At 60.5% G+C, this 57,105-nt stretch carries 45 protein-coding genes, 3 tRNA genes and 18 pseudogenes (2 of these 66 only partly in view); 38 read left to right on the plus strand and 28 right to left on the minus strand.

Annotated features, from left to right (window positions below):
* The 3 genes and pseudogenes from speD to fbaA all read right to left on the minus strand — a co-directional run.
* Window positions 1-182 carry the beginning of an adenosylmethionine decarboxylase gene (speD, locus tag JCM25414_RS06190; RefSeq protein WP_025841063.1) on the minus strand. The gene continues 295 nt to the left of window position 1, outside the view, so only the first 182 of its 477 coding nucleotides appear in the window; its start codon is at window positions 180-182; its stop codon lies off the left edge, out of view.
* A 144-nt stretch (window positions 183-326) separates the two neighbouring features.
* On the minus strand, window positions 327-635 hold the full coding sequence (locus JCM25414_RS06195; protein ID WP_148300969.1) for a hypothetical protein: 309 nt from the start codon (window positions 633-635) through the stop codon (window positions 327-329).
* Between the two features lie 5 nt (window positions 636-640).
* Window positions 641-1,749: pseudogene (fbaA, locus tag JCM25414_RS17745) on the minus strand (class II fructose-bisphosphate aldolase).
* A 260-nt stretch (window positions 1,750-2,009) separates the two neighbouring features.
* On the opposite strand from fbaA, the gene JCM25414_RS06205 reads away from it, so the two are divergent.
* From JCM25414_RS06205 to JCM25414_RS17750, 3 genes are all read left to right on the plus strand, one after another.
* The gene (locus JCM25414_RS06205; RefSeq protein ID WP_025841065.1) at window positions 2,010-2,690 is read left to right on the plus strand and encodes a TetR/AcrR family transcriptional regulator; all 681 of its coding nucleotides are present in this window, start codon (window positions 2,010-2,012) and stop codon (window positions 2,688-2,690) included.
* Between the two features lie 180 nt (window positions 2,691-2,870).
* The gene (locus JCM25414_RS06210; protein ID WP_051535729.1) at window positions 2,871-3,614 is read left to right on the plus strand and encodes a glutaminyl-peptide cyclotransferase; all 744 of its coding nucleotides are present in this window, start codon (window positions 2,871-2,873) and stop codon (window positions 3,612-3,614) included.
* A gap of 312 nt (window positions 3,615-3,926) precedes the next feature.
* Entirely contained in the window at window positions 3,927-4,565 is a 639-nt protein-coding gene (locus tag JCM25414_RS17750; protein ID WP_051535717.1) for an IclR family transcriptional regulator, read from the plus strand.
* A 114-nt stretch (window positions 4,566-4,679) separates the two neighbouring features.
* Here the strand turns inward: JCM25414_RS17750 and JCM25414_RS06220 are convergent, their stop codons facing one another.
* Window positions 4,680-4,988, minus strand: a complete 309-nt coding sequence (locus JCM25414_RS06220) for a YggT family protein (RefSeq protein WP_242403398.1) — start codon at window positions 4,986-4,988, stop codon at window positions 4,680-4,682.
* A 133-nt stretch (window positions 4,989-5,121) separates the two neighbouring features.
* On the opposite strand from JCM25414_RS06220, the gene JCM25414_RS06225 reads away from it, so the two are divergent.
* A tRNA-Ala gene (locus JCM25414_RS06225) sits at window positions 5,122-5,197 on the plus strand.
* Window positions 5,198-5,250: 53 nt separating this feature from the next.
* Here JCM25414_RS06225 and JCM25414_RS22890 read toward each other — a convergent pair.
* The 4 genes from JCM25414_RS22890 to JCM25414_RS06235 form a co-directional block, all read right to left on the minus strand.
* Entirely contained in the window at window positions 5,251-5,475 is a 225-nt protein-coding gene (locus tag JCM25414_RS22890) for a hypothetical protein (RefSeq protein WP_148300971.1), read from the minus strand.
* Entirely contained in the window at window positions 5,472-5,879 is a 408-nt protein-coding gene (locus JCM25414_RS22895; protein ID WP_148300972.1) for a pepsin/retropepsin-like aspartic protease family protein, read from the minus strand. Before JCM25414_RS22895 ends, JCM25414_RS22890 begins: the two co-directional genes overlap by 4 nt.
* A gap of 65 nt (window positions 5,880-5,944) precedes the next feature.
* On the minus strand, window positions 5,945-6,175 hold the full coding sequence (locus tag JCM25414_RS22900) for a hypothetical protein (protein WP_148300973.1): 231 nt from the start codon (window positions 6,173-6,175) through the stop codon (window positions 5,945-5,947).
* Window positions 6,142-7,116, minus strand: a complete 975-nt coding sequence (locus JCM25414_RS06235) for a tyrosine recombinase XerC (protein WP_025841068.1) — start codon at window positions 7,114-7,116, stop codon at window positions 6,142-6,144. Before JCM25414_RS06235 ends, JCM25414_RS22900 begins: the two co-directional genes overlap by 34 nt.
* 56 nt (window positions 7,117-7,172) lie before the next feature.
* Here JCM25414_RS06235 and JCM25414_RS17760 point away from each other — a divergent pair.
* Window positions 7,173-9,405: pseudogene (locus JCM25414_RS17760) on the plus strand (primosomal protein N').
* 128 nt (window positions 9,406-9,533) lie between these two features.
* Here JCM25414_RS17760 and JCM25414_RS24680 read toward each other — a convergent pair.
* Window positions 9,534-10,565, minus strand: coding sequence for a tetratricopeptide repeat protein (locus JCM25414_RS24680; RefSeq protein ID WP_369346011.1), 1,032 nt, complete (start codon window positions 10,563-10,565; stop codon window positions 9,534-9,536).
* Window positions 10,551-10,670 (minus strand): annotated as a pseudogene (gene ykgO / locus JCM25414_RS22340) (type B 50S ribosomal protein L36); the annotation flags it as partial. The gene JCM25414_RS24680 and the pseudogene ykgO, both read right to left, overlap by 15 nt.
* A gap of 167 nt (window positions 10,671-10,837) precedes the next feature.
* On the opposite strand from ykgO, the gene JCM25414_RS06255 reads away from it, so the two are divergent.
* Entirely contained in the window at window positions 10,838-11,230 is a 393-nt protein-coding gene (locus tag JCM25414_RS06255; protein WP_035442794.1) for a hypothetical protein, read from the plus strand.
* 87 nt (window positions 11,231-11,317) lie between these two features.
* Here the strand turns inward: JCM25414_RS06255 and JCM25414_RS17770 are convergent.
* Window positions 11,318-13,400: pseudogene (locus tag JCM25414_RS17770) on the minus strand (S9 family peptidase).
* A gap of 235 nt (window positions 13,401-13,635) precedes the next feature.
* Between JCM25414_RS17770 and JCM25414_RS06275 the strand changes: the two are divergent.
* Window positions 13,636-14,166, plus strand: coding sequence for a hypothetical protein (locus JCM25414_RS06275; RefSeq protein ID WP_025841075.1), 531 nt, complete (start codon window positions 13,636-13,638; stop codon window positions 14,164-14,166).
* Between the two features lie 176 nt (window positions 14,167-14,342).
* On the opposite strand, the pseudogene mdoH reads toward JCM25414_RS06275, so the two are convergent.
* The 7 genes and pseudogenes from mdoH to JCM25414_RS06305 form a co-directional block, all read right to left on the minus strand.
* Window positions 14,343-16,518: pseudogene (mdoH, locus tag JCM25414_RS17775) on the minus strand (glucans biosynthesis glucosyltransferase MdoH).
* A pseudogene (locus JCM25414_RS17780) lies at window positions 16,494-17,956 on the minus strand (glucan biosynthesis protein). The pseudogenes mdoH and JCM25414_RS17780 overlap by 25 nt, the downstream one beginning before the upstream one ends.
* Before the next feature lie 195 nt (window positions 17,957-18,151).
* Window positions 18,152-19,614, minus strand: a pseudogene (locus JCM25414_RS17785) (mannitol dehydrogenase family protein).
* 167 nt (window positions 19,615-19,781) lie between these two features.
* The gene (locus JCM25414_RS21510) at window positions 19,782-20,129 is read right to left on the minus strand and encodes a hypothetical protein (RefSeq protein ID WP_051535718.1); all 348 of its coding nucleotides are present in this window, start codon (window positions 20,127-20,129) and stop codon (window positions 19,782-19,784) included.
* Entirely contained in the window at window positions 20,129-20,836 is a 708-nt protein-coding gene (locus JCM25414_RS17790) for an FUSC family protein (RefSeq protein WP_051535719.1), read from the minus strand. Before JCM25414_RS17790 ends, JCM25414_RS21510 begins: the two co-directional genes overlap by 1 nt.
* Window positions 20,837-20,839: 3 nt before the next feature.
* Window positions 20,840-22,395, minus strand: a pseudogene (locus JCM25414_RS17795) (Do family serine endopeptidase).
* Between the two features lie 19 nt (window positions 22,396-22,414).
* Window positions 22,415-23,614, minus strand: coding sequence for an OpgC family protein (locus tag JCM25414_RS06305; protein WP_025841076.1), 1,200 nt, complete (start codon window positions 23,612-23,614; stop codon window positions 22,415-22,417).
* A gap of 141 nt (window positions 23,615-23,755) precedes the next feature.
* On the opposite strand from JCM25414_RS06305, the gene JCM25414_RS06310 reads away from it, so the two are divergent.
* Window positions 23,756-24,901, plus strand: coding sequence for an Mrp/NBP35 family ATP-binding protein (locus JCM25414_RS06310; RefSeq protein ID WP_025841077.1), 1,146 nt, complete (start codon window positions 23,756-23,758; stop codon window positions 24,899-24,901).
* Window positions 24,898-25,101, plus strand: coding sequence for a hypothetical protein (locus tag JCM25414_RS06315; RefSeq protein ID WP_025841078.1), 204 nt, complete (start codon window positions 24,898-24,900; stop codon window positions 25,099-25,101). Before JCM25414_RS06310 ends, JCM25414_RS06315 begins: the two co-directional genes overlap by 4 nt.
* Window positions 25,102-25,221: 120 nt before the next feature.
* Here JCM25414_RS06315 and JCM25414_RS06320 read toward each other — a convergent pair whose 3' ends face one another.
* Window positions 25,222-25,854, minus strand: a complete 633-nt coding sequence (locus tag JCM25414_RS06320; RefSeq protein ID WP_025841079.1) for a hypothetical protein — start codon at window positions 25,852-25,854, stop codon at window positions 25,222-25,224.
* 559 nt (window positions 25,855-26,413) lie between these two features.
* On the opposite strand from JCM25414_RS06320, the gene JCM25414_RS24685 reads away from it, so the two are divergent.
* From JCM25414_RS24685 to JCM25414_RS25865, 3 genes are read left to right on the plus strand one after another with little or no spacing between them, the layout of a single operon-like run.
* Window positions 26,414-27,580, plus strand: a complete 1,167-nt coding sequence (locus JCM25414_RS24685; RefSeq protein ID WP_242403399.1) for a TonB-dependent siderophore receptor — start codon at window positions 26,414-26,416, stop codon at window positions 27,578-27,580.
* On the plus strand, window positions 27,541-27,996 hold the full coding sequence (locus JCM25414_RS25860) for a TonB-dependent receptor domain-containing protein (RefSeq protein WP_051535723.1): 456 nt from the start codon (window positions 27,541-27,543) through the stop codon (window positions 27,994-27,996). The genes JCM25414_RS24685 and JCM25414_RS25860 overlap by 40 nt, the downstream gene beginning before the upstream one ends.
* Window positions 27,981-28,430, plus strand: a complete 450-nt coding sequence (locus tag JCM25414_RS25865; protein ID WP_277911079.1) for a TonB-dependent receptor domain-containing protein — start codon at window positions 27,981-27,983, stop codon at window positions 28,428-28,430. Before JCM25414_RS25860 ends, JCM25414_RS25865 begins: the two co-directional genes overlap by 16 nt.
* Here the strand turns inward: JCM25414_RS25865 and JCM25414_RS17805 are convergent.
* Window positions 28,403-29,458, minus strand: a complete 1,056-nt coding sequence (locus JCM25414_RS17805; protein ID WP_408734874.1) for a lysophospholipid acyltransferase family protein — start codon at window positions 29,456-29,458, stop codon at window positions 28,403-28,405. The two genes, JCM25414_RS25865 and JCM25414_RS17805, sit on opposite strands and share 28 nt — an antisense overlap.
* A gap of 301 nt (window positions 29,459-29,759) precedes the next feature.
* Between JCM25414_RS17805 and JCM25414_RS06340 the strand changes: the two genes are divergently transcribed.
* Window positions 29,760-30,329, plus strand: coding sequence for an HdeD family acid-resistance protein (locus JCM25414_RS06340; protein ID WP_025841082.1), 570 nt, complete (start codon window positions 29,760-29,762; stop codon window positions 30,327-30,329).
* A gap of 73 nt (window positions 30,330-30,402) precedes the next feature.
* Here JCM25414_RS06340 and trpA read toward each other — a convergent pair whose 3' ends face one another.
* Both trpA and trpB read right to left on the minus strand, forming a co-directional pair.
* Complete coding sequence (gene trpA, locus JCM25414_RS06345) at window positions 30,403-31,215, minus strand: tryptophan synthase subunit alpha (protein WP_025841083.1); 813 nt, start codon at window positions 31,213-31,215, stop codon at window positions 30,403-30,405.
* A pseudogene (trpB, locus tag JCM25414_RS17810) lies at window positions 31,212-32,437 on the minus strand (tryptophan synthase subunit beta). Before trpB ends, trpA begins: the two are co-directional and overlap by 4 nt.
* Before the next feature lie 124 nt (window positions 32,438-32,561).
* Between trpB and JCM25414_RS06355 the strand changes: the two are divergent.
* From JCM25414_RS06355 to rho, 3 genes and pseudogenes are all read left to right on the plus strand, one after another.
* Entirely contained in the window at window positions 32,562-33,548 is a 987-nt protein-coding gene (locus JCM25414_RS06355; RefSeq protein ID WP_025841084.1) for a magnesium transporter CorA family protein, read from the plus strand.
* On the plus strand, window positions 33,529-34,080 hold the full coding sequence (locus tag JCM25414_RS06360; RefSeq protein WP_025841085.1) for a hypothetical protein: 552 nt from the start codon (window positions 33,529-33,531) through the stop codon (window positions 34,078-34,080). Before JCM25414_RS06355 ends, JCM25414_RS06360 begins: the two co-directional genes overlap by 20 nt.
* 208 nt (window positions 34,081-34,288) lie before the next feature.
* Window positions 34,289-35,583: pseudogene (gene rho, locus JCM25414_RS17815) on the plus strand (transcription termination factor Rho).
* Window positions 35,584-35,807: 224 nt separating this feature from the next.
* Here the strand turns inward: rho and JCM25414_RS06370 are convergent.
* The gene (locus JCM25414_RS06370) at window positions 35,808-36,254 is read right to left on the minus strand and encodes a methylated-DNA--[protein]-cysteine S-methyltransferase (protein ID WP_025841086.1); all 447 of its coding nucleotides are present in this window, start codon (window positions 36,252-36,254) and stop codon (window positions 35,808-35,810) included.
* A gap of 25 nt (window positions 36,255-36,279) precedes the next feature.
* Between JCM25414_RS06370 and mnmE the strand changes: the two are divergent.
* The 6 genes and pseudogenes from mnmE to JCM25414_RS06400 all read left to right on the plus strand — a co-directional run bounded on the left by mnmE (window position 36,280) and on the right by JCM25414_RS06400 (window position 41,858).
* Window positions 36,280-37,571 (plus strand): annotated as a pseudogene (gene mnmE / locus JCM25414_RS17820) (tRNA uridine-5-carboxymethylaminomethyl(34) synthesis GTPase MnmE).
* A gap of 7 nt (window positions 37,572-37,578) precedes the next feature.
* Window positions 37,579-39,435, plus strand: coding sequence for a tRNA uridine-5-carboxymethylaminomethyl(34) synthesis enzyme MnmG (gene mnmG, locus JCM25414_RS06380; protein ID WP_025841087.1), 1,857 nt, complete (start codon window positions 37,579-37,581; stop codon window positions 39,433-39,435).
* Window positions 39,432-40,012 (plus strand): annotated as a pseudogene (gene rsmG, locus JCM25414_RS17825) (16S rRNA (guanine(527)-N(7))-methyltransferase RsmG). The gene mnmG and the pseudogene rsmG overlap by 4 nt, the downstream one beginning before the upstream one ends.
* 4 nt (window positions 40,013-40,016) lie before the next feature.
* Window positions 40,017-40,814 carry a ParA family protein gene (locus tag JCM25414_RS06390; protein WP_035442754.1) on the plus strand — a complete coding sequence of 266 codons (798 nt, stop codon included), beginning with the start codon at window positions 40,017-40,019 and terminating at the stop codon, window positions 40,812-40,814.
* A pseudogene (locus tag JCM25414_RS17830) lies at window positions 40,811-41,700 on the plus strand (ParB/RepB/Spo0J family partition protein). Before JCM25414_RS06390 ends, JCM25414_RS17830 begins: the two are co-directional and overlap by 4 nt.
* A gap of 82 nt (window positions 41,701-41,782) precedes the next feature.
* Window positions 41,783-41,858: transfer RNA gene (locus JCM25414_RS06400), tRNA-Lys, on the plus strand.
* Between the two features lie 281 nt (window positions 41,859-42,139).
* Here JCM25414_RS06400 and JCM25414_RS06410 read toward each other — a convergent pair.
* The 5 genes and pseudogenes from JCM25414_RS06410 to JCM25414_RS06430 all read right to left on the minus strand — a co-directional run bounded on the left by JCM25414_RS06410 (window position 42,140) and on the right by JCM25414_RS06430 (window position 44,729).
* A tRNA-Gln gene (locus tag JCM25414_RS06410) sits at window positions 42,140-42,214 on the minus strand.
* Between the two features lie 45 nt (window positions 42,215-42,259).
* The gene (locus JCM25414_RS06415) at window positions 42,260-42,889 is read right to left on the minus strand and encodes a TetR family transcriptional regulator (protein ID WP_025841090.1); all 630 of its coding nucleotides are present in this window, start codon (window positions 42,887-42,889) and stop codon (window positions 42,260-42,262) included.
* Between the two features lie 98 nt (window positions 42,890-42,987).
* Window positions 42,988-43,783 (minus strand): annotated as a pseudogene (gene proC, locus JCM25414_RS17835) (pyrroline-5-carboxylate reductase).
* Window positions 43,780-44,286, minus strand: coding sequence for a type III secretion system chaperone family protein (locus JCM25414_RS06425; protein ID WP_025841091.1), 507 nt, complete (start codon window positions 44,284-44,286; stop codon window positions 43,780-43,782). The pseudogene proC and the gene JCM25414_RS06425 overlap by 4 nt, the downstream one beginning before the upstream one ends.
* A 158-nt stretch (window positions 44,287-44,444) precedes the next feature.
* Window positions 44,445-44,729, minus strand: coding sequence for an accessory factor UbiK family protein (locus tag JCM25414_RS06430; RefSeq protein ID WP_025841092.1), 285 nt, complete (start codon window positions 44,727-44,729; stop codon window positions 44,445-44,447).
* A gap of 206 nt (window positions 44,730-44,935) precedes the next feature.
* On the opposite strand from JCM25414_RS06430, the gene rfaD reads away from it, so the two are divergent.
* The 16 genes and pseudogenes from rfaD to JCM25414_RS06515 form a co-directional block, all read left to right on the plus strand.
* The gene (gene rfaD / locus JCM25414_RS06435; protein ID WP_025841093.1) at window positions 44,936-45,916 is read left to right on the plus strand and encodes an ADP-glyceromanno-heptose 6-epimerase; all 981 of its coding nucleotides are present in this window, start codon (window positions 44,936-44,938) and stop codon (window positions 45,914-45,916) included.
* Between the two features lie 8 nt (window positions 45,917-45,924).
* Window positions 45,925-46,758, plus strand: a complete 834-nt coding sequence (gene lgt / locus JCM25414_RS06440; RefSeq protein WP_035442756.1) for a prolipoprotein diacylglyceryl transferase — start codon at window positions 45,925-45,927, stop codon at window positions 46,756-46,758.
* Window positions 46,751-47,545, plus strand: coding sequence for a peptidoglycan editing factor PgeF (pgeF, locus tag JCM25414_RS06445; RefSeq protein WP_025841095.1), 795 nt, complete (start codon window positions 46,751-46,753; stop codon window positions 47,543-47,545). Before lgt ends, pgeF begins: the two co-directional genes overlap by 8 nt.
* Window positions 47,542-47,850: a hypothetical protein gene (locus JCM25414_RS24695; protein WP_242403401.1), complete on the plus strand. Its 309-nt coding sequence runs from the start codon at window positions 47,542-47,544 to the stop codon at window positions 47,848-47,850. The genes pgeF and JCM25414_RS24695 overlap by 4 nt, the downstream gene beginning before the upstream one ends.
* Window positions 47,811-48,479, plus strand: coding sequence for a hypothetical protein (locus JCM25414_RS17840; protein ID WP_242403402.1), 669 nt, complete (start codon window positions 47,811-47,813; stop codon window positions 48,477-48,479). The genes JCM25414_RS24695 and JCM25414_RS17840 overlap by 40 nt, the downstream gene beginning before the upstream one ends.
* Window positions 48,480-48,513: 34 nt before the next feature.
* Window positions 48,514-48,735, plus strand: coding sequence for a hypothetical protein (locus JCM25414_RS22905; RefSeq protein ID WP_148300974.1), 222 nt, complete (start codon window positions 48,514-48,516; stop codon window positions 48,733-48,735).
* A gap of 363 nt (window positions 48,736-49,098) precedes the next feature.
* Window positions 49,099-50,030, plus strand: a pseudogene (locus tag JCM25414_RS17845) (ribose-phosphate pyrophosphokinase).
* Between the two features lie 12 nt (window positions 50,031-50,042).
* Window positions 50,043-50,627 (plus strand): histidine phosphatase family protein, encoded by a 585-nt coding sequence (locus JCM25414_RS06465; protein WP_025841096.1) that lies wholly within the window; start codon window positions 50,043-50,045, stop codon window positions 50,625-50,627.
* Window positions 50,628-50,861: 234 nt separating this feature from the next.
* Window positions 50,862-51,500 carry a 50S ribosomal protein L25/general stress protein Ctc gene (locus JCM25414_RS06470; RefSeq protein WP_025841097.1) on the plus strand — a complete coding sequence of 213 codons (639 nt, stop codon included), beginning with the start codon at window positions 50,862-50,864 and terminating at the stop codon, window positions 51,498-51,500.
* A gap of 20 nt (window positions 51,501-51,520) precedes the next feature.
* The gene (gene pth, locus JCM25414_RS06475; protein ID WP_025841098.1) at window positions 51,521-52,099 is read left to right on the plus strand and encodes an aminoacyl-tRNA hydrolase; all 579 of its coding nucleotides are present in this window, start codon (window positions 51,521-51,523) and stop codon (window positions 52,097-52,099) included.
* Window positions 52,099-53,190 (plus strand): annotated as a pseudogene (gene ychF, locus JCM25414_RS25870) (redox-regulated ATPase YchF). Before pth ends, ychF begins: the two are co-directional and overlap by 1 nt.
* A gap of 104 nt (window positions 53,191-53,294) precedes the next feature.
* Window positions 53,295-54,447 (plus strand): annotated as a pseudogene (locus tag JCM25414_RS17855) (glycerate kinase).
* A 75-nt stretch (window positions 54,448-54,522) separates the two neighbouring features.
* Window positions 54,523-55,778: pseudogene (locus JCM25414_RS17860) on the plus strand (glutamate-5-semialdehyde dehydrogenase).
* A gap of 1 nt (window position 55,779) precedes the next feature.
* Window positions 55,780-56,406: a nicotinate-nucleotide adenylyltransferase gene (locus tag JCM25414_RS06505; protein ID WP_242403404.1), complete on the plus strand. Its 627-nt coding sequence runs from the start codon at window positions 55,780-55,782 to the stop codon at window positions 56,404-56,406.
* A 114-nt stretch (window positions 56,407-56,520) separates the two neighbouring features.
* Complete coding sequence (rsfS, locus tag JCM25414_RS17865; RefSeq protein ID WP_035442759.1) at window positions 56,521-56,979, plus strand: ribosome silencing factor; 459 nt, start codon at window positions 56,521-56,523, stop codon at window positions 56,977-56,979.
* 9 nt (window positions 56,980-56,988) lie between these two features.
* On the plus strand, window positions 56,989-57,105 hold the 5' portion of the coding sequence (locus JCM25414_RS06515) for a 23S rRNA (pseudouridine(1915)-N(3))-methyltransferase RlmH (RefSeq protein ID WP_025841103.1). It continues 339 nt past the right edge of the window; only the first 117 of its 456 coding nucleotides appear in the window; its start codon is at window positions 56,989-56,991; its stop codon lies off the right edge, out of view.

Raw genomic sequence — 57,105 nt, forward strand, 5'->3', positions numbered from 1 at the left:
GCAGGATCGTCCAGATTCTTGGCGTCCCAGAAATCGATCAGCAGGTGATGACCGGCGAAGCGTTCACCATCACGCTCAATAAAGTAATCCTTGCACACCTCTTCATGAGATGTGTTCGATGCGACAGTCTGGTTATCTCTCGGGAGTCCCGATACCATCCCCAGTTGAGCAAGTGCGTTCATCACGTACCTCTAAACCAGTAGACAGCCTGTTGGGCAACATGCCCCCTTGGGCCAAGGCCGCGCAATTAAAGGTCATACCCCCCGGATGCAAGAAGTTTTTGCACCCGGTCATCGTATTTTCATCAAACGGTCAGATCTGGACTGTTATCCGCGCACGATACGAAAGGCACCGAAAAACTCGACACTGACGATCAGAGGGGCACAGGCCTCGTCAAGCGCGGCAAAGGCTTCGGGATGATCGGTCTTGAATTCAAGATAGGCCTTATAGGACGCCCATTCGTCGATCGCGATGTACCGACCGGTCTGCATCACGTCGGCAATGAGTTTTGTCCCCCGATAGGCGGGCTCGTTGCGAAAAAGCCGTGCCCATGGGCCTTCAGGCCCATAGGTCGATTCGAACGTCTCGATCTGGCTTGGAACGACAGCGTAGCTTCGGACGATCTCGCAGTTCACGTCCATCAGCCTTTTGTGGCGATCGATCTGTCCTTGGAGCCCAGATCGGCAAAGGCCTCTTCCAGACGGTCCACAATGCTCTTCTCACCGACGCGGAGCCATTTGCGCGGATCATAGAACTTCTTGTAGGGCGCGTCGGTCTCGGGGTCGATCTGATGCAGGAAGGCTTTGGGGTGGTCGAGCACGTATTGGCCGATACCGTTGGCAAAGGCGAACTGGACATCGGTATCGATGTTCATCTTGAACACGCCATAGGAGACGGCAGCGGTGATCTTGTCCTTCTCCGAGCCCGAACCACCGTGGAAGACGAGGGCGAGCGGTTTGGGACCGAGACCGGTCTTTTCTGCCACGTGCTCCTGCGAGTGGAGCAGAATCTCGGGGCGAAGCTGCACATTGCCCGGCTTGTAGACGCCATGAACATTGCCGAAAGAGGCCGCGACCGTCACATGGCCGAGCGGCGAGAGGCGGTTCCAGGCGACCAGGACATCTTCGGGCTGGGTGTAAAGATGGGCATTGTCTTCATGATCTTCGAGATCATGGCCAACACCATCTTCCTCACCGCCGGTGACGCCAAGTTCGATTTCGAGACTGATGCCGAGCTTGGCCATGCGAGGCAGCAGACGGGCGCATTCGGCCAGATTGTCTTCCAGAGGTTCGGCAGACAGATCGAGCATATGGGACGAGAAGAGCGGCGGGCGACCGGCAGCGACTTCTGCCTCGCTCAGATCGAGCAGGCCTTCAACCCAGGGGATAAGTTTGCGATCGGCGTGATCGGTATGGAGAATGACGCAGATGCCATATTCCCTGGCAAGAAGATGGACATGGCGCGCATGGCAGCCGCGCCGAGAACGCGGGCCTTGTGCTGGTCGGCCAGGCCTTCTCCGGCATAGAAACGGGCGCCTCCGTTGGAGCACTGCACGATGACATCCGAGTTGTTGCGGGCGGCTGCTTCGAGAACGGCATTCACGCTGTCGGTGCCGACAACATTGATGGCCGGCAAGGCATAACCACCCGCCTTGCAGGCCTCGATCAGGGCAAGATAGTCATCACCGGTGACAACTCCCGGGGGCAGGGCTCGGCTGGGGCGCGACGCATTCGGGCTTGTAGGGGTCATAATGATCTCATGTCTCTGATAACGGGTCGTCACGTCTATTTTATCGCTATCTGACAAAGCCGTGCCTAGACCTTTCATGGACACATTGAAGTCATTCTCGTTGCAGAACCGCAGGATCAACGCGGTTTCACCAGTTTGCCCTTGCACTGATCGACCGTTCGGTCAGTTTCGGCACCTCTCTCCACGGGAATAATGCGGCATGCGTCCGACCCGCTGGTCAGGGACGGGATCAACGCAAGGAACGGGTGAGCGGCTTGAAAATGAAAGAAGAGATCTCTTTGCCTGCGACTGAACAGCATCAGGAAGAGAGTGTCTCGTGCAACGCCAAGCGACGCCAGATTCTGGACGGTGCCGAGGCGATCTTTCTCGAATTCGGGTATGAGGGGGCGTCAATGTCCCAGATTGCCTGCCGCGCCAAGGTATCCAAAGGGACGCTTTACAACCATTTTGAGAACAAGGCCGCTCTCTTCGGGGCGGTGATAGAGGATCTGAGTCGCAGCAAATTTGCACCGGTTCTCTGCCAGAGCGATCTGTCTGCGGTGACATGCGCTGAGGCATTTTCTCAACTCGCCGAGCGCTTCATTCGTATTCTGCTGCAGCCCGGACCGCTACGGTTGTACCGGATTATCGTCTCGGAGGCCCCGCATTTCCCCGATCTTGCCGATACCTTCTGGCGGTACGGTTTTGGCAAAACGTTGAATACGCTCACCCAGTGGGTGGAACATTGGATAGAGCGCGGTGCAATCAGTGCTGATGACCCCGTCTTTGCTGCAGAGCAGTTTATGGCGCTGTGTCAGACACGTCTCGTCCAGCGCAAGCGTTTCGAACTGCCTATCGATAATAGTGACGAGCAAATCCGGTTTGTGGCAGGCCGCGTGGGCCAGGCCTTCGTCGCGATTTACGGGAACACTACCGAGCGCGCTGCGTCAGGACTGTCGTAGAAACTGGATTGCTTGGCGGGCAAGGCTCTGTTTGAGGCGTTGACTCCGGTTCTGGCGCCGGAAGTGATTTCAAAAAACGTGCAGCAGCGTTTATAGCGGACGGCATAACGCCCCCGCATAAAGTGTTGCCTCATGTCTTGGTCCCGTCTTCGGCTTTTTGGACTTATCATTTCTTTGGGGATGGTCGCCTCGACAGAAAGGGGCGCCGTGGCAGGCGTGCCCGTACCGGTGGACCAGGCCGAAATACTGGCCGTTTTACCGCATGATCCGACCTCATTTACCGAAGGGCTTTTCTACCAGGATAGTGTTTTCTTCGAGAGCACCGGGCGAGTAGGCCACTCCGTCATACGCAAGGTCGTGCCCGAGACCGGAAAGGTCCTGGCGGAGAGTGTTCTTCCTGACGGATATTTCGGTGAGGGGATCGTCGCCTGGCATGACAGGTTGATCAGCCTGACCTGGCGCAGCGGAAAAGGCTTTGTCTGGAGCTATCCCGCCCTAGCCAGAATCGGGAGTTTTCCGTACTCGGGTGAAGGCTGGGGTCTGACGCATGACGATCGGACGCTCATTATGTCTGATGGAACGTCCTGTCTGAGGCGCCTCGACCCTGTGACGCTTCATGTCCTGGCAAAGCTTTGTGTAACAGCGGCTGGCATGCCTGTAAGAAGACTGAATGAACTTGAATATATCCACGGCGAGATATGGGCGAATATATGGATGACACCGCAAATAGCTAGAATCGATCCCGTAACGGGTGAAGTGAAGTCGTGGCTCGATCTTACTGCGTTGCAAGAAAATGTTAACTCGTTCGATCCGGATGCTGTCGCCAACGGGATCGCTTATGACCATGAAAATGATAGGTTATTCGTCACGGGAAAATACTGGCCTAGTGTATACCAGATTAAATTTCCTGACCGCAAACACTGATTTTATTTTCAATCGGAACTTCTTCAGTCTTGATTACATAGATGTGACTGAAAAACGCAGATAATGGTTTATCAGACCACGAATAACGCTATGAGATGCTCTGGCACCCCTTGTGGAGCAGATTGAACCTTTGAATTGAACGAGAAGTCCTTAAAATATTCGAGGCACCGTTCATGACGAAATGGAGCGGCACGTGGCATATTCGGATCAAGATTGGCCCCAGGGTACACAAACCCTTGGTCGTGGTCTCTCAATCATCCTGGCCGTCAAGGCTGGGGTTGACACGCTTTCCGAATTGGCTCTCGAAATCGGGTGTACACGCAGCACAACGCAACGGCTTACGGCAGCCTGTTGCAACAGGGCTGGCTGCGCCTGAAATCGACCGGTCGCTATGGTCTGGGCGAGAAACTGACCACTTTGACCGTACAGGCCCAGACGGCCTCACCGCTTCTTGGCCTGGCCGCCCCCATGCTGCAAAGCCTGAACGAGATTACCGGCAAGATGGTCCATCTTGGCGTACGTTCCGATAGTCATGTCATCTATCTCATGCGCCTCGAGGGGCGTCACCCGCTCACTCTGCGCACGCGCATGGGTCAGCATGTTCCCCTCGCGCGTACAGGCACGGGCCGTGCCCTGATTCTCGATGAGAGCGAAAGCGACTGGGCACGGTTCTATCGCACCAGCTATCGCCACATGCCTGCCGGTCTGCCGAGCTGGATCAACCGAATGCGTTTTTATCGCGCCTCGGATTGCGTGTTCGATCTGGAAGATGACGAGATCGGTATTCACTGTGTGGCAGCGCCTGTGCGTGATGCAACTGGGGCGATTGTGGCGTCGATCAGCGTGACCGAGCGCGCTGGCGAGATGCCGCTCATGCGCATGAAGCGATTGCCCCTCAGATCTGCAAGACAGCCTCTCAGCTTTCAGCGAAACTGGGCTGGCATGAACTGAGCGACGTCGCAGACTAGGCGAGGGTCTTTGGGCGCCTCGGAACTTTCGAAGCGCCTGCAATAGCATCACGGTTCGTTCTGGCGACAGGATACCGTGGTGTTGCTCAGAATGTGGTCAGTAATGCGCGTGCAGCGACAGCATGACGAGCTGGCGTAGCGCGGGTACGACGAGATATTGCAGCCCCAGCAAGACAGCCAGAGGGCTGAGATCAAGCATGCCGAATTGCGGCAGGATCGAACGTACGGGGTTGAGAACAGGCTCGACGATTCGCCCGAGAAAAATTGCGACGTTATAGACGAAGCGGTTGCTCGGATCGAGAATTCGGAAACCCAGCAACATGCTCATGACGCAATACAGGATCAGCGCCCAGGTGAAGAGCTGAATCAGCACCATGATGATGTTGTAGAGGGTGAGAATCAGCAAGTCCGGTCTCTCTGCAAAAAGGCAAGGCACTTCTTCTAGCGCCTGTCATGGGTCTCGCACAACTCGACCCCGGCATTACAGGCCGTCAATCTTGACTTTGACCTGAATCCGTGTAGCTTCCGTCGCGTTCCGTGGGGCTGTAGCTCAGATGGGAGAGCGCCTCGTTCGCAATGAGGAGGTCAGGGGTTCGATTCCCCTCAGCTCCACCACGGAACCCTTTCCTGACCCGCTGATACGCAATCATCTTTTCGATTTTCTGGCCTCAGCGCACCCAGACGCGGCCCGCGCTCAGCGAAACCCAGATATCGTGTTGGGCAAACCAGTCAGCACCGAGCAGCATATCGACATTATCGCGCATGTCAGACACTGTCAGGACCGGGTTTTCCCATATCGGGTTACCGTTTCCGGGCGTCTCTTCTTCAAGATGCAACGCATGGAAGTGGTGCCAGTGATACCAGCGTGCATTGAGATCGACCCCACTGGTCACGCCGCCAGGTCCTGACGTAGAGTCTCATCCGTAATGCCCATTGCATGGGCAAAGCGTCGCGAAAGAATGTGAGAGCGTGCGCCGCTGTCGAGCAGTGCGGTGCCGTCATGGCCATCGAGCGTAAAGGAAACGTTCAGCCGCGTACCCTCGCGTCTGGCCTTCAGCGTCGTATAGCCTGGCTTCCATGACGGCGCGATCGCGCAATGGCCGTTCTGTACAGCAGGGCGCCAGAGAGTAAGACGCTGATGGGGCACGTCGAATTCGAGATCGAAATGCTGCAACAGATCGACCCCCATCAGACCGGCAATGGGGGGAGTCAAAATCGGCAGGCCCGGCAAGGCACCGAGCGGGATCGAGCGCTGACCCAGAGGGATAATGCCGAGCGACAGGGCGCGTATCAGCATGTTCGGGGCCAGCTGGCCCCGGCCATTCGGGCCCTGAATGACCGTTGCATGGGCAGGGTCGGGTGTCAGATGCAGGGCGGCGGCAGCTCGGGCGTGATCAGGCTGCCTTCGGATCCGGTATCGAGAATGAAGCGTGCCTGACGTCCGTCGAGTACGACGGGGGCATTGAGGAACAGCCCGTCATTATGCAGTGGGATCTCGGCAATACGCTCAGGCACGCAAGGCGTAGCCATGGCGCGAGAGGGCAGAAGACCGGCCATGATCATGGCGAACAGGGCAAGAGCGGGGCGCAGCACTTGTTCTTATTTCCTTGCGCGTGGGTGAGCTGCCAGACGGCAAGGAGATGGTTTTCGTCAGCCAGCGTGTAGTTTTGGGTCGTAGAAAGGCTGGCATGGCCCAGAAGTTCCTGTATCGCGCGCAGATCGGCGCCGCCTTCCAGAAGATGGGTGGCGAAGGAATGTCTCAGGCTGTGCGGCGTGGCGCTGGCATCCAGCCCGCTCTGTTCGCGCCAGAGCTGCATCACACGCCGTGCCACGGCAGGCTGCAGACGCTTGCCGCGCAGACCGACGAAAAGCGGCGCCTCTGGCGTGGGGCACGGATGATGCCTGCGCCAGGCCGCGAGCGCTTTTGCGACATTGGGCAAGAGCGGCACGAGGCGCTCCTTGCCGCCTTTGCCTATGACACGCAGGCCGTTCTCCGCTGCACGGTCATGATCGCGCACATCAAGAGACAAGGCCTCGCCTATGCGCAATCCGGCCCCGTAAAGAAGGGTGAACAGAGCTTCATCGCGCGCAGCGCAGAGCGGATGTTCAGCCAGGGCTGCAATCTCGACAGGGGCCGCACGGGCCACATCGCGTGTGAGAGGGCGGGGCAGGCGCTTGCGGGTTTTCGGCGCGCTCAACTGGCGCAGCGCTGACGCGCTTACTCCATGGGTGGTGTTGAGATAGCGGGTGAAAGACCGCAGGGCCGAGACCCGTCTGGCGCGTGAGCGGGCTCGTCCATCGGGCGTGCCGTGCTGTTTTTCGGTCCTGCCTGCGTCATAAGCCAGCCAGGCCCGGAAATCGGCCGTGCGGAGGGCGGCAAAGACCTTCAGATCGGGCTCCTGCCCCAGATGCTCACCCAGAAAGCCGAGTGCCGATGCCACGTCGTTGCGATAGGCGTACACGGTGTTCGGGCTGGCGCGCTTCTCATGCGCCAGCCAGTCCAGCCAGTTTTCGAGACACTCATGCATCTGCATGACGGCGGACCTCGTCTCGGTTAAGAGGACAGGGCAAAAGGGGGCGCTCAGGCAGCATGACGGAACCGAGCTTAATGAAGCCGATGGCAGATGGCGAGAGAGCGGTGCGTGTCAGCGTTCTGCTCCCTCTGCCTTTTCCGACGCCGCTCGATTATCTGGCTCCTGAAGGGCATGTTGTGCCCGGCGATCTGGTGAGCGTCCCGCTGGGGCGCCGTCAGGAGACGGGCTGTGTCTGGGATACGCAAAGCGACGTACCCGCCGATTTCGCTCCGGCGGCGGCGAGGGAGGTCGCCCTTGCCCGACTGAAGCCGATCCTCGGGCGACTCGACATCCCTGCGATTCCGACCGATCTGCGGCGCTTCATCGACTGGCTGGCGGCCTATACGCTTACCCCTCCAGGCCTTGTGCTGGCCATGGCCATAAGGGCGCGTCACACCCAGCCGACCCGCGTGCAGCTCGGCTGGGTCAGGGGCGACGCCGATCTCGATGGGCTGCGCATGACAGAAGCCCGACAGCGCGTGCTCGATGCCATAGGAGACGCGCCGCTCTCGACGGCCGCGCTGACAGAGAAAACAGGCGTTTCTTCCGCAGTGCTGCGCGGCCTCGCCTCGGCGGGTGTGCTGAAAGAAGCGCCGCTCGTCGTGGCACCGCTTTTTGCGCCTCCCGATTCAGAGTTTCACCCACCTCACCTGTCAACGGAGCAGCGCGAGGCCGCCGATCATCTGTCAGAAGGCGTCAAGGCGCATCGTTTTGGCGTTACTCTGCTTGAAGGCGTGACCGGATCGGGCAAGACGGAAGTGTATTTCGAAGCTGTGGCTGCCTGTCTCGCTGCCGGGCGGCAATGTCTGGTCCTGCTGCCCGAAATCGCACTTTCCACTCAATGGACCGACCGTTTCGCACGCCGCTTCGGGGTTCAGCCCGCTTTGTGGCATTCTGAACTCGGCGGCAAGAAGCGGCGCGAGACCTGGCATGCCATTGCCCAGGGTCAGGCTGCTGTGGTCGTTGGCGCGCGCTCTGCCCTGTTTCTACCCTTCCCCGATCTTGGTCTGATTATCGTTGATGAAGAGCACGAATCTGCGTTCAAGCAGGAAGAGGGTGTGACCTATCACGGGCGCGACATGGCCATTGTGCGGGCGCGTCTTTCTGATGTGCCGGCGGTACTGGTTTCGGCCACACCCAGCCTCGAAACCCTGACCAATGTGGAAAACGGACGCTACCAGCACGTCACCCTCCATAGCCGTCATGGCAATGCGACCCTGCCCGATGTCAGGTTGGTCGATATGCGCCGCGCTCCGCCGGAGCGTGGCCAGTTTCTGTCGCCCGAGCTGGTTGCAGCCATCAGCGCGACCTTCGAGCGTCAGGAACAGGCCATGCTGTTCCTCAATCGTCGCGGCTACGCGCCGCTCACGCTGTGCCGGGCCTGCGGTCATCGTATGGAATGCCCGAATTGTTCAGCCTGGCTTGTGGAGCATCGCGCGCGTCAGATGCTGACCTGCCATCATTGCGGTCATCACGAGGCGCTGCCCGAAACCTGTCCTTCATGCGATGCCGAATCCAGCCTCGTAGCGATTGGCCCCGGTATCGAGCGCGTTCACGAAGAAGCGCGGCTGCATTTTCCCGAGGCGCGTATTCTGGTCATGGCCTCCGACACGCTCGGCTCGCCCTCAGCGACAGCCGAGGCCGTGCGTCGCATCAGCGATCGCGAGATCGATCTCGTGATCGGTACCCAGATCGTCGCCAAAGGCTGGCATTTTCCCGATCTGACCCTCGTGGGCGTCGTCGATGCCGATCTCGGGCTGGGCGGGGGCGATTTGCGGGCTGCCGAGCGCACCGTGCAGCTTCTGCATCAGGTATCCGGTCGTGCCGGCCGTGCCGACAAGCCCGGCACGGTGCTTCTGCAAAGCTATCTGGGCGATCACCCCGTCATGAAGGCCCTCTCTCAAACGACTATCAGCCTTCATGGAGCAGGAATCGGTGCAGAGAAAACCCGGTTTCTGGCCACCATACGGGCGTCTTGCCGCCCTGATTGTCAGCGCGGATTCCGCCGAAGCCGCCGATCGTCTCGCTGCCATGCTCGGCGCCAGAGCCCCCGAGCTGCCCGGTACGCAGGTGCTTGGTCCAGCCCCCGCACCTCTGGCGGTTCTACGCGGTCGCCACCGCCGCCGTCTGCTTTTACGCACCCGGCGCAATGTGGCCGTACAGCCAATCCTGCGGCAGTGGCTCGAGGGTGTGAAGCTGACGAGTCACGAGCGTATCGACATCGATATCGATCCGATTTCGTTTTTGTAGCAAAGATACGGGGCGCTGCCCCGTCCCCCGGAAAGGGGCTCGCCCCTTTCATCCCGCATGGAGGGTTTCCGGAGAGCGACGGCCCCTTGACGGGTCGGGAGCGGAGCTTTCTTGTCGGAGAGATTTGCTTAGGCAGCCTTGTCTTCGCGCTTGGGCTTGATGGCCTTGACCACGAACGTAACGATGGCGATGACGGCCAGGGCATGCTGCAAATGCGGGCGCAGCTTCTTGGGGCCGAACATGCTGAGGAAGGTGAGGCCACCGAGAATGGCTTCTTTCGTCTGCGGCTTGGCAGAGCAGCACATCTTGCTGATGCAGCAGCCCTTTTTGCCTTCTTCCGGGGCGGTCAGTTCGGTGACCTTGGCTTTGTTCTTCTTGAACATCGGATTCTCCTTTGACGTCTCTGTCTCATCAAACAGCGCAGACGCGACAGAGTTGAGATCGTGACCTGCTTTAAATCGGGCGTCCATCCACGGCAGCTGCAATGTCTTCACACGTTTGGCACCGTTACTCGCCAGAGGATCGACAACAAGTACCTGCCGGGCAGCGGCGAGCGCCGCTTTCATGTCGTGACGCTCCTCTTCCACTTGCGAGAGAAGCTGCCATGATAATGGGTCGTCGGGGTCTTTTTGCAAGGCCACGCCGAGATCGCTGATGGCGCCTTCGAAATCGCCGGCGGCATAACGCACGCGCGCGCGGCCACGGCGAATGAAGGCCTTGTCGGGTTGCAGGACGAGCGCATTGTCCAGGGCTGCCTCGGCCTTGCGATAATCATGGGCCTTGAGGCTCGAATCGGCATTTTCGAGCAGGAGGCGCGTGCTGGCCGAGAGGCCCTTCTGGCGCAGGGTCTCGGCGCGCCGTTCGAGCGCTCGGGCTTCCGGTGCGGTTTTCGCCGCACGCAGTGCCTTGCTGGTTTCAAGCAGCGGGTCGGGCTTCGGCTTGGCGGGGGAAGCGGCCTTGGCGGAAGGAGCCGACGGGCTGGGCTGGCGAACCGGAGCAGGCGCGGCCCGGGCAGGAGACAGCGCAGAAACGACAAAAGCCGCGCTGCTGAAAAGCAGACACGGCCTGACGACGGCCCGGTAAAGGGCCGTGCAATGCGTCAAAACGGGGCGGAAGCTCCGTTCCGGCATCAACGGGAGATTAGCCTGGCGTGCTTTCATACGCGGGTTCTTCTTGTTGATGACGTAGACGCGACCACGACGACGAACGACGCGGCAATCCTTGTCGCGGAGCTTTGCGGATTTGAGGCTGTTACGGATCTTCATGATAATTTGCTTCCCGGGCCATGCAAGACGAACGGGCGTCGCGCCCGCGAGTGGTGGTCGGAATACTAACCGCCATGGCGGGAGTCAACTCTTTGCTGCCTTTCTCTGGGCCGAAAGCCTGTATTTTGGACGTTTTCAAAGGGGAGAAACGCAATTATCCTGATTCCATGAAGAAAGTCCTGCCTGTTTTCGCCGCCCTTTTCCTGGGTCTCCCACTCGCGGCCCAGGCTGCGCCTCATCCTAAAAATGATCCGGCTTCGGTGCTCAACCGGATTCTCGGTGTGCTGCAGACCGACCCGGATTCGGCCAGCGATACCTGTGTCGAGGCGCTGAAAGAGCTGCACAAGACGCAGGGGATCGTCGCCAATCAGGACACGGATAGCAACAACCAGGACGCAGCGGTCGCCCGAGACGTGCTCGAATCCGATTTTGAGGAAACGATCGAGGTCTGCGGCGCCGATGCGCGCAGACTATGCCGCACCAAGAGCGAGAGCGACCCCAAACTGCCCGCGCTTTGTGCGGCGGCCAAGCCACGACCGCCGAGCGAAAACGACGAGTAGACCAGGTTTCAGGCCCGGTTTCCCGGGCCAATATGCCGGATCGGCATCCTGACCCGGATTGCGCCCCGCCAGAATGCTTTTGCTCTCCTAGAGCGGACGGCGGGCCATGGCCCAGAGGGCGAAACCCTGCACATAGGCCACTTCTTCAAGACGCTTGAACCGCCCGGAAGAGCCTCCGTGACCGGCATCCATATTGATGCGGCACAGGAAGGGGCCACCTTGGGCGGTCTCGCGCAGCTTCGCGATCCATTTTGCAGGTTCCCAATAGGTGACCCGCGGGTCTGACAGACCGCCCATGGCCAGAACCGGCGGATAGGCGACGGGCCGGATGTTGTCATAGGGCGAATAGCTGGCGATCAGATCATAGGCGTCTGCATCTTCCAGCGGATTGCCCCATTCAGGCCATTCGGGCGGGGTGAGCGGCAGGGTGTCGTCCGACATCGTGTTCAGCACATCGACGAACGGCACCTGTGCGGCAATGCCGGCAAAGAGAGCCGGGGCGAGATTGGCGACGGCTCCCATCAGCAATCCGCCAGCCGATCCGCCATGGGCGACGATGCGCCCTTCCTTTCCATAGCCATGCGCGGCGAGGTGGCGCCCGCAGGCGACGAAATCGGTGAAGCTGTTGGGCTTGTGCTTGCCACGCCCTTGCAGGAACCAGTCCCATCCTTTTTCCGAACCGCCACGGATATGGGCGACAGCATAGATCCAGCCACGATCGACCAGACTGAAAACCGAGGTGCTGAACCCGGATTCCATCGAGATGCCATAAGAGCCATAGCCGTAAAGCAGCAGCGGTGCCGTGCCATGCAAGGCGTATCGCGGCGTTTGAGCACGGTGACCGGAATTTCGGCGCCATCCTGCGCGCGGGCGAAAAGCCGATGCGTTTCATAGAGCGCCGGGTCGTGGCCGGAAGGAACATCGCGTATTTTCTGCAGCGTCTGGGCGCCGCTTGCCATGTCGACATCGTACCAATGGGCCGGTGTCGTCGGCGATTCATAGATATAGCGCAGGGTGGTGTCGCCATATTCGAGAAAGCCGAGCAAGGTGAGGTCGAACGCCTCTTCCTTCATGCCGATCGTTTTAGCCCCGTCGCGTATATCGCCCTGTGCGTCATGTTGTGTGACGTGGATCTCGATATTGCCGTTCACCCGCTCCGACCAGGCTAGGTGGGTCTTGCACGCGGTTGCGCCGAGCAGGAAGCGGCCCGGCTCATGGGGCACGAAGGGCGTCCAGTTCTCGCGTGACGGTGCCGTATCCGGCGTTTGCATGAACTGGAAATCGATCGCGTTGCCCGTATTGGTCAGAACGATGAAGCGATCATTCCAATGCGTGAAGCTGTAGCGCTCGCCACGTATCAGAGGCGATGCGATTTGCGGCATCTGCGTCGCGTCGCTGGCGGGAATGAGAAGCGTTTCGTTCGTATCGTGATCGCCGCGTTCGATCAGAATCCATTTGCGCGATGCCGTGACGTTCAGGCTGACGAAGAAGCCCGGATCCGTCTCGTCGAATACCAGCACATCCTCACCACCGGCGAGCGGGCGGCGATAGACCCGTGACGGGCGACCGTTATCGTCACGATAGACCCAGAACAGCCACTGATTATCCGGCGAGATGACAAAGCTGCCCGCCGCACTCTCGACGGCTGGGGCATAGGCTTCACCTGTTTCGAGGTCGATGCTGTGGAGGCGATAGACTTCCGAGCCTGTGTGTCGGCCGCATAAACGAAGATGCGGTGATCGTCGGAATGGCGCGTGCCTGCCAGCGCGAAATAGGCATGTTCCTTTGCAAGGGCCTCGACGTCGAGCAAAACCTGTTCGTCCCCTCCGGCGCGGGGGCGGCGCAGATAGACCGGATGCTGCGCGTCTTTCGCAAAACGCGAAAAATAGAGCCAGTCTCCATCGGGCCAGGGCACTGAATCTTCGGCAGGAGGAACGCGGCCGATCATTTCCTTCAGCAGCGTTTCACGCAGAGGCGCCATCTCCGCCAGACAATGCTCGGTATAGGTATTTTCCTCGCGCAGGGCCTCGGCGATGTCTGTGCGCAGCAGTGACGGGTCGCGCAGTACTTTCTGCCAGTTCTCATCCTTCATCCAGGCATACTCATCATGTCTGACACGGCCAAGCTGGGTGATGGAGTGCGGGATGCGCCGGGGAACGGGGGGGATCATGGCAGAGCCTCGAACTGTAGAAAACAAAGCCGGTACAGTGCGGCAGAACAGGCTGCGCCTCAACGTTCTAAAACTTCCTTTCCTTGAAGTTTCGATCGGAGAACAAACCTCTGGCCTGCTCACATGTTACGAAAGGACACGTCCAACATCCTGATTTCATGATCGGGAAAGCGCGTTTTAACAGACCCTGTTCCTGGAGCCGGGCCTGAAGAAGAGCAGAATAAGGATCGTTTTCATGTTTTCACGTCATTGCCTCGGCCTCACCGCTCTGTGCAGCCTCGTTTTCGTCGGTGCGACGGCCCATGCGCAGCAGGCCCCCGTGCCGTCTGTCGCCCCCGGCACACAGTCCACCGTGATGCCTGCCGGGTCGATACCCGTGCAGCGCCCAGGCGCGCCTCAAGCCTCAGCCACCATGATGCAGGCCGTCGGTGGCAGTGCTGTCAGCAATGCCGTCTCCACGGCTGCGACCCCGGGTGTTCTCGATACCTATGGTCTTCCGTCGCTCGACTCCGCCAAGGCAGGTAATCTGGCCGGTCTGGCCAGCTACTGCGTTCGCAAACATCTCGTGCATGGCACGACCCTGCGCGTTGTCGGTCGTACCCTGGCCAAGCGCCCGGATGTGAAGAACGATCAGTATTATTCGCTGGGTGGCCAGGGTCTGCTTCAGACCAGCACCAATGTGCCGTTCGACGTCTCGACCCTCGATCTCAGCCACCGTACGCAGCTCTGCGCGCAGGTTGGCCAGCGCGGTCAGGCTTACAAATAAGCCTCATCGAGAGTATTGCGAGGAAGGGCCAGTCCGTGAGGACTGGCCTTTTCTGTTCTGAGCTCTGCCCCGCTCCCGTCAAAGGACGGTCGTCCTTTGAAATCCTGTTTGATTTTTAAGGGGGATCGAAGGGGCTTGTCCCTTCGCGGGTCCAGGGCATAGCCCTGGAAGCACGTTCAGTAGGGTAGAGCCAGAACCAGATCGATACCTTCTGCGCTGCAAAGAACAGCTGCTTTTTCCTGACGCGTGAGTGCACCGAGGGCGTCAGCGACGGAAGGGGCCTCACGCAGTTTCAGCAAGCCGACGACGAGATTGGCATCGATGGCCGTGCCGGGCTTGCGCGGGGCAGGCAGGGCACGGCGATGCTCGGCCACCAGCTCGGGATTGACGCGCAGGGCGGCAAAAGCCTCTTCGGGTGGGTGGTTGGGCATGGCTTCGGCCTGTGTACGGCGCAGATCGTTTTCGGCAGCCAGTTTCAGGATGGGCGGCAGATCGGTTTCTTCGGGGATGAGCAGCAGCCCGCAGCTTTTCAGCCAGAGCCCGACATCGCGGCTGGCAGTCATGGCAGCAAGCGGAATGGCAAGCGCAAGACCGAGCAGAACGGGCGTCATCCAGAGGAAGAGCGAGAAGGAGACTGACCAGGCTGCGGCAGCCAGAACGATACCGAAAGCGGTATAGATCCAGTAGCCGTCTGCTACTTCTCTGAGCGAGACGCGCCCGTCATCGCGATTCTGGCGTTCCAGCCAGAATCGCGCCCGCGCAGGATCGAGATTACGCCTGAGGTGTGGATCAGCATGGCGATCGGGGCGATGAGGCCACCGATGAGTGTTTCGAGCGCGATCGAGGCGATCAGACGCAGGAACCCGCCGCAGCTGCGCAGCATGGCGCGATCGAACAGGGTGGCGATCAGGCCATAGCCTTGGGAGCGAGCAGCACGGCCATAGTGCCGATAAACACGTATTTCGCCTGTACCGGGTCGACTTGCGGCCAGTGCGGATAGAGGGTCTTGGTGTCGCCGAAATATTCGGGCCGGTCGAAATGCGACTGGAGCGAGATCAGGATGCCGAAAAGCAGGAAAAGCAGCCAGAGCGGTGAGGTGATATAGGCCCCGATGCCGACCATCATATGCATGCGGCTGACCCAGTGCAGGCCGCGCGACATGACGATCTTGCCATGTTGCAGATTGCCCTGGCACCAGCGGCGGTCGCGAATGGCGACGTCGGTGAGCGAGGGCGGGCTTTCCTCGTAGGAGCCGAAGAGGCCGGGGATCATGTGAATGGCCCAGCCGCCGCGCCGCATGAGGGCGGCTTCGACGAAATCATGGCTGAGGATGCCGCCACCGAAGGGCTTGCGGCCCGGCAGATGAGGCAGGCCGGCCTGCTCGGCGAAAGCGCGGGTGCGTATGACGGCGTTATGACCCCAGTAATTGCCTTCCGAACCATGCCACCAGGCAATGCCATGCGCGATGAGAGGCCCGTAAACACGTCCGGCGAATTGCTGCATGCGCGCAAAAAGTGTTTTGCCACCGATAATGACCGGCAGGGTCTGGATGAGGGCGACTTTCTCGTGACGCTCCATGGCCGAGACGGTGCGGACGATCAGCTCGCCATCCATGACGGAATCGGCGTCGAGTGTCAGCATCTGCTGATAGGCGCCGCCGAAGCGCTTCACCCATTCTTCGAGATTGCCAGATTTGCGGTCGATATTCTTGGGGCGGCGGCGATAGAAAACGCGGCCCTGACCATGAACGGCTTCGACGAAGGCGAGATAGGCACGCTCTTCACGGATCCAGACATCGGGATCGGTGGTGTCGGAAAGCAGAAAGAAGTCGAAAGCGTCGATACGGCCCGTTGCTACCAGACTGTCATGGATGGCGCGCAGACCGACCAGAACACGGTCAGGGTCCTCATTATAGGTGGGCATGAGCACGGCGGTGCGTGTCATGAGGGCAGGGAGTGGCGTATCGCGCGAGATGCCCAGCCCCAGCCCGCCATGGCGCAGCACGGAAACGAAGCCGGCCAGTGACGAGGTGAAGGAGAGCGAGATCCAGGCGCCAAGCACGACGAATAGCACGAGCACAATGATGCCAAGCGTCGAGACACCCACGCTGTTGAGCACGCGGTTCATCTCGACCGCTCCCCAGCCCGTCAGAAGGATCGCGCCTCCGATAACGAGCAGGCGACGCAGCCACAGAAAGGCTGGCGTCGTGGGAGGATGGCGCTCACGTCCAAACGTTTCGGGACGCTGCCGCAGGTTCTGCGTCGGCATCTCGAGGGGCGATTCTGCCGGAAGTACGTCGAAAGGAGTGAATTTACGGGGAAGACTGCTCACGGCGTCCAACGATACATCCATTTTTCGGAAATCGGACCCTGCTCATTGGCAAGCTGGCAGGTCAGCTCCGCCAGCTTCGCGCTGCCCGGGTAGAATTCGAACGTCGTGCGCCACCCCTTGATCTCGGGATTGGGCTCGACCACCACATTCTTGATCGTGCCGGTCGAGGCCTGCGGCAGAAGATGGAAAGCTGCGTTGGGGGGCAGGTTCTCGAAGGGCTTGCCTGTGAAATCGATGACGAACATACGGCCATCGGCATGATCGGTCACGGCGCCGACGCGTGTGGCGCCGATACGGGCGAGATCGGTCGGCCAGGGCGTGTCCCAGCCCCAGTACATGCGATAGGTATAGGCATATTCATGCCCGGCCTGCATGGTCTGCTTGGGACGCCAGAACGAAACGATATTGTCGTTCACTTCGTTGGGGGTCGGGATTTCGACCAGATCGACCGCGCCCTCGCCCCAATCGCCGATAGGTTCGATCCAGAGCGACGGGCGCTTTTCATAATTCAGCGCCAGATCTTCGAAATCATGGAAGGAACGACGGCGCTGCATCAGACCAAAACCATGCGGGCTGGCATCCTGAAACGCCGAGAACTGCAGATCGACCGGGTTGTTGAGCGGGCGATAAAGCTGTGCACCGGTGCCGGTCCACATCTGTAGCGCCTCGCTGTCATGAGCGCCGGGGCGCCAGTCATCGACGTGATTGCGGTTATTGGCGTCGAAGTAGAACATGCCCGTCAGAGCTGCCACACCGCCTTCGGTAATGTCGGTGCGCGGGAAGAAGCTCGACTGCACGTCGAATACGGTGGTGGCACCGGGGCGGATCGTGAAGCGGAAGGCCCCCACAACCGAGGGGCTATCCATCAACGCATGAATGACGACCGAATCAACACCGGGCTTGGGACGTTCGAGCCAGAATTCGCGGAAGAGGGCAAACTCCTCTCCCTTCGGGTCGCCAGTGCCATTGGCAAAGCCGCGCGCCGAGAGACCGTAATTCTGCCCCTTGGAGACGGCACGGAAATAGGACGCACCGAGAAGACAGCGCATTCTTCCATGACATTGGGCGTGTTGATGGCGTTGCGCAGACGCAGGCCTGAGAAACCAAGATCGTCGGTCACGCGCAGCATCGGATCGGGATAAGTGAACATGTCAGGGTCGTAGACGATAGGAGTCGTCTGACCGTCCACGACCTCGTTCATGTTGATGCGCGGGCGATAAAGGAAACCACGCGGGAAGAACTCGACATCGAAGGCCAGATTTTGGCCATGCCAGAGTGCCCGGTCTTCCTTGTAGGCGATACCGCGGAACTGATCGAAATTGAGATTGTCGATGGCGCTTGGCAGCGTCTGTTGCGGCGCTTTGTAGGCCGATTTCGACAGTTTCTGCGCGATCAGGCGCACAGTATTGTTGTCGAACGCCGTCGGCTGTGGCGCAGCGGGAGGGGCCGCTCTGGCCATCTTGCTGGCCCCCAGAAGTGAGAGGCCAGCACCGATTTTAACAAGGTCGCGACGCAGCACTATGACTTTCTCCAGCAGGCCCGGCTAAACGCCGGGTGATGTCTGATTTCCCTAACGCCCATAGGTTACTTTGGGACACAGGAAAACTCGCCTGCTCTAGAAATCTGTCATGAGTGCGGCTTTCGCGCATCCTTTTCAGGCGGGGAGGGCTGCTTTGACGCCCTTCTCGCGGATGATACGACGCTTTTCGATCACTTTTGCGTCAAGCTCCTCATGGTTGAGTTTGCGCCAGCCATCGAAGGCTGGCAGGGCAAAACCAGCCTCTAAGTCGTCGCTTTTCGCGATCTTCCACGTTTCCTCGGTGAAGGTCGGTTCGATGGGCTCGAAGCTGCCGCCCTTCTCGTTCTTGCCACGCAGCATTTCGAGATAGGCCGCCAGGCCATAGGCAACGCGGTCGATCGACAACTTGCCCTTCAGCAGGTTCTGGATCGTTACCGTCCAGAACACCTGTACTTTCGACTGCCCGTCGCTGCCGATACGCAGATTCTGGTCGGCCATGGCCGGGTTCGAGAAGCGGGAAATAACCGATTCCTTGTATTTCTCGAGATCCTCTCCGGGGGCCGCCTTCAGGGTGGGAATGACGTCAGTGTCGAGATAGGCCTCGACCAGCTTGCGCAGATCGGGATCGTTGATCGACTCATCGATATGGTCGTAGCCGAGCAGCAGGCCCGAAAACGCCAGGAAGATATGCGATGCGTTGAGCATGCGGATCTTCATGAACTCGTAATCGGTCACGTCCTCGACCATCTGGACGCCGACCTTCTCGAAGGCCGGACGACCATCGGCAAATTCGTCTTCGATCACCCACTGGGTGAAATCCTCGGCGACAAGCGGCAGAAGGTCGTCTAGGCCGCTTTCGCGGTTCAGGCGCTCGGCGATGGCGGGCGAAACAGTCGGTGTGATGCGATCGACCATGGCATTGGGGAAGGTCGCATTGGCCTCGATCCAGCTTGCCAGCTCAGGGTCGCGCGCACGGGCAAAACCTAGAAATGCCTTGCGTGCCACATTGCCGTTATGGCGCAGATTGTCGCAGGACATGATGGTGAAGGCGCGGTTGCCTGCATCGCGTCGGCGACGCAGACCCTCTACTACATAGCCGAAAATCGTGGATGGCGCCTCGGGATTGGCGAGATCGCGCTGCACGGCGTCGTTCTCGAGATCGAACTCGCCCGTATGCTCGTTGATGTTGTACCCGCCCTCGGTGATCGTCATGGAGACGATCTTGATACCGGGATCGGACAGTAGGTTCAGAACGGCATCGGGTTTTTCCGGTGCCAGAATGTAATCGCGCAAGGCGCCGATCACACTGCGCTTGCTCTCGCCCGACGGGGCCGTCTCGGTCAGGGAGAACAGGCAGTTCTGCGCCGTGAAATCATCTGCTTTCTTCTTCGAGCGTTCGCCGGATGTCAGGCCGACGCCCACGATGCCCCACTGGTGCTGTCCCGGAAGACCGAGAACCTTTTCAACATAATAGGCTTCATGCGCACGGAAGAAATTGCCCACGCCGAAATGCAGGATTCCAGGTTGATGTCCTTGAGATCATAAGACGGAGCCGCCACGCCTTCTGGCAGGTGCTGCAGGGTCTCACGGGTGATCATAGGCTTAAATCCCTTTTCGTTTCTATTCAGGCTGCTGTTCCTGGGCGGGGCAGAGACGCAAGATCAACTGACCCGCGTCAAAAATCGCGCGTCGCCCATCATAGGCGTATTTCGGTCAAAGAAACGTGCGAGAGCAATCACAAGTTCATCGTGACACGCCGTTCGCGCTATTTTCCGATCATATCCCGCAGATCCTTCGCCCGGCTCTCGGGTGTGCTCATCAGCACATCGGTCGCGCGACGGAGATCCTGACGCAGAAGCGCGATGACGAAATGCATTTCAGGCAGGGCATCCTGTCCCAGCGTCGGCAGGGCGCTCAATACGTCCTCGCGTCCCGGACGATAGGGCTTTTCGTGGGCTTTGCCCGCCGCATGGATCTCACAGCGCCGGGCGAGCGAACGATAGGCGTGGCTCAGGCCTGTATGCAGCCCTGCAACGCCCGAGAAGCCGCCCCTGTCCTTTCCGGCGTTGATGGCACGCGCCACCAGCATGGTGTCGCTGAGCATACGGCGCATCAGGCCGGTAGCACGGTCAGGATCGGGTGACGCTTTTCGAGCAGGCCCCAGTTTTCGCGATAGGCTTCGGCCACGCATTCATTGATGACGAGCAGATTGCGCGCGCAGTGATCGTTACGGCCCTCAAGCTCGCTCCACATCTCTTCACGCCGGAGTGCAGCCTGAAGCAGCTCATCCATTTCACGGAACATGCGTCCTGCGGTCAGAAAGCCGCGGCGCCGTGCGCTGGCGTGTAGCACGACGAAAGATACAACCAGCGAGACGATTACCCCCAGGAAAATGGCGGTCAGACGCTCGGTCAGCGGCCAGTAGGGGTTACTGCCGCGGGAGGGCAGCAGATAGACGATCATCAGCGTCACCCCTGCGAAGCGCAACGAGGGGCGAACCGCAGCCATATAGGCCAGCGGCAGGAGTGCGACGCAGAAAATCGGCCAGTATAGCCCGAAGACGAGCCGTGCGGTTATGGCAAGCGTGCCCACCACAGCGCCGAGCAGCGTACCGATGATCTGGTCACGCGCCGTAGCGAAAGTCTGGTCGATGCTCGATTGCGTGACGATCAGGGCCGTGATCAGCGCCCAGATCGTTTCATCCAGACCGGTAGCCTCGCCGATAATCCAGCACAGCGCGACAGCGACCAGTGTTCTGACCATCTGGCGCCAAGGCGCCTCTCCGTCTTCGCGGGCTCTGAACAGCGAGGCAAAAGGCATGGGTCACTCCCCGGAGAGTGGCAATGGCACCCAGCGCAGCCCATCCTGTCCCTGAACAAGAAGCAGAATCGTGTGTTTCTTCTGCTGGTGGGCACGTGCCAGCTCCTTCGAGAGCGCATCGGGAGAGTTGACGCCCACCTGCTGCACTTCGGTCACTACGTCGCCCGGCTGCAGGCCCCGCGTATCGGCCGGGCCATCACGCGTGACATCGGTCACCACGACGCCGCGCTGCGAGTCGGAGAGATTATATTTGGAGCGGGTATCGTCATCGATCGCGGCGAAGGTCACGCCCAGATCAGCAAGGGCGAGCCTGCTCGGTCCCTTGGTCTTGGCCTCAGTAGGCGGCATGTCTGGCGCCTCGGGCGAGGCCTTGACGGTAAGCGTTGCGTCCAGCGTCTTGCCCTTGCGCCAGATACCGAAAACCGCCTTCGTGCCCGGCGTGATTTCAGCCACCAGTCGTGGCAGGGCATGGCCGTCGATCGGCTTACCGTTGAGCGATGTGATGACATCCCCTGTCTGCAGCTTGGCTGCGGCCGCCGGCCCCTTCGGATCAACGCCCGCGATCATTGCCCCTTTTTCAGGCTTGAGGCCGATACTGTCTGCGATCTCATGCGTGACATCCTGCACGCGCACCCCGACCCAGCCTCGCGACACATGGCCATCATGACGCAGCTGGTCGATCACGCCTTTCGCATCATTGGCCGGAATGGCGAAACCGATGCCGATCGAGCCGCCGCTCGAACTGTAGATGGCCGTATTGATGCCGATCACCCGACCATCGAGATCAAAAAGCGGGCCGCCCGAATTGCCTCGATTGATGGAGCATCGGTCTGGATGTAGTCGTCATACAGGCCATGATTGATGTCGCGCCCGCGAGACGACACGATGCCGCTCGTGACGGTGCCCGACAGGCCGAACGGGTTGCCGATGGCCAGCACGCGATCGCCCACACGTGCCTTGTCGCTATTGCCGAACGCGACGGTGGGAAAAGGTGTCTTGCCTTCGATCTTGATCACGCCGAGATCGGTGCGGCTGTCGCGACCGATAATCTTGGCGGGAAGCACGGTACCATCCTGCAATGTCACCGATACCTTGTCGGCATCCTTGATGACGTGATTGTTGGTCACGATGTAGCCATCGGGCGAGATGATGAATCCCGAGCCCAGAGCCTGCATCTTGCGCGGCGGGTCCGACGGGTTGGGCGCATGATTCATGTAATCGTGGAAGAATTTTTCCATCGGCGAGCCGGGTGGAAATTGCGGCACTTGCGGCCCGTCATCGGGGCTCGCATCCGGGCCGTCATCATCGTCTTCATCCTCGCCGGGCTTCAGCGTGGCCGAGATCGAGATATTCACGACGGCGGGGAGCAGGCGGGCTGCGAGGTCAGCCAGGGAGTCCGGCGCCGCATGGACGCTGCGCGCCGTAGCTGCCCCATCGCCGGGGGCAGCCGCCGCGTTCACCGCCGGTGTGACGGGAGGGGCCGCAGGCTGGGCGAGAACGGAAGAACTGGCGGAGACCCAGCCGCCCATCAGAGCAGCGAGAACGAGGCGATGTTTCATGGCCTTACGCTAACGCAAATCAGGGGTTTGCGTCACCTATCTCTGCGTCACGATCTTTCTTCGCCTCTTCACGGGCTTCCTTGCGGGTTTCACCGGCCATCAGCGCTGCCTGACGACGATGGCGATCAAGCCACACAGCCACCCCGTAAACCCCGGCCAGGCCCAGCACATTGACCAGAATCTGGATGACCCAGCCATCGCCGAAGCTGTTCATCACCAGACGGGCAAACAGGTCGAGAATCGTCCCGAAGCTGAACACCTCAAGAGAATGACGCCCCAACAGGGCGAGACCCTGGCCGATGCGTGTTTCCGAGAGCTTCGTAGCCGTGACCGAAGACTGTACGAGCAGCAGGATGGCCATGGCATCGACCCAGCGCCAGATGGCGAGATCGGATTTGTCGGCCTGCGGCACATCGGCAAGCGGCCTGAGACTTGGCAGGTTCCAGCTTTCATAGGGAAAGCACTCCAGCACCCCGAAAACCAGATAGGCGCCCGCCAGAAGCTTCGCCCAGAGCGGGCCGGGCAGATTTCCTTCGCGCTTGCCGGCCATGATGGCCGCCAACATGCCCAGCGTGAAAATGAGCTGCCAGGCAAAAGGGTTGAAATACCAGCCATCAGGGTCGAGCCAGTTCGGCAGGTTCAGTGTCGGATCGCTGTTGATCAGCCCCCAGAGCGCGAAACTCGCTGCCGCCAGTAGCCAGGGCGAAATCTTCCAGAGAAAGACCAGCAGCGGAAAGCCGAGCAGCAGTACGATGTAAAGCGGCAGGATATTCAGATTATTGGGCAGCGCCTGAAGCGATAGCACGCGCCAGATCCATTCATGCCCATGGGCGAGTTCCGGCTCGAGAAAATCGACAGGCACCGGCGAATAGTGACGCCATTGTCTGATGGTCAGCACCGATACCAGCAGCATGACCATCTGAAACTGATAGAGCCGCCAGCAGCGACGCATGATGCGTTCGATGCTCATGAGCCAGCCCCCCGTCGGCGGACCGCGCAGGATGAGGCGTCCGTAAGCCAGCCAGGACGCATAACCGGCGAGAAGCACGAAGATCTCGGCAGCATCGGCAAAACCGAAATTGCGCAGGGTAAATCGGTTGAGCACGTCCTGAGGGGCGTGGTCGGCCAGCATCATCAGCAGCGCAATGCCACGCAGCGCGTCGATACGATGATCGCGCCTCCTGCGTTTGGGGGCGGCGTCGGTCTTGGCCTCGCTCATTCCTGTCCTGCTTTCCTGCCCAGTCAGGCCGGGGAGAGACCCCGGCAACGCCCTGCTCTTACGCGCAGATGCTTGCGCGATCTACTTCCTGCCATGCTAAACCAGGCGCATAGGGTACGGCCCCGTCGCCAGAGGACAAACATGACCGATTTTGAAAAACCCGCCAATGAAGCCGACCAGCGCAGAATCCTGGAGACTCTGCGTCTTGTCAAAGACGAGGCAGGCACATCGAATGTTCTGAGCTTTGCGTCTCTCGAAGGCATCGCCCTGCGTGACGGTCACGCTCATGTGTCACTCGCGACGTCACGTGAAGACGCTGCCCGCATCGAGCCGCTGCGTCCTCGCGCTGAGGCTGCTCTAGCCAGCCTGCCCGGCATCTCCCGCGCCACGATTATCCTGACGGCCCATCGCGCGCCCGGCAAGGCGTCGCCGCAGCCCCAGGGTCATCGCCCCTTCCAGCTCGAACAGCCTGCCAATAGTCCTGGTCATCCTCAGCCGACCCGCCCGGATGGCAAGGCCCTGCCTCAGGTGCGCGCCATTATTGCCGTCGCCTCAGGCAAGGGCGGCGTCGGCAAATCAACGACTGCCGTCAATCTCGCGGCTGGTTTAGCCAAGCTGGGCCTGCGTACCGGCATGCTCGACGCCGATATCTACGGCCCCTCTCTTCCGCGTATGCTCGGCCACTCTGCCAAGCCCGCGCTTGAAAACGGCAAGATTATCCCGGTCGAAGCCTGGGGCATGCACGCCATGTCGATCGGGTTTCTCGTCGATGAGCAGCAGGCCATGATCTGGCGCGGCCCCATGGTCATGGGGGCTATCGGCCAGTTTCTGGCCGATGTGGCGTGGCCCGCTCTCGACGTGCTGGTTATCGACATGCCGCCCGGCACGGGCGACGCACAACTGACCATTGCACAGAAGCTCAGCCTGCGCGGTGCCGTTATCGTCTCGACCCCACAGGATATTGCGCTGCTCGATGCCCGCCGCGGCCTCACCATGTTCGAGCGCATGAACGTGCCGCTTCTCGGCGTCGTCGAGAACATGTCCTATTTCTGCTGCCCGAACTGCAATCATCGCACCGAGCTTTTCGGCCATGGTGGCGCCCGTGAGGAAGCGGAAAAAGCCAATGTGCCCTTCCTTGGCGAAATTCCGCTTCTGGCCGATATCCGTATGAGCGCCGATGCGGGCACGCCGATCATTCTTTCCGCGCCGGAAAGCGAAGCGGCCCAGGCCTATACCCGCCTCGCCCGCGCCGTCGCCGACAGCCTGCGTCTGGAACCCGGCGCATGACGCGTCTCACGCTCGCGCTGTTCGTCGCCGGTGTTGCGCTCTCCGGCTGTGGCCCTCGCAAGGTCGCTCATCACGGCTACGCCGCTGACGGCTATGGGGTAATCGACAATTCCCCCCATCTCCCGCCGCCGGATACGCTGTGGAAACCGGCATCAACGACGCCTGAGAGGCAGGCGGGGCGGAGCCTGCTTGACGCGTGACACGGGGCGCTGCCCCGTCACCGCCAAAGGATGGTCATCCTTTGGCGACCTGATTGATGTAAAGCGGGGATCGGAGTAGCTTGCCTCTTTGCGGGTTCAGGGCAGAGCCCTGAGTAACCCTTACTTGCCTGAAGGCTTGGTCTGGTTGCCCTGATCTTCGGTCACGGAGACGGCGCCGTTGACGGTGCGGTTGAGTACCGAGAACGAGACGGCATCCATGGTGGTCACATCGACTTCGTCGCCCATTTTCAGTGAGGCGAGGAGCGGGAACAGGGCTTTCTGGTCGATGGTCACCGTGCGGGTGATATCGGCGTGGTCGATGAACGTCACCTTATGGGCGGCGGCATCGACGGCGAGAATACGCACGCGCTGACGCTGGAACGAGATGAGCGTCCCATGCGGATGGCGTCGGGCGTAACCCTTGGCGGAAGAGACCGTCGATTCAGGCAGGGGTGTGTCGGGGCGCGCGATATCCGCTGCCATGGTCTGGAAGAACTGCACGCTGATGCGGTCGCCCGCTTCGAGCTTTGGCAGATCTTTGGCGCCTTTGGGGATTGTGACGTTCAGCAATCCGCCGTTCTTGTCGCGAAGCAGGACGGTGCGGGTGTCATGATCGACGCTCTCGACGGTCGCGACCATCTTCTGATTACCCGTGATCACGGCCTGTGCGGCAGCGTAAGGTGCCGTGACTGTCAGGGCGGGAGCCGACAGGAGAAGGGCAGTCAGCGCGGGGCGCAGAAAACGACGGGTCATGCGCATTGTCCTCGAAACCATGGGAGCGTTCTTGTCCTTCTTGGGTGTCAGACAGAGCAGAATGATCGACGGCTCTGTCTTCTTGGCACAGGAGACCAAGAAAATCAGGTTGCCCTATGTCGGTCTCGCCGAAAAGGGGGCGTCTGGCACCCTATACATGAATGTCATGCGTCCGTGCCATGGCTGTGACTTGCGCAGATCGGTTTAGCGGGGCAAGGCGAGAGGGTAATGAGGCCTTGATGCAACCGGCGTGGACAAAATGCATCGCGAGCCGCAGGCTTAACGTGACATCACCCTTATTTTGATGTGGAAACGAGTTATGGCTCGGCTATCTTTCCCCGGCGTCCGTGGGCGCAGTCTTCTGCTCTTTTCCGCATCCATCACGGCGATAGGGTCCGGTCCTGCCTGTGCAGAACCGGTGCAGACGAAGCCGCTCCAGGGAGGGTCTCTGGGGCAGCCATCTGTTCCAACGGGGAAAGATCAGGCGCGATCAGCAACCAGAAGCCACAGCCGGACACTTGATGAGCGTATCACGGTGCAGGGGCGTCAGGCTGCGGGAATGACAGCAGAGTATGGTCGGAGGGAAGCGGCGCTCGGCCCGCTCGGTACGCGCGACCTGCTCGATACGCCGTTTTCCATCATGACCGTGCCGAGGGATGTGATCGTCAATCAGCAATCGCGCAATGCCAATGATCTGGCGCAGTATCTGCCATCGGTGCAACTCGAGATGCGTGGCGACCCCAATACGAGCCGACCGCAATCCCGCGGGTTCGAGGCGGATGTCATCTCAAATTCCCGCCTCGACGGGCTGAACATGGTCATCACCACGCCTTACGCAGCCGAGCAGTTCGACTCGCTTCAGGTTCTCAACGGCCTTTCAGGCGCGCTTTACGGACCGCAGAATCCGGCAGGCACTTTCGATTACACGCTCAACCGACCGACCGACCGCCAGCGCGAGCATCTGGCCTTCGGCGTGGATTCGACCAGCGCGCCATTCGAGTCGCTCGATGCGTCCGGTCGCGCAGGACGGAATAAATGGTTCGGCTATCGGGTCACCATGCTCAACCAGTCCGGAGGCACCTACGCGCCGGGTACGCATCTGCGTCGTGGTCTGATTGCCGGTGCGTTCGATTTCAGGCTCGACTCCAGAACGACGCTCCAGATCGATGCCAGCCAGTACAGCTACGCCCAGCGTGGCTATGCGGGAGGGTTCTCTTACGCAACGGGTCTCGCCCTGCCTGCAGCGCCCGATCTGTCGCGCAGAGGCTATGGGCAGGATTTTGCGGGGTATAATGCCTCGACCGATACGGCGCTCGCCAAGCTTGTTCATCGTTTCAATGACGACTGGTCGGTCACGCTGGGTGGGCTGTATCAGGATGCATGGCGCAATGTGTTTTCGGTGACCAATACGCTCATCGATTCCGTCGGGCATTACCGAACCAGCATTGCGGCGGCCACGACCGCCAATGATTTCAGCGTGTGGTCGAATCTGGCTTATGTGAATGGCAAATTCCACACGGGGCCGTTCGCCCATCAGATCCTGATCGGGTCGAACGGGTACAGCATGGGCACGTTCAACCTACCAAAGGGGAGAGTGCAGTGCTCGGCACAGCCCGTATCGGCGTACCGGTCGTGTTTGCGGGAACGCAGCCTTATTTCTCGGGGCGATACCAATCGGCCTCGATCATGTCACAGTCTTTTCTGGCGGGCGATACGATTGCCTTGACGCGTCGCTGGTCGATCATGGGTACGCTCGCCTGGAGCTGGCTCGACACCACCAGTGGCAACACCCAGGGAGTCACAACCGCACGTTACAGTGTCGGGCCGGAATTTACCCCCATGACCAGCCTCATCTATCGGCCGGATAGTCGCACCAGTCTCTATGCGACATGGGGGCGTGCCATTCAGGCCGGACCTGTTGCGCCGGCTTCAAGCGCAAATGCCAATGAGGTTCTCTCGCCCTTGCGTTCGGAAGAATACGAGGTGGGTGTGAAATACCGCCCCTTGCCGGATCTGATGCTGAGTGCCGCCGGGTTTCGCATGACCCGTGGCTTTGCCTTTACCGACCGACGACAGGCACCTATCGAGAGGCGGGGCAGCAGCGCAATTACGGTGTTGAAGGACAGATCGCTGGAAAACTGAGCAGGGCGCTCAGTATGTTCGGCGGTGTCACCTGGCTGGATGCCCAGACGGGCGCGACAGGCCAGAGCCTGACGGCGCACAAGCAGGTTGTCGGTGTGGCGCCGGTCCAGGCCAGCGCGCTGCTCGACTATCACCCGTCATGGATGCAAGGTGGCGCAGTCAATGCCAGCGTGCATGTCATGGGGCGAAGGGCTGCCGATGTTGAAAATCGACAGTTTGCCGCAGGCTTCACGACACTCGATCTTGGTGCCCGTTATGGCTTTCATCTGTATCGCGTGCCGGTTGTGGTGCGCTTCGGCGTGACGAATGTGACGGATAAGCGCTATTGGGCGTCGGTCTATCCCAGTTCGATCAACGGGGCGGCGAATGCGGTGAATTCAGCGGTCGCGGGATTGCCCCGCACCTATCATGCGACGACTGAAATCGATTTCTGATCGCACGCCTCTGAAGCCTTGGCGGCCTGGTTCGGCTCCGGGCGCTGGTCGGGAAACCAGCCCTGAACGGTGTCGTCATTCTGCCTGAGCGCGGCAGCACCATGAGCAACGCAAGCCCAGGCCGCATTGGCCAGCGCCTTTCGGCTGGGGAAATCTTCTGGTGCCAGCGGGGGATGCATCAGGATGGTGGCGCGCTTGTTGCGCTTCTTGAGAAATTGCCAGACATGCGGCCCGAGATCCATGTCGCCATACCAGGCAAAAATGGCGCGCTTCGAGCGATTGACCGGCAGCCCTTCCAGTCGGTCGTAGACAAGGGAAATGGGCTGAATGAGCGGGGTGAGCCCCGGCGGATAGGACGGCATGTCGATTGGCGGAGCGTTTTTCGGCAGGCGCGGCAATTTCGCGATCGCGAAAAAAGTCGACATGAAGGGCAGCACGCGCGACCCGTCAGACGAGGTGCCTTCGGGGAAGAGAATGAGATTATCGCCTGTAGCCAGGCGGGTGATCATCTCGTCGCGCTCGCGCCCGGTCGTGCTCCTGTTGCGACTGACGAAAATCGTGCGCCCGATCTTGGAGACCAACCCCATGATCGGCCAGCGTTCGATATCGCCCTTGGCAACGAAGACGGAATAGATCTTGGTGCCCAGAACCGGGATATCGAGCCAGGAGGAGTGATTGGCCACGTAGATGACCGGCCGCTCACCACGGTTGCGGCCTTTCTGTCCGCCGACCGTACCGACTGGCTCGCCGATCATCTTGATATCGAGATCGAGCAGCTTGCACAGCACGCCCCAGATCACGCGCGTCCAGCGTATTTTCACCACGCCGGGGACAGGCAGAAGAAGGGCTTCGAACCCGACTGAGAGCGGCACCCAGACCACGACGCCAGCGAGACGCAGGCTGGCGCAGAGAGCTTCGATCGTTCTGTCGATGCGTCCGGGCGATGCCTTATGCATGCTCTCTTCAAGAACAGGGCGCGACTGGCTGCGTATGGGGGGCTTGTCTGAAGAATGGCCCCGTCGTGACAGCAATCCGGTGAGCCGGTTTCGGAAGAGATCTGCACTCATGCCCTGTTCAATACTGTCATGATGCAAGTGTGACAATCGCCGTGCCGACTCTCCTGGCGCCCGGATCGGGTGCTATTGATCTGAATGCTGGTCGGGGGCATCTCGACCGCCCGATAGTCGATCATTTTTCTCTGACCGTTCAAGCGTTTCACGTGAAACATCGCCGGGAGCGACAGGCATGATAACATATTGTTCACGACGGGCGGATGCGCCCCGATGCGACATTGATGCGTAGAGATCCGAAAGAAAGGAATACGACAACATGGCTGGCCTTCGTGATTTTCCCGGTCTTCCCCCGATCAATCCGCAACTCAAGCCCAACTGGTTTATCGGCATGGGTGTGGTGCTGCTCGTTTTGGGAGGTATCGCTTTTGTCGATACGGTCTTCACGACGCTGGCAAGCATCATGGTGATTGGTTTCTTACTGATCTTCTCGGGCGTGGCCTATCTCGCCCAGAGCTTCGCCCATCGTGCCGTCGAGGGATCGCGGTTCTGGATCACGGCATTGATGGGGTTTCTTTATGTTCTGGGCGGCATTCTGCTGATTCAGGAGCCCGCTACAGGCTCTGTCTTCATCACGGCCTTTCTGGCGGGCTGTCTCATGGCGTCTGGCATCATGCGCGGGCTCTGGGCGGCCGGGCATCGCTACGTGGCCAATTGGTGGACATTGCTGCTCAGTGCCGTCGTGGCCCTTCTGACAGGCGTGCTGATTTTCGTGACACTGCCCTGGTCGGGGCTGTGGCTGATCGGCACGTTTATTGCCATCGAACTGATTTTCGGCGGAATTTCGGCGCTGGCTTTTGGCCTCTCTCTCAAGAAGGCCGGCAAGTAACTGGGCGAGCAGGCTGAGGTTTTTGCCAGTTGGCGTTTGTTAAAGGGGGGCGGTCAACGCCCCCCCTATTTTATTATGCGCGTACTGCCTTGGCGATGGCAGCAAGCTGGTCCAGCACGGCAGGCACCGTGGCATCAGTGGGCTTGCCGTCTTCAAGTGTGGTGGCCAGCGTCGCAATCAGGGCGGAGGCCACTACGGCGGCATCGCCGACCGAGGCCGCTTTAGCCGCCTGTTCCGGCGTGCGAATGCCGAAACCGATGGCGACAGGCAGGGGGCTCACGGCGCGCAGGCGGGGCAGAGCGGCTGCAAGTTCGTCGCCGCTTGCGGTGCGCGTACCGGTGATGCCGGTAATGCTGACATAATAGATGAAGCCCGACGCCGTATCGAGCAGATAGGGCAGGCGCTCATCCGGCGTGTTCGGCGCCACGAGCTGGATGATGTCGAGATCGTTCTTCTGCGCGTCGGCGGAGAGCAGATCGCTTTCTTCCTTGGGGAGGTCGACGATGATCAGGCCGTCGACCCCGGCCTCTGCGGCATCGGCGCAGAAACGCGCCGGGCCGTAGCTGTCGATCGGATTGACATAGCCCATGAGAATGATCGGGGTCTCGTTATCGCCCTTGCGGAAGTCGCGCACCATGGAGAGTACGCCAGCAAGCGTTGCGCCCGCCTTTAATCCGCGTAAGGCAGCCGCCTGAATCGTCGGGCCGTCTGCCGAAGGGTCAGAGAACGGGACACCGATCTCGATCAGATCGGCACCCGCTGCGGGCATGCCCTTGAGCAGGGCGAGCGAAGTTTCGAGATCGGGATCATAGGCTTGCAGATAGGGAATGAGCGCCCCGCGCCCTGCCGCCTTGAGGGATTCGAAACGGGCCTTGATGCGACTCACAGCGACACTCCCAGATGCTCGGCGACCGTAAAGATGTCCTTGTCGCCCCGACCGGACAGATTGAGAACGATGATCTGATCCGGCGTCATCGACGGGGCGATCTTCATCACCTGGGCCAGTCCATGGGCGCATTCGAGCGCGGGGATGATGCCTTCGGTGCGGGTCAGAAGCTGGAAAGCGTCAAGCGCCTCCTTGTCGGTCACGCCCACATACTCGACGCGTCCGATATCATTCAGCCAGGAATGTTCCGGCCCGATGCCCGGGTAGTCGAGACCGGCGCTGATCGAGTGTGCCTCGGCAATCTGGCCGAATTCGTCCTGAAGCAGATAGGTTCGGTTGCCATGCAGCACGCCCGAGCGCCCACGCGAGATCGAGGCCGCTGTCAGCCCGCTATCCAGCCCGTGCCCTGCCGCCTCGACGCCGACCATTCTGACCTGTTCATCATCAAGGAAGGGATGGAACAGCCCCATGGCGTTCGAGCCACCGCCGATCGCTGCCACCAGAACGTCAGGCAAGCGCCCTTCGACTTCCATGATCTGCTCGCGCGTTTCGATGCCGATGATCGACTGGAAATCGCGCACCATCTCTGGATAGGGGTGCGGCCCAGCAACCGTGCCGACCAGGAAATAGGTGTCATGCACATTGGCCACCCAGTCGCGCATCGCCTCGTTCATGGCGTCTTTCAGCGTGCCAGAGCCCGCCGTGACGGGGTGCACTTCGGCGCCAAGAAGATGCATGCGAAACACATTGGGCTTTTGCCGCTCGACATCGACCGCGCCATATAGACGGTACATTTCAGGCCGAACAGCGCGCAGACGGTAGCCGTGGCCACGCCGTGCTGGCCTGCCCCGGTTTCCGCCACGATTCGTGTCTTGCCCATGCGTCGCGCCAGCAGGATCTGGCCCATGACGTTATTGAGCTTGTGCGATCCGGTGTGGTTCAGCTCTTCACGCTTGAGATAGATCTTCGCGCCGCCGAGTTCTTCGCTCAGGCGCTTCGCATGCCAGAGCGGGCTGGGGCGGCCGACATAGTCGCGGAAGTAGTAATCGAGTTCCTGCCGAAAGCTCGGGTCGGCCTTGGCTGCCTGATAGGCATCGGCCAGATCCTGCACCAGAGGCATGAGGGTTTCAGCAACGAATTGGCCGCCGAACGTGCCGAAACGGCCGCGCTGATCGGGGCCGTTGCGCAGGCTGTTGAGACGGGGGGAGACTTCAGAACTCATGCGAATTGTCCTGTTTGAGGCATGGATCGACACGGCAAGCGGGTTTCTGCGATACCAGAGGGGCGGCACAACGTCCATTCCCGACCCGCAGGGGAAAGCCGCCTGAACCGGAAAGGAAGGTTCGATGTTTCTAGCGCATCCTGTGGGGCGCCCTGTTCATGAGATCGTCGCCGCCGAAGATGCGAAGAACGTCTCCTGGCTCGATCTTGTCGAACCGAGTGAAGATGAGATCAGGCTGGCGGAAGCTGTCACAGGGTTAAGTCTGCCACGCCGTGACGCGCTGGAAGAGATCGAGAGCTCGTCCCGTCATTACCGCAAGGGGGACGTTATCTATCTCTCGACGCCGCTCGTGCGCATGATCGACGGTCGGTTGACGGCCTATCCGGTTGGTATGGTTGTCTCGCCCAACTGGCTGATCACGCTTCGCTATGCGAGCTATACGGCCTTCGAGACCATGAGCCGCGATCTGGCGGCCAATGATGTCGATTTTGCCCTGTCGGACGTGCCCGAACTCGCCATTCATCTGCTTGAGACCATCGTGAACCGTCTGGCAGATATTCTCGAAAATGCAGGTCATACGCTCGGCACGATTTCGCGCGCTGTCTTCGCTGACAAGCGGCCTAACAGGCGCGTGCGCAATGCCGATCTGCTGCGCCAGACGCTCAGAAAGCTCGGCGAGAGCGGCGATCTGACGTCGTCGATCAGGGAGAGTCTTCTGGGGGTCGATCGCATCGGTATGTTCCTGGGCGATGCCCGGTATTTCGAATCTCGCGACACGTTGCAAACGCGACTGCGCATCATGGGTCGCGACGTGGCGTCGCTGAATGATTATGTGGCGCAGATGACGGTCAAGGTGCAGTTTCTGCTCGACGCTACGCTTGGTTTTATCAGTATCGACCAGAATGACGGCATGAAATTACTGACCGTGGTAAGCTTCGTCGGCATTACGCCGACCCTGCTCGCCGGTATTTACGGTATGAATTTCAAGGTCATGCCGGAACTCGAATGGCGCTACGGCTATTATTATGCGTTAGGCCTTATGGCTTTCTCGGTGCTGTTGCCCTTGTTCATTTTCTGGCGCCGGGGATGGTTTGGAGATCGTTCATCGTGAACCGGTTCGCTCTGTCTTTTTCCCTTCTCGCTTTTGCTCGATTGCCCCCCAGGCTCTGGCAGGCCCTGCTCCCCAGCTCACCACGCAGCAGGTTCAGGCGATGCTCGACAGGCTGGCGCAGGAGCCGCTGAAATTCGAAGGGGCCAGCGATTTCCCTCTCGGCTTCCGTCAGGCGCCTGGCTATCAGGGCAGGCAGCCGACACGCGTGCTGATTGGCTATCATCTTGACGGACTGCAGATTGCCGGTGAATTCGTCGCGCTCGATGCCGATAACCGCCCGCTTCAGGCCGCGCCGCTCACGGGCCATCTTCTGGAGTCGAACCGTAGCGACAGCGCCGTGCCCTGTCGTGTCGATATCGCGCTACCCAGCACATTGCATCTCAGTGGTATGTGCGGCCCCGCCCAGATTTCGGGCGCCTATAGCGAGAAGGTGAAAGCCCAGCCTCTGATGTTTCTCCTGCCCGGTCTGGGCGGTGGAGAGAACAGTTCTGGCGAGTATATGATGATTGGCGCGGTTGATCGGGACTATTGACAGAAAGCGTTATTTCTCATTAGATTGAGACGCAAGAGCCGCATGCTTTCATTGTATCGCGGCCTTTCTCAAGACCTTTCGTCTTCGCTCATCGTCGGGCCCGTTCTGCGGCCCATCTGACGGGGCATTCTTTCGCGATCGATCATCTGTCACGGATACGGATTCCGTCTTCCAGGCAGTGGACTATAGCCCATCTAAGGCGCTTTTCATGCATCTTGCTGAACTCAAGAAAAAATCACCTGCCGATTTGCTGGCCTATGCTGAAGAGCTGCAAATCGAGAACGCGTCCTCGATGCGCAAGCAGGACATCATGTTCGCCATTCTCAAGGCCCTGGCGGATAATGATCAGGCCATCTATGGCGAAGGCACGCTGGAAATCCTGTCTGACGGTTTCGGCTTTCTCCGCTCCCCGGAGGCCAATTATCTGCCCGGTCCGGACGATATCTATATCTCTCCCGCCCAGGTGCGCCGCTTCGGCCTGCGCCCTGGTGACACGGTCGAGGGTCAGATTCGTGCGCCGCGCGATGGTGAGCGCTATTTCTCGCTGCTCAAGGTCAATTCGATCAATTTCGAAGAGCCCGACTCCGTCCGTCAGCGTATCAATTTCGACAATCTGACGCCGCTTTATCCTGAGCGTCGCCTGCGTATGGAAGTGGAGCAGGTCGGTGCTCCCGAGCCGCAGCCGACTGGCAAGGGCAGGAAAGACCAGCGCGACTACACCCCGCGCGTGATCGATCTCGTGGCCCCTATCGGCATGGGCCAGCGCGCCCTGATCGTGGCGCCGCCGCGCACCGGCAAGACCGTAATGCTGCAGAGCATCGCGTCTTCCATCAGTGCCAACCATCCGACGTGTTCCTGATCGTTCTTCTGATCGATGAGCGCCCCGAAGAAGTGACCGATATGGCCCGCTCCGTGCGCGGCGAAGTCGTCTCTTCCACCTTTGACGAGCCCGCGACCCGCCATGTTCAGGTGACTGAAATGGTGCTGGAGAAGGCCAAGCGTCTGGTCGAGCACAAGCGTGACGTCGTCATTCTGCTCGACTCGATCACCCGTCTGGCCCGTGCCTACAACACTGTTGTGCCCTCATCGGGCAAGGTGCTGACCGGTGGTGTCGACGCCAACGCTCTGCAGCGCCCCAAGCGCTTCTTCGGCGCTGCGCGCAACATCGAAGAGGGTGGCTCGCTCACCATTATCGCGACCGCGCTGATCGATACCGGCAGCCGCATGGATGAGGTGATCTTCGAAGAGTTCAAGGGTACGGGTAACTCCGAACTCATCCTCGACCGCAAGCTCGCCGACAAGCGCACCTTCCCGGCCATCGACATCACCAAGTCGGGTACGCGTAAGGAAGAACTCCTTGTTGATCGCGCCATGCTGTCGAAGATGTGGGTGCTGCGTCGTATCCTCTCGCCGATGGGCACGATGGATGCGATGGACTTCCTGCTCGACAAGCTGAAATACAGCAAGACGAACCAGGACTTTTTCGACGCCATGAACAACTGATTTTCGGGTCAGTTCGTGACGATCAAGCCGCCGGGTGCCAATAGGTGCCCGGCGGTTTTTTTTTATGGGGGTTTGCCTCGTAGAGGCGGCTTGTTGCTGTTGGCCGGTTCATGGGCTCTGCCCCAATCCCCCGCCAAAGGGCCGTCGCCCTTTGGAAACCCTTAATCGGGATGAAAGGGGTGCGCCCCTTCCGGGGGACGGGGCAGCGCCCCGTAGAGGTCGCGTTAGAGCGCGACACCTTCTAGGCGCAGGAGATAACGCTTGTCGTCCAGGCCACCTTCGCTGGAATAGCCGCCGAGATGGCCTTTGCCGAGCACGCGATGACAGGGGATCAGGATCGGGATTGGATTATGCGCCATGGCGCCGCCGATCGAACGGGCGGAGCCCCCGGCCTTGGCGGCGAGTTCGGCGTAGCTGATGGTCTGACCATAGGGGACATCACACAGGGCCGTCCATACGGCCTTGCGATAGGCGGTGCCCCAGGGAGCCAGAGGCAGGTCGAAACTTTCGCGCTCGCCGTCGAAATAGCGTTCCAGCATGGTCTGGGCGCGGGTAAGAAGAGGCGTCTTTTCCTGGTCGCGTCCCCATCCCCAATCGAGGGCGACGATAGCGCCTTCATCCTCGCTGAGGGTCAGGGGGCCAATGGGGGAGTGCAATGAGAGCTGGGGCATAGAAGGAATTCACATGGTTGACGCGATGGAAAGCCCGGCAGCGCGCAAGGGCGAAGTCATTTTCGCTCTGGCGACAGGGGCCGGACGGGCGGCGATCGCTATCATGCGCGCAAGTGGACCCGGCGCTCAAGAGGTGCTTGCGGGGTTGTGTTCGGGGCGTCTGCCGTCATCGCGTCATGCCAGCCTGCGGGCGCTCCATCATGAGGGCGAGCATCTTGATGATGCCATGGTGCTGTGGCTGCCGGGGCCACGCTCCTATACGGGTGAGGACGGGTTTGAACTTCACCTTCATGCCGGGCCTGCGGTGATTGATCGTGTGGCGCTGGCGTTGACGGCGCTCGGCGCCGCCCGGCAGAGGCGGGGGAGTTTACGCGTCGTGCGGTGCAGGCGGGCAGGCTGGATCTGCTTCAGGCAGAAGCAATTGGTGATCTGGTCGAGGCGGAAAGCGAGAGTCAGAGACAGCAGGCTCTGGCTCAGGCCGATGGGGCGCTGAGCCGCCTTTATGAGGGTTGGGGCGAGCGCCTCAAAACGCTGCTGGCACATCAGGAGGCACTGATCGATTTCCCGGATGAAGACCTGCCGGACTCGGTCGAGCTGATGTTGATCTCTACACTCGACGCGTTGCGTGCGGCGCTGCGAACGCATCTCGCCGACAAGCGTGGCGAGATTGTGCGGCGCGGTCTGACTGTCGTGATTGCGGGTGCACCCAATGTGGGCAAGTCGAGCCTGCTCAATCACCTTGCCGGATATGATGCGGCGATCGTGACCCACCGTGCAGGGACAACGCGCGATGTCATTGCCATCGACTGGCTTTTCCATGGGGTACGATTGCGCCTTGTCGATACGGCAGGGCTGCGCGAGACGGAGGACGAGATCGAAGCCGAGGGTATCAGGCGGGCAATGTTTCACGTGGAACATGCCGATCTCGTGCTTCATGTCATGGCGGGTGAGGCTGAAATGCCGTTGCGGCCTGATGCGCTTCTGGTGAGCAACAAGATCGATCTGCAACCGGCGCTGGACGGCACGCTGGGTCTGAGCGTGCAGACGGGTGAGGGCATGCAGGCTTTCGAAACGGCACTGGCCGAGCGGATCAAGACGTTGACAGCGGGTGTGGGTGCACCGCTGACGCGCGCGCGTCATCGGGCTGGAATCGAAGAGGCGCTGCTCTATCTCGATCAGGCGCGCGAGGCCCCTTGGCCTGAGGTAAGGGGGGAGGCGCTTCGTCTGGCGATGCGTGCCTTAGGGCGACTGACGGGACAAGTTGATGTCGAGTCTCTGCTCGATGTGATATTTGGACAATTCTGCATTGGTAAATGAGGGCTGTGTGAGCGAGTTTGATGTTGTCGTCATAGGCGGCGGACATGCGGGAAGTGAGGCGGCGGCGGCATCGGCACGGTTCGGTGCGCGTACGCTGCTGCTGACGCAAAAGCCCGAGATGATCGGCGCCATGTCGTGCAACCCGGCAATCGGTGGAATCGGCAAGGGGCATCTGGTGCGCGAGATCGACGCGCTCGATGGCCTCATGGGGCGGGCTGCTGATCGGGCAGGTATTCATTTCAAGCTGCTGAACCGTTCCAAGGGGCCTGCAGTTCATGGCCCTCGTGCTCAGGCCGACCGGTTCTTATATCGCAATGCCATTCAGGCGCTTTTGGCCGACACGCCCAATCTGACGATTATGGCCGGTGAGGTGGCTGATCTGGAAACCTCTGACGGTCGCGTAACAGGCGTTGTGTGTGAAGATGGTCGTGTTTTCAGATGCGGCGCCGTCGTCGTCACCAGCGGCACCTTTTTGCGCGGTGTCATCCATATCGGTCACACGCAGGAGAAGGCCGGTCGCATCGGCGAGCGCCCGGCAGCGCGTCTGGGCGAACGTCTTGAGGCGATGGGCCTGCGTATGGGCCGCCTCAAGACAGGCACGCCAGCACGTATTGCTCGGGACAGCATTGATTGGCAGTCGCTCGCCGAAGACAAGGGCGACGCCTTGCCCGAGCCGTTCAGCCGTTTGACCGACAGGATCACTACCGATCAGCTGTCTTGTCGCATCACCAGCACCACGCCCGAGACGCATCGAATCATTCGCGATAATCTGGCGCTCTCGGCGCTTTATGGCGGGGCTATAGCGGGAAGGGGGCCACGTTACTGCCCTTCGATCGAAGACAAGATTGTGCGCTTTGGCGAGAAGGATGGACACCAGATCTTCCTCGAGCCTGAGGGGCTGCCGGGTAATCCGGGTGGCGATCTGGTTTATCCCAACGGTATTTCCACAAGTTTGCCTGCCGATATCCAGGCGCTGATGATCGCCTCGATTCCGGGGTTGGAAAAGGCGCGCATCGTCACGCCGGGCTATGCCGTGGAATATGACTATGTCGATCCTCGCGAGCTGGCGCCGAGCCTCGCCCTGACGGCAATGCGGGGGCTTTATCTGGCAGGGCAGATCAATGGCACCACCGGTTATGAAGAAGCCGGGGCGCAGGGGCTCCTGGCCGGGCTGAATGCGGCCCGTTTCGTGGCGGGGAACGACCCGCTCGTGCTCGGTCGCGACCAGGCCTATCTCGGTGTGATGCTTGACGATCTCACGCTTCAGGGCGTGTCCGAGCCCTATCGCATGTTCACCTCCCGCGCTGAATACCGTCTCAGTCTGCGTGCCGATAACGCCGATTTGCGCCTTACCGCACTTGGCAAGGAAATGGGCTGTGTCGGTGCCGAGCGCGCGGCGAAGCTCGAGGCGGATGAAAGCGCCATCGCCCATGCCATGGAACAGGCCCGCGCTGCGCTCCATGCCCCGCAGGAACTGGCGACACAGGGCATCACCGTGTCGCAGGACGGGCGTCGTCGCTCGCTGCTTGATGTTCTGTCCGGTCAGGCCGAAGATGAGGCTGTCGAGCGTATTGCCCCCTGGTTTGCAGCGCTGCCTCTGCGCGTGCGTCGTCATGTCGAGACGGAGGCGCGCTATGGCGGTTATCTGCAACGTCAGGAGCGCGAGATCAGACAGCTTGCAGGTGAGGCGCAGATCGCCCTGCCGAGCGACCTCGATTACGGTCGTATCGGCGGGTTGAGCAGTGAAATGAAGGAGCGCCTTTCTCTGGCGAAGCCAGCCAATTTTGCCGCTGCGCAACGTGTACCGGGTGTGACCCCTGCCGCCATGATTGCGCTTTTGGCCCATGTGAGGGCTGTGGCATGAGTGGCGTTTCACGTGAAACCAGAGAGCGTCTGGAAGCTTTTGCCGCAATTCTCGAGAAATGGAACGCGCGCATCAATCTGGTGAGCCCGCGTGACATGCCTCATCTCTGGGAGCGGCATATCAAGGATTCGCTTAGGCTCGTGCCTTTCATCAAGCGCGGGACACGCGTGATCGATCTCGGTTCTGGGGGCGGTTTCCCTGCGATCATGATCGGCATTGCCTGCGACGCCGAGATGGTGATGGTCGAGTCAGACCAACGCAAATGCGCCTTTCTGCGTGAGGCGGCGCGTGCCTGTGGTGTGAAGGCGCAGGTCATTCCCAAGCGTATCGAACAGGCAGAAATTGCGCCTGCTGCCTATGTGACGGCGCGGCTCTGGCCTCGCTCTCACAATTGCTGGAATGGAGCGCACCATTTCTTCTGCCGGAAGGAAAAGCCCTGTTTTTGAAGGGGAAAAATCTGCCGGACGAGTTGACCGAAGCCGAACGGTGCTGGCACATGCAGCATAGAATTCTGGACAATCGCGCTGCCTCCGGGGGCGCCATCATCGAGATAAGCGATATCAGACGTGTCGACTAACGACATGGGCAAGAAGGCCCGTATTCTCGCCATCACCAACCAGAAGGGGGGTGTGGGCAAGACCACAACAGCAATCAATCTGGCCGCGGCGCTTGCCAGCACGCAGCGCGTGCTGCTGGTCGATCTCGACCCGCAGGGCAATGCCTCGACCGGTCTTGGCGTCGATTATAACGCCCGCCAGATCGGCAGCTATGCCGCGCTGATGCAGGAGGCACCGCCTGAAAAGCTGCCCCGCCCGACCGAGACCGCCAATCTCGATATCATCGTGGCCAACACCGATCTGGCCGGTGCCGAGATCGAGCTGATTGGCAGCGAGCGGCGTGAGTTTCGCATTCGCGAGGCGCTTGAGGCCCTGTCAGGCCGCTATGACGTCATTCTGATTGATTGCCCGCCAAGCTTGGGTCTGTTGACGCTCAACGCCCTGGTGGCGTCCGATGCGGTGCTGATTCCGCTGCAATGCGAGTTCTTTGCCCTTGAGGGGATCAGCCAGATCGTGCGGACGGTCGATCGCGTGCGTCGTGCATTCAATGCGGATCTGCATGTGGCGGGTATCATCCTGACCATGTACGACCGGCGCAATAATCTGTCTGAACTCGTCGCTGCCGATGCGCGCAATTTCTTCGGCGAGCAGGTGCTCGAGACCCTGATACCGCGCAATATCAAGATCTCCGAGGCCCAGAGCCACGGATGTTCCGTGCTCGAATACGACAGGCGCAGCAGCGGTGCGGGCGCCTATCTGGCTCTGGCGCAGGAAATTGCCGGGCGTTTGGGTATCACCCATAAGGAAGGGGCTTCCTCATGAGCAAGAAACCGGCTCCGCGCCTCGGGCGCGGCCTCGCGGCCCTTCTCGGTGATCAGGCCATCGACATGCCCCGGGCTCAGTCGTCCAGTCACGAGAGCGTTCCTAACCCGTCCGTGCTCGGTGTTGATCTTCTGGCCCCTGGCCCGTTTCAGCCGCGCGTGGATATGGATGAGGGGCGTCTGAACGAGTTGGCGGATTCGATCCGCAGCCGGGGCGTCCTTCAGCCCATTCTGGTTCGGCCCGACCCCGATCAGAAGGGGCGCTATCAGATCATTGCTGGTGAACGTCGCTGGCGGGCATCGCAGCGCGCCGGGCTGCATGAGGTGCCGGTGCATGTGCGCCTGCTGGACGATGCCGATGCCATGGCGGCGGCACTGGTCGAGAATCTTCAACGCGCCGATCTGAACGCGATCGAAGAAGCTGAGGGCCTGCAACGGCTTCTGACCGATTACGCCCTGACGCAGGAGGAACTGGCCGGTGCGGTTGGTAAATCCCGCCCGCATATCGGCAATATTCTACGTCTGCTGAACCTGCCTGAAGCTGTGCGTCAGAAAGTGCGTGACGGGCTTCTGAGCGCGGGCCATGCCCGTGCGCTGTTGGCGCACCCCGACCCCTGTGCGGCAGCCGATATTGTGATCGCACGCGGCTCAATGTGCGTCAGACCGAAGCACTGGCCCGTCAGGCTCCCAAGGCAGAGCAGGAAGCCATCAAGGCCCCGCGCGACAACGAGCTGGTGCGTCTTGAACGTGATCTGGCCACAAGACTGGGGCTGAAGGTCAAGATCGAGTTCAACGGCAAGGGCGGGTCGCTGCGTCTGGACTACCGCAGTCTCGATCAGTTCGACACCCTCATGCGCCTGTTATCGCCCGAGAAAGCTTCCCGATAGTTTCGGATGCGGAATAGTGCATTTTTCCTCTTGATGCCTGTTCCGCCCTTTGTTAGAAGCCACCTCACCGGAGCGGGGCTATGGGCACATAGCTCAGTTGGTAGAGCAGCTGACTCTTAATCAGCGGGTCCAAGGTTCGAGCCCTTGTGTGCCCACCATCGCCCCGCCGGTACCTCCTTGTATTATGCATTTGTCCTGAGATGTTGAGCTTGCGCTCGCGCCTTCACCTGGCACTGTTGCATTTGCTTCCAATGCCCCGCAGAAAATTGTGCAGATCTTGCGCTTTTCTGGTTCGTCGTCGTCAGGCGCTCACACGGCTCATCGAGGCATCCCTCAGATTCGCGTTTCGCTTCTTTCCAGTCGGAAAAGATGAAGAGGGCTCTGAGGCGCGGCAATACGCCGAGCATCGAAACAGGCGAAGATTTTCAGAAGAGAGCGCTGGCTGGGATGGGAGGGATCGAACCTCCGAATGGCGGAATCAAAATCCGCTGCCTTACCGCTTGGCTACATCCCATTGCGTGACAGGCTTTTAATCTGCCTCTCGGCAGACGTAAAGCCATTATGTTTCGAGTTCGAGTGAATGATCGGCGATGCCTGTATGGCGGGTCGCCTCTTCCATCAGGCGGTCGGGCGAGGGCTTGAGCACGCCGAAACGCTCCGCCTTGTCCAGAGCCTGATCGAGGGCCGCCATGGTCTGTGAGAGATCGGGGCTCTCATCCTTTTCCCAGGCGCGCAGGGCAAAGCCCCAGACGCCTACGAGCGCGTTCAGACGCATGGCCCCGCTGAGCCCGTTGCGCTCCACACCTCCCAGATCGGCCATCCAGCGCATCGTATCGAGTGTCGCAGCGCCCAGAATGACGGCCAGCCCCGGATCGGTGGGCAGAGCCTGAAGCACGGCGCGAATGCCTTCGCGATATTGCTGGAATACGTCGAAACGCCGCATGAAGAGATCAAAAACGCGCTCGCGCACCGAGCCGCCCAGCCCGTCATCGCGAAAGGCTGATTCATCGGCCAGGCGGCCCAGACGCAGCAGCAGGCTGTGACGAAACGGAAAACGACCACGAACCTCATCGACCGGAAGCCCGGCGCGATGCCCTGCCTCTACCAGCGAGAAACGATTCCAGCCCTTTTCAGCGGCAAGAGCAAAGCCTGCCTCCAGAAGTGCCAGATCAAACTCTTCGCGATCGATATCCGTCATGAACCTGTCCCTAGTCTTTCTGCGCCCGATCATACCCTATGAGGGCGTCATGACAATCGAATGACAGGTTCAGAGGCCGGGTTTTCCTGTCAGGAAGCCATCTCTTTCGCGCGTGCCATGGCCTGATCGACGGCTTTCGTCATGGCTTCGGGCCAAGCCTGCGGCGCCATCAGCGCGTTGAGCGCCTTGGCGGTGACGCCGTTGGGGCTCGTGACATTTTTGCGCAGGGTCGCGCTTTCCTCGTCCGATGCCGCAATCAGGGCGCCTGCGCCCGAGACCGTGCCGCGTGCGATGAGTCGTGCCGTTTCGGGGGGGGAGCCCGACACGCAGCGCCTCTTTTTCGAGAAGCTCCGCCAGAAGAAAGACATAGGCCGGCCCGCAGCCCGAAATAGGCGTCAGGGCTTCGAGCTGGGTCTCGCTATCGACCCAGGCAACGTCACCGACGGCAGAAAGCAGGGTTGTGCAGAGCGCTCTTCCTGCCTCATCGAGATCATTACTGACAACGCCGGTCACACCCCTGCCGATTGCCGCCGGAGTATTGGGCATGGCGCGCACGATTTTCGTGCTGGCGCCTCCACAGGCGGCACTCAGGCTGTCGATCGTGCGCGCGGCCAGCATCGAGATGATGATGGTGCCATCAAGAAAGGGGCGCAGCGAGGCGAGAGCCTCTTCCATACCGGCGGGTTTGACCGCCAGAATGATGATGTCAGGTCTGAAATCAGTGGGGATCTCGCTGGCGACACGCGCGAGACGATGGGGGGCTGGCGGGGCGGCGCAGCTTCGGTCGAGAATGACGGAAGGGGCGACACCCTGATCGAGCCAGCCCTGCCAGAGCGCGCCGCCCATCTTGCCGCAGCCTACGAGCAGAAGAGAGGGCAGACTCATGCTTCACCCACGCAATCGAGCATGGCTGCTTCAAGGGCTTCGGTAGGCGTCTTGCCGCTCCAGAGGGTGAACTGGAAGGCGGGGTAGAACCGCTCGCATTCCGTAATGGCGATATCGATCATGTCTTCCATGCTTTCTGCGGCAAGGCTGGTCGCACCGCGCAGCAGGACAGAGTGCCGGAAAACCGGCGTGCCCGTCTCCAGATCGAGGCTGAAATGGCCGATCCAGAGACGCTCATTGGCGAGCGCGATGAGTTCGTACAGTGCCTTGCGGCGATTGGCGGGAGCCCGCAGGTCGAAAGTGCAGGTGAAATTCATGGCAGCGATCTCGCGCGACCATGAAAAATAGAGCCCGTAATCGCACCATTTGCCCGGCGCTTCGGCAGCCATTTCCGATTCGGTACGGCGGTCGAACGCCCAGTCATGACCGCAGACGATCTGCTCCATGACGTCGAGCGGGTTGGTAACCTGATGCGAGGAGGAGGAGAAGGAAAGAGCAGGCATTCGGGACTCCCTGGGCCGGTGAGGCGCCGCGCGAGGCGATGCGCATCACGATGTCTGCAACGATATGAGAACCCGCGGAATTCAAGCCGCGAATCGTCATATCAGGCAACGTTACGGATGCCCGGCCTTTGTTGCAAGGACGCAGACATCCGGGATCTTCAAGAGTGGGTCGTCGGTGCGGTAACGGCTTTTTCGAGATCGGCCAGGCGCTCTTCAATGCGAGCGAGGCGGGCATCAGCATCTTCCTGTGCCATGCGCGCGCGCGTGGCGAGTTCGCGTGCCACGTCGAGCTCGTCGCGCCGCACCAGATCGAGCGAGGAGAGAACCTCGTCGATGCGCGCACGCACCACGGCGTGCAACTCTTCACGCAGTCCTGTCAGGGCTGAAAACGCGCCTCCGGCGGCGCCTGCGAGATCATCGAAAAAACGGGGCCGGTCTGCCATGGCGGTTTCCTTGCTTTCCTGACGTCCGGTCTGGCGACCGGGCGGTTATGAGGCCCCCGTGCGTTCAGCCGGGGTCACGCTGTGCCCAGACTGACTCTCACCTCTGCCAAGAGCAACGCAGCAAGGCCCGATGCGGATGCCCGCGCTGCGTTTTTCTCCGGCTGGTGTGGCTTGGAGGTTGCGTTGCGGCGTCTTATACAGGTTCCATGATGATCGTCACCGGCGGCGCCGGATTTATTGGTTCGTGCCTGGTCGCAGCGCTCAAGGCGCGCGGTGAGGTCGTTGCGGTCGTTGATCGCCTTCGTGACCAGGGCAAATGGCGTAATCTCGCCAAGCATCCGCCCGACCTGCTGATCGATCCTGACGCGCTCGAGACATTTCTGTCGAATTCCACCGATATACGTGCTGTCTTCCATATGGGGGCGATCAGCAGCACCACGGCGCGTGATGGCGATCTAGTGTGGCGCACCAATGTCGATCTCTCAGAGACCCTTCTCGATTGGTGCGCGGTGCGTGATGTCCCGCTTTTTTATGCGTCATCCGCGGCGACCTATGGGGCGGCCGATCGGCCGGAGCAGTTTTCTGACACTCCAGGCTCTCTGTCATCCCTCAAGCCGCTCAATCTCTATGGCTGGTCCAAGCATGTTTTCGACCAGCATCTTCTTGCCCGCCTTGAATCCGGCGGGATAATGCCGCGCCAATGGGCCGGGCTCAAATTTTTCAACGTCTACGGCCCCAACGAATATCACAAGGGGTCGATGATCTCCGTTGTGAAGGTGAAATACGACGAGGTGAAAAGCGGTGCGCCTGCCAAGCTTTTCCGCTCCGTCCGGCCCGATCTGGAGGACGGCGCTCAGGCGCGTGATTTCATCTGGGTGGGCGATCTGATCGAGATCATGCTCTGGCTCTACGATCATCCCAAGGTAAGCGGGCTGTTCAATTGCGGTACGGGTCAGGCCCGAACCTATGTCGATCTCGCTAATGCCGTATGCGACGCTGCCGGTGTGCCGCGTCGCATTGAGTTCATCGACATGCCCGAATCCCTGCGGGGCCAGTATCAGTCCTATACCTGCGCCGACATGACACGCCTGCGCGCAGCCGGTTACGACCGTCCCTTTACCTCACTCGAAGATGGCATCACACGCTATGTGCGCGATTATCTCGCGACACCTGACCCCTATCTGTAAAGCTATCCATGCACTCCCATCCGATCATCCTGCCCCAGTTCGATCCGATTGCCGTTCATCTGGGGCCTTTGGCCGTGCACTGGTACGCGCTGGCCTATATTCTCTCGATCCTGATCGGCTGGAAAATCGCCATCCGGCTCTGCGGTCTGGCACCTCGTGCGGCCACGCGCGAGCAGGTGGATGATTTTGCCTTCTGGGCCATGCTTGGCGTCGTACTGGGTGGGCGGTTTGGCTATATCCTGTTCTACAAGCCGGGCTTTTATCTCACCCATCCGTTGTCCATTATCGAGGTCTGGCAGGGGGGCATGTCGTTCCATGGTGGCGCGTTGGGCGTGATTCTGGCGCTTGCCTGGTTTACCTGGCGCAATGGGCTCAGCTTTCTCTCCTTCTCCGACCGCATCACCATCGTTGTGCCGCTCGGGCTCGGGCTCGGGCGTTGCGCAAATTTCATCAATGGCGAGTTATGGGGGCGTCCGGCGCCGGATTGGCTGCCCTGGGCAATGGTGTTTCCGACCGGTGGGCCGATTGCCCGTCATCCCTCGCAGCTTTACGAGGCGCTGACCGAGGGTCTCTTGCTGCTCAGCGTCATGCTGATTGCCGCAAGCCGCCCCTGGGTGCGCATGCGTTACGGCTTCCTGTCGGGTCTGTTCCTGTTCGGCTATGCCGTTGCACGCAGCTTCTGCGAGCTGTTTCGTGAACCCGACGCGTTTATCGGCTTTCTGCCTTTTGGCGTGACCATGGGACAGGTGCTCTGCGTCCCGATGGCGCTGGCCGGGCTGTGGCTCATGGCCTACGGCGTGCGCCACCCGCATACGATCGAGGGAGAAAAGGCTTATGGCTGATCAGGCGCCGCGCGGCTGGGTGATCCGGGCCGATTCTCTGGCCTATCTGCGCCATGGTTTTTTCACCCGATTGGGCGGGGTCTCGCCCAGCCCCTTCAATTCGCTCAACTGCTCTTTGGCATCGGCAGACCGACCCGAGAACATTGCTGAAAACCGCGGCCGCGTTGCCCGGTTTCTCGGGGTGGAAACACCTTCTCTGCTTGGCCTGACGCAGACCCACTCAGCCGATGTCGTGACCCTGACGCGCGAGACGCCGGTCTGGCAGACGGGACGCGGCCCCAAAGCCGACGCGCTGGTGACGGATCGGGACGATCTGGCGCTTGGCGTCATCACCGCCGATTGCGGTCCGGTTCTGTTTGCGAGTCCCGATGGTCGGGTCGTGGGGGCGGCCCATGCAGGGTGGCGCGGGGCGGTCGGCGGCGTGCTTGAGGCGACGCTCTCGGCCATGGCGGCTCTGGGTGCCGGAGATGTGGTGGCCAGTGTCGGGCCTTGTATCCGTCAGGAAAGCTATGAAGTCGGGCCCGAGATGCGCGAGGCTGTTCTCGATGCCTCGCCTGAAGCGGCGCATTTTTTCATGCCTGCCTTGCGTGATGGGTATTTTCTTTTCGACATGCCCGGTTATTGCCTCCACAGACTGCGTCGTGCCGGGCTGCGCCATGTGTCCATGATGGGGCTCGATACGCGCTTTGATGTCAGGCGCTTTTTCAGCCATCGTCGTCGCACCCTTGCAGGCGGCGGTGTCATCGGCCATCAGATCTCGGCAATCCGGGCGGGAGCGCAGGCATGAAGCGCCCTTTGAGAACCGTTATCGGTCTGTTCAGCACCATGACCCTGCTGGCCGGGTGTGTGGAAATGCCGCGCCCCTTCGGTGATCCTGGTCCAGAGGGACGCCGCCTGGCGCTCACCACGCCGCCGCCCCGACTGGCCGTGCCGACCCCGCCTGATTCGCTGCTCGATAATACGGCCTCGGCGCTCTGGGCCAGAGAGGTCGCAACCCAGCTTGTCGATCAGTCGCTTCCCGCCGTGGCCCAGCCGGCAAAGCCCGGCGACTGGTGCTCAAGCTTTCTGCCACCATGCAGGGCAGCGACGTGACACCGCATTATGTGGTGATGATGCCCACTGGCGAGGCGCGCGGCCACTGGGATGCGGCACCCATTCCGGCCTCCGTCTGGGCGCAGGGGGAAAAGTCCGTTCTCTCCTCGCTGGCCGCGGCATCGGCGCCGCAGATCAGTTCGGTTCTGACCGGCATTCAGGCTGCAATGATGCAGGCCGACCCGCACAGCCTCAAGCGTCGCCCCGCCAAGGTGTATTTTAAGGGCGTGAAGGGTGCCCCCGGTGACGGGAATGTCTCGCTGGCCCGCGCTTTTATTGCGAGTTTCCCCGATCAGCACGACCAGTTGCAGAGCAACGCCAAGGATGCCGATTACAGCGTCGAGGCGATCGTGACCCTGAGCGATGGCCCCGCTGGCACGACCGGCCACCCAACCCAGCATATCGAGATTTCATGGCGCACGGTGGCTGCCGACGGCAAGGAAGCAGGGGCTGCCACCCAGCTTCATGATATTGACGCCCACTCGCTCGATGGGCCCTGGGGTGATGTGGCTATGGCCGCTGCTTCCGAGGCGGCAGGTGGCGTGCATCAGATCATTACCAATTACTCGGGGCGCGATCATAAGCCATTGCCGCCTGAGAATACGGCTACGCAGAAACAGGTTTTGTGATTTGTGATAGCTGTGTCCGCAAGCTTAGCTGGTCGTGGCTCGATGCCGCCCCGTCTGGTGCCGGGGCGATCACCCGCTCACGGTGTCGGACGCGAGGGGCCTCTCTCGAAAGGTCATGATCCTGAGCAGAAACATCTACTTCCAGAAAGCCGATCCCGACGCCCAAAAAGGTGTTGGAAGTTTCCCGCTCAGTGATGCGCGCGAAGCACTCAAGGCGATCGGCGATCCTTCCTTCAAGGAATGGGGTGTCGAGTGAGAAAATGGAGATGGTGACATCGAAACGGGTGAGCAGATACCTAACACCCGCCCAGATGGCAGCCCTAGTTTCGTATCGCTCACCGACACGTTTCTTGTCACCGTTAAAAACGGGCAGACTGAAGCTCTCCACTGAGATCGGCCCCTTGGGCGCAAAGATACGATCCGCGTTCATGTGTTGAATGACTATGAAGACTTCAGATCGCATTTCGAAAGCTGATACCCAGCACATGGGTGGCGAGAGTCACAGAGTTGTAAAAAACGCTCTGTCGGTTGATCTGGGTCGCCATGAATTAATGACAGCGTGGCGCGGCGTTGTTAGAAGGCCGCGTTTGCTGCCGCCCCGGACCGGAGTCGTTTCCCGATGAAGATCGTCGCCTGTAACAGTAACCTGCCTCTGGCGCGTGCCGTAGCTCAGGAGCTGCGTTTGCCTCTGTGCAAGGTGTCGGTGCGGCGTTTCGCCGATGCCGAGGTCTTCGTCGAGATTCAGGAAAATGTGCGTGGCGAAGATGTCTTCGTCATTCAGAGCACATGTTCGCCGACCAATGACAATCTGATGGAATTGCTGATCATGCTCGACGCCTTGCGTCGCGGATCGGCCCGTCGTGTCACGGCTGTCATGCCGTATTTTGGCTATGCAAGGCAGGATCGCAAATCCGGCCCGCGTACGCCCATCAGCGCCAAGCTGGTGGCCAATCTGCTGGTCGAGGCCGGTGCGAACCGTATTCTGACCATGGATCTGCACGCCATGCAGATTCAGGGTTTTTTCGATATTCCGGTCGATAATCTTTACGCAGCGCCGCTTTTCAAGCGTGACATCAATGCCCGCCACCCGAATGAAGACCTCATGATCGTCTCGCCGGATGTCGGGGGTGTGGTCCGTGCCCGTCAGCTCGCGCAGCGTCTGAACACCGATCTGGCCATTATCGACAAGCGTCGCGAGCGCGCCGGTGTGTCCGAGGTCATGAATGTGATCGGCGATGTCGCGGGGCGCTACTGCATCCTGGTCGATGATATCGTCGATAGCGGCGGCTCGCTGTGTAACGCGGCTGAAGCTCTGATGAAGCACGGCGCTGCCGGGGTCGAGGCTTACGTGACCCATGGTGTGCTGACGGGCACGGCAGTTGATCGCGTCAAGGCGTCGCCACTCAAGATGCTGACACTCACCGACAGCATTCCTGCGACCGAGGCGATGGAAGAATCGCCCAATATTCGTCAGATCAGCACCGCCAATCTTCTGGCGCGCGCATGAGTGCTGTGGCAGATGAAAGCTCTGTCTCTTCGCTCTTCGACTAAGGAACGGTTTTCATGCTGCTTCGTCGCCCCTTCTGGTATCTGCGCCATGGTCAGACCGACTGGAACGCACAGAATCTCTCTCAGGGCCGGACAGATATTCCGTTGAACGCCACAGGGCGGGAACAGGCGATCAAGGCGGGAGATTCACTCTCTCGTCACTGGCGCGATGGCGCATCGCCCATCGCCCGTATTATTTCTTCCCCTCTGACACGCGCTCATGACACGGCCTTGGCCGCTCAGGAAGCGATCGCCGTTTCAGGTGGTATCACCTTACCGCTTTCAACCGATCAGGGTCTGGAAGAAGTCTGCTTCGGCGTGATGGAAGGCGAGCCCATGGGCGACTGGTACGATCCCTGGATCGAAGGCCAGTTCACGCCTGAAGGCTGCGAAACCTTCGAGGGTCTCAAGACCCGTGCATCCGAAGCCGTGAATCGCGCGCTCGAACAGGACGGCATTCCCATGATTGTGGCCCATGGCGCGCTTTTTCGCGCCTTGCGCGCTGCAATGGATCTGCCGATCAATGTGCGTCTGGCCAATGCTGTGCCGCTCTATTGCGATCCGACCGAGAATGGTTGGGTTCTCACCGCTTACGAGTGACAGAAGCGGGGCGCTGCCCGGCGCCTTGAGAACGGTACAAGCCTCTTTCATCCCTCTCTGAACGAGAGCTAGGATCGAAGAGGCTGTGCTCCTTTACGGATTTCAGGGCAGAGCCCTGAGAAGAATCCCCTTCCGAATCCCGAAGAACATTGCTTTACCCCCCAATTCCGGTAAGGCGCCCCATCACTCAGGCACCCCTGGAGGCCGTGAGTGCAATGAATTTGGGAGAATACCGTGACAAATATGACGTCCCTCGAAGTCTCTACGCGCGCGAAGGCTGGTAAGGGGGCAGCGCGCGCAACGAGACGTGCCGGTCTGGTGCCGGGTGTTGTGTATGGTGGCAAGCAGGAGCCGGCGCTGATCCAGATCGATCCGCGCATCATCCACAAGGAAATGGTCCGTGGTGGCTGGCGCTCGCGCCTGTTCGAGCTGCCGCTCGAAGGTGGCACCGTGCGCGCTCTTCTGCGTGAAGTGCAGCTGCACCCCGTCACCGATGCGCCGATCCATGTCGATTTCCAGCGTCTTGCTGCTGGCGAGAAGGTTCATGTGACCGTCTCCATCCACGTGACCGGCGAAGACAAGGCTCCCGGCATCAAGCGCGGTGGCGTGCTGAACCTGGTTCGTCACACGGTGGACGTCATGGCTGACGTTGACAGCATTCCGGCCAGCTTCACGGTTGATCTGAGCGCGCTCGACATTCACGACAACGTGCGTTGGGACGACCTGACCGGCACCGAGAACGTGACGCCGGTTCTGCAGCTGCCGAACTTCGTCATCGCTACCATCGCACCGCCGACGGTCGATGCCGAGATGGAAGCTGAAGCCGCTGCGAAGGCCGCTGCTGAAGCCGCCGCTCCTGCGAAGAAGAAGTAAGACCGCTCGGGGTGGCCGCAATGCTACTCTGGACCGGGCTCGGCAACCCCGAGCCCGGCATGCGCAGGCAGCGCCATAATATTGGCTTCATGGCTGTCGAGCGTATTGCCGAATACTACCGGTTTTCTCCCTGGCGTGCGCGCTTCAAGGGGGAGACTGCCGAGGGCAGCATCGAGGGACAAAAGGTTCTTCTGCTCAAGCCCATGACCTATATGAATTTATCCGGCGAAAGCGTGCAGCAGGCTGCGCGGTTCTTCAAAATCCCGGTTTCCGACATCACGGCGTTTCATGATGAGCTCGATCTTGCTTTCTGCAAGGTGCGGGTCAAGCGAGGCGGCGGGGCAGCGGGGCATAATGGCCTGCGCTCGATGGACAAGATGCTGGGCGACCAGAACTACCAGCGCGTGCGCCTCGGCATCGGGCATCCCGGTCACAAAGACCGCGTGACGGGCCATGTGCTGGGCGACTTCGCCAAGGCCGAACAGAACGAACTTGAAGAGCTTCTCGATGCTGTCGCGACGGCATCGCCCCTGCTGGCCAGAGGGGAACCGGAAGCGACAATGACCAAAATCGCCATGCTGTGCGGGGAGAAACGCTGATGGGCTTCAATTGTGGCATCGTGGGGCTTCCCAATGTGGGCAAATCCACCCTGTTCAATGCGCTGACCGAAACGGCAGCAGCTCAGGCGGCGAATTATCCGTTCTGCACCATCGAGCCCAATGTGGGTCGTGTGGCCGTGCCAGATCCGCGTCTCGATAATCTGGCCCGTATCGGCAAGTCGCAGAAAATCCTGCCGACCAGCTCGAATTCGTCGATATCGCCGGGCTGGTGCGCGGGGCATCGCGTGGTGAAGGCCTCGGCAACCAATTTCTCGCCAATATCCGCGAGGTCGATGCGATTATTCATGTGCTTCGCTGCTTCGAAGACGATGACATCACCCATGTCGAAGGGGGCGTGGACCCCGTTCGCGATGCGAGATCATCGAGACAGAGCTGATGCTGTCCGATCTGGACTCGCTCGAAAAGCGTCAGGTGTCGCTGCAGAAGCGGGCACGCGGTAATGACCGTGAGGCGCAGCAGCAGCTCACGATCATGGATCCGATCATCGCCGCCCTGCGCGAGGGCAAGCCGGCCCGCACAGCCGTGCCCAAAGGTGAGGAAGAAACGGCCCGTCGCCTGCAGCTCATGACCACCAAGCCGGTGCTTTATGTCTGCAATGTCGAGGAAGGTTCGGCCGCCATCGGCAATAGTCACTCCGAAGCCGTGCGCAAGCGTGCCGAGGCCGAAGGTGCCGCCGTGGTCGTGGTGTCTGCGGCGATCGAAGCCGAAGTCAGCCAGCTGCCGCAGGAAGAGCGTGCCGAGTTTCTCGAAGGCTGGGGCTGAGCAATTCCGGTCTGGATCGTGTCATTGCTGCCGGGTACGGCCTGCTCGGGCTGAGCACCTATTTCACAGTCGGCCCAAAAGAAACGCGCGCCTGGACCATTACCAAGGGCACGAAGGCACCCCAGGCGGCTGCGGTTATTCATAATGATTTCGAGCGCGGTTTCATTGCCTGCGAAACCGTGGCTCATGACGATTACATCGCCTGTGGCGGTGAGTCGGGCGCCAAGGAAGCCGGCAAGCTGCGTATCGAAGGCAAGGAATATGTGGTTCAGGACGGCGACGTCCTGTTGTTCCGCTTCAACGTCTGAGTCTTTTGTTCCGCCTGGTGTGAGGGTTTTTCTCTTGCGCCAGGCGACGGTACTTGACCGTTTCGCGTTACACGCAAAAATGGTGCGTCGTTCTGGAGCGCGCCATGGAAATCCTCGTTGCCTGTGATTCCTTCAAGGAGAGCCTGACCGCCGAGGGGGTGGTCGAGGCGATCATCAGCGGTTTTTCCGAAATTTTCCCGCAGGCACGCTATCACGCTTTTCCCATGGCCGATGGAGGTGAGGGCACGGCGGCTATCATGGCGCGCACGCTTTGCGGTCATCTTGAGACGCGGATGGTCTGCGGGCCACTCGGCGTGCCGGTTGCGGCCAGGTTTGCGGTTCTGAACGAGGGGCGCACGGCTCTGATCGAGCTGGCCGAAGCCGCCGGGCTGGCACAGGTGCCCCCTGAATCGCGTATGCCCCTTTTCACGACGACGCGCGGTGTCGGTGAGTTGATACTGGCTGCGCTCGATCTCGGATGCGAGCATCTGGTCGTGGCCCTTGGCGGGAGTGCCACATGCGATGGCGGGGCGGGGCTTTTGCAGGCGCTGGGTGTCTCGTTACGTGATTTGCGCGGTGAAGAAATCGCCCAGGGTGGAGGGCCGCTTGGTTCGGTCTTTACCCTCGACGACGCAAAGCTCGATCCGCGCCTCGCGGAATGCCGCATCGAGATTCTCTGCGATGTGACGGCGCCCTTGCTGGGTGAGAGTGGAGCTGCGGCCGTATTCGGGCCGCAGAAGGGCGCAACACCCCCTATGGTTACTATCCTCAATGCGTCGCTTGCCCGATTATCCACTACTCGAGGCCCGTTGCGGGCGAGACTGGTCTGCGGTTGCCGGGATGGGGGCCGCCGGAGGCGCAGCGCTGGGTCTGGTTGCCCTATGCGGCGCCGAGCTCGTGCCGGGGGCAGAAGCCATTGCGCGGCTACTTGGGGTGGATGCGCTTATGAATCAGGTCGATCTGGTCATTACGGGTGAGGGGCGACTCGATGGGCAGACGGCGCAGGGCAAGGCGCCTTACGCCATCGCGACCATGGCCAGACAGGCCGGCAAACCTGTCCTGGCGTTTGCCGGCACGTTGGGAAGTGACTGCGAAAAACTCTATGGGCTGGGCTTTGATGCGCTGTTCAGCAGCCTCGATCGCCCCTGTTCGCTGGAAGAGGCCCTGTCTGACGCGGCACCCTCGCTGCATCGCTGTGCACGCAATGTTGCGGCAGGGCTGGCGGTCGGACGCGCTTTTCAAGCAGCACAGGAGTGATACATAGCCTGATCGCTCTTTTGCAGCCTTGGGGCTGAAAGAGTGCCCGATGCATCGCAGACAGGAGAATGCAGGATGGAAGCCGTCACCCCCCAGTCCGATTTCAAGGCTCTGACCGGACCAGCACGCGCAGCCGCCCGTATTCTTGCGATCGCCCCTGAAAGCCAGCGTAACGAGGCATTGCGTGCGGCAGCTGAGTCGTTGCGCCGGCATTCTGCCGATATCCTTGTGGCGAATGCCCGCGATGTGGCTTCCTCCAAGGCAAGCGCCGCCTTTATTGACCGGCTGACGCTCACCCCGGCGCGCATTGAGGCCATGGCCAAGGGACTCGAATCGATTGCGTTGTTGCCCGACCCTGTGGGCCGCGTTCTGTCCGAGTGGACGCGACCTAACGGTCTGGTCATTCGTCGTGTCGCAACGCCACTTGGCGTGATCGGCATGATTTATGAAAGCCGCCCCAATGTCGGGGCCGACGCGGCTGGGCTGTGCATCAAATCCGGCAACGCGGTTATTCTACGTGGCGGGTCCGAAAGCCTCAATTCCGCGCGTTGCATCCAAGGCTGTATCCATGAAGGTCTGGAACACGCTGGTCTGCCGCGTGACTGCGTGCAGATTGTACCGATGCTGATCGTGCCCATGTGGCGTCGATGCTCGGCGCGGCAGGTGAGATCGACATGATCATTCCCCGTGGGGGCAAATCGCTCGTCGAGCGCGTGCAGCGCGAGGCCCGAGTGCCGGTGCTCGCCCATGCTGACGGGCTTTGCCACACTTATATTCACAAAGACGCCGATTTCTCGATGGCACGCGAGATTCTGGCTAATGCCAAGATGCGCCGGACAGGCGTTTGCGGCGCGACCGAAACACTCCTGATCGACCGGAAAATTGCAGCGGATCTGTTGCCGCTCCTGGTTCAGGATTTGCACGCGCTGGGCTGTGCCATTCTGGGCGATGAGACGGCACGCAAGATCGTGCATGACCTCGAACCGGCCAGCTCTGACGATTTTGCTACCGAATGGCTGGATGCGCGTCTCTCCGTCGCGGTAGTAGAAGACATCGATTCGGCTCTTGCGCATATCGCCCGTTACGGCAGTGGCCATACCGAGGCGATCATCACCACCGACGCCGAAATCGCCGAGCATTTTCTGAATGGCACGGACAGTGCTGTGGTGATGTGGAACGCCTCGACACAGTTTTGCGATGGCGGCGAGTTCGGTTTCGGGGCAGAGATAGGGATCGCGACAGGCAAGATCCATGCTCGCGGCCCGGTCGGCCTCGAGCAGCTTACGACCTTCCGTTATGAGGTACGCGGCACCGGCCAGACGCGCCCCTGACGTGCCGCAAATTCCAAAATATGGTGACAGCCGCGCCATTTCGATCGGGTTGCTGGGCGGGTCGTTCAACCCTGCCCATGCGGGCCATCTGCAACTGGCCCGTTATGCCCTGACCCATCTGCGGCTCGATCAGGTCTGGCTCATGGTGTCACCCGGCAATCCGCTCAAACCGCGACTCGGCATGGCCCCTTTTGAAGATCGCCTGGCTTCGGCTCACGCACTCGCCGACGGGCGTCGTATCATCGCGACCGATATCGAGGCCCGGCTGAACAAACGTTATACGGTAGAGACGATAGCCCTTTTGCGCCTGCGCTTTCCCAATGCCCGGTTCGTCTGGCTGATGGGCGCCGATGGTCTGGTGACGCTGACGCGCTGGCGACGCTGGCGCGATCTGGCGCTTCATGTACCCATGGCGGTTGTGCCCAGGCCAGGCAGTAATCGCACTGCGCTTTCGGGGCGGGCGACGCACGCGCTCAGCCATTTGCGCGTGCCGCCAAGACAGGGGCCTATCATGTCGCGTTCGAAAGGTGGTGTCTGGGCTTTTCTTCCGGCGCCGCAAAACGGTATATCAGCGACAGCGCTGAGGGATTCTGGAAATTATCCCGCCGCGCGCTCTCTAATGAATTGACCGGAGTGTCGAGCCATCGCCAGAAAACCGTCCGACGAGACGACCACCCCAGCCCGTCGCAGCCGCGCGTCCGCTGGTGAGACCACGCCTGCTACGGGCGAGAAGACCGCAACCCTGAAAACGGCCGGCACGCCGCGCAAGAAGGCTGCTGCCGCTGGCCCACGCAAGACGCGTGCCGCCGCTGCACCGCGCGAGACGGTCGGGCGTGAACTCGTCGAAAAGGCATTGGGCGTGATCACGACCAGTCTCGATGAAGACAAGGCCGAGGATATCGTGACCCTCGATCTGCGCGGTCGCGCCAGCTTTGCCGATCACATGGTCATTGCCACGGGTATCGCCGATCGTCAGATCGCTGCCATGGCCTCTCATGTCGAAGACAAGCTGAACGAGATCGGCATCAAGCGCATCACCATCGAAGGCGCGAACGGTACCGATTGGGTGCTGCTCGACACCGGCGATATCGTGGTTCATCTCTTCAAGCCCGAGAGCCGCGCGCTATACGCGCTCGAGCGCATGTGGGGCAAGGATCTCGACGACAGCGCCGCAGACGAAGCCGACACGACAGATCTCTGATCGTTCATGATCAGGATCGTCGCCGTCGGTCGATTGAAGAGAGGGCCGGAGCGGGAGTTGTTCGACCGTTATGTCGAGCGCACCCGCCCCAAGGTCGATCTGGTTGAAATTGCCGAATCGCGCGGT

The organism is Asaia platycodi JCM 25414, assembly GCF_000614545.1.
Lineage (GTDB): Bacteria > Pseudomonadota > Alphaproteobacteria > Acetobacterales > Acetobacteraceae > Asaia > Asaia platycodi.

Bases quoted from the DNA above. Each gene is read 5' to 3' on its own strand.
- JCM25414_RS06205 (WP_025841065.1), top strand. From the start codon at position 2,010: ATGAAAGAAGAGATCTCTTTGCCTGCGACTGAACAGCATCAGGAAGAG.
- JCM25414_RS06210 (WP_051535729.1), top strand. From the start codon at position 2,871: ATGGTCGCCTCGACAGAAAGGGGCGCCGTGGCAGGCGTGCCCGTACCG.
- JCM25414_RS22895 (WP_148300972.1), bottom strand. From the start codon at position 5,879: ATGCTGATACGCGCCCTGTCGCTCGGCATTATCCCTCTGGGTCAGCGC.
- JCM25414_RS06235 (WP_025841068.1), bottom strand. From the start codon at position 7,116: ATGCAGATGCATGAGTGTCTCGAAAACTGGCTGGACTGGCTGGCGCAT.
- JCM25414_RS24680 (WP_369346011.1), bottom strand. From the start codon at position 10,565: ATGAAAGCACGCCAGGCTAATCTCCCGTTGATGCCGGAACGGAGCTTC.
- JCM25414_RS06255 (WP_035442794.1), top strand. From the start codon at position 10,838: ATGAAGAAAGTCCTGCCTGTTTTCGCCGCCCTTTTCCTGGGTCTCCCA.
- JCM25414_RS06275 (WP_025841075.1), top strand. From the start codon at position 13,636: ATGTTTTCACGTCATTGCCTCGGCCTCACCGCTCTGTGCAGCCTCGTT.
- JCM25414_RS21510 (WP_051535718.1), bottom strand. From the start codon at position 20,129: ATGCGCCGTATGCTCAGCGACACCATGCTGGTGGCGCGTGCCATCAAC.
- JCM25414_RS17790 (WP_051535719.1), bottom strand. From the start codon at position 20,836: ATGCCTTTTGCCTCGCTGTTCAGAGCCCGCGAAGACGGAGAGGCGCCT.
- JCM25414_RS06305 (WP_025841076.1), bottom strand. From the start codon at position 23,614: ATGAGCGAGGCCAAGACCGACGCCGCCCCCAAACGCAGGAGGCGCGAT.
- JCM25414_RS06310 (WP_025841077.1), top strand. From the start codon at position 23,756: ATGACCGATTTTGAAAAACCCGCCAATGAAGCCGACCAGCGCAGAATC.
- JCM25414_RS06315 (WP_025841078.1), top strand. From the start codon at position 24,898: ATGACGCGTCTCACGCTCGCGCTGTTCGTCGCCGGTGTTGCGCTCTCC.
- JCM25414_RS06320 (WP_025841079.1), bottom strand. From the start codon at position 25,854: ATGACCCGTCGTTTTCTGCGCCCCGCGCTGACTGCCCTTCTCCTGTCG.
- JCM25414_RS24685 (WP_242403399.1), top strand. From the start codon at position 26,414: ATGACAGCAGAGTATGGTCGGAGGGAAGCGGCGCTCGGCCCGCTCGGT.
- JCM25414_RS25860 (WP_051535723.1), top strand. From the start codon at position 27,541: ATGTCACAGTCTTTTCTGGCGGGCGATACGATTGCCTTGACGCGTCGC.
- JCM25414_RS06340 (WP_025841082.1), top strand. From the start codon at position 29,760: ATGGCTGGCCTTCGTGATTTTCCCGGTCTTCCCCCGATCAATCCGCAA.
- JCM25414_RS06355 (WP_025841084.1), top strand. From the start codon at position 32,562: ATGTTTCTAGCGCATCCTGTGGGGCGCCCTGTTCATGAGATCGTCGCC.
- JCM25414_RS06370 (WP_025841086.1), bottom strand. From the start codon at position 36,254: ATGCCCCAGCTCTCATTGCACTCCCCCATTGGCCCCCTGACCCTCAGC.
- JCM25414_RS06390 (WP_035442754.1), top strand. From the start codon at position 40,017: ATGGGCAAGAAGGCCCGTATTCTCGCCATCACCAACCAGAAGGGGGGT.
- JCM25414_RS06425 (WP_025841091.1), bottom strand. From the start codon at position 44,286: ATGCCTGCTCTTTCCTTCTCCTCCTCCTCGCATCAGGTTACCAACCCG.
- JCM25414_RS06430 (WP_025841092.1), bottom strand. From the start codon at position 44,729: ATGGCAGACCGGCCCCGTTTTTTCGATGATCTCGCAGGCGCCGCCGGA.
- rfaD (WP_025841093.1), top strand. From the start codon at position 44,936: ATGATGATCGTCACCGGCGGCGCCGGATTTATTGGTTCGTGCCTGGTC.
- lgt (WP_035442756.1), top strand. From the start codon at position 45,925: ATGCACTCCCATCCGATCATCCTGCCCCAGTTCGATCCGATTGCCGTT.
- pgeF (WP_025841095.1), top strand. From the start codon at position 46,751: ATGGCTGATCAGGCGCCGCGCGGCTGGGTGATCCGGGCCGATTCTCTG.
- JCM25414_RS24695 (WP_242403401.1), top strand. From the start codon at position 47,542: ATGAAGCGCCCTTTGAGAACCGTTATCGGTCTGTTCAGCACCATGACC.
- JCM25414_RS06465 (WP_025841096.1), top strand. From the start codon at position 50,043: ATGCTGCTTCGTCGCCCCTTCTGGTATCTGCGCCATGGTCAGACCGAC.
- pth (WP_025841098.1), top strand. From the start codon at position 51,521: ATGCTACTCTGGACCGGGCTCGGCAACCCCGAGCCCGGCATGCGCAGG.